The sequence below is a fragment of the Gammaproteobacteria bacterium genome, assembly GCA_009838035.1.
Taxonomy (GTDB): Bacteria; Pseudomonadota; Gammaproteobacteria; order Steroidobacterales; family Foliamicaceae; genus Foliamicus.
In genome coordinates, this window is sequence record VXSK01000005.1 from 1 (window position 1) to 57,126 (window position 57,126).

The 57,126-nt window shown below is 65.3% G+C and carries 53 protein-coding genes (1 of these 53 only partly in view); 25 read left to right on the forward strand and 28 right to left on the reverse strand.

Annotated elements, in window-relative coordinates; genetic code table 11:
- Positions 1–131: 131 nt before the first annotated feature.
- From F4Y72_05615 to F4Y72_05625, 3 genes are read left to right on the forward strand one after another with little or no spacing between them, the layout of a single operon-like run.
- Positions 132–1,154, forward strand: a complete 1,023-nt coding sequence (locus F4Y72_05615; GenBank protein MXZ27765.1) for an amino acid ABC transporter substrate-binding protein — start codon at positions 132–134, stop codon at positions 1,152–1,154.
- Complete coding sequence (locus tag F4Y72_05620; protein MXZ27766.1) at positions 1,147–2,148, forward strand: ABC transporter permease subunit; 1,002 nt, start codon at positions 1,147–1,149, stop codon at positions 2,146–2,148. Before F4Y72_05615 ends, F4Y72_05620 begins: the two co-directional genes overlap by 8 nt.
- Positions 2,138–3,235: an amino acid ABC transporter permease gene (locus F4Y72_05625; protein ID MXZ27767.1), complete on the forward strand. Its 1,098-nt coding sequence runs from the start codon at positions 2,138–2,140 to the stop codon at positions 3,233–3,235. Before F4Y72_05620 ends, F4Y72_05625 begins: the two co-directional genes overlap by 11 nt.
- Before the next feature lie 132 nt (positions 3,236–3,367).
- Here F4Y72_05625 and F4Y72_05630 read toward each other — a convergent pair whose 3' ends face one another.
- The 5 genes from F4Y72_05630 to F4Y72_05650 all read right to left on the reverse strand — a co-directional run bounded on the left by F4Y72_05630 (position 3,368) and on the right by F4Y72_05650 (position 7,356).
- Positions 3,368–3,697, reverse strand: a complete 330-nt coding sequence (locus F4Y72_05630; GenBank protein MXZ27768.1) for a hypothetical protein — start codon at positions 3,695–3,697, stop codon at positions 3,368–3,370.
- A 172-nt stretch (positions 3,698–3,869) separates the two neighbouring features.
- Positions 3,870–4,619, reverse strand: coding sequence for an amino acid ABC transporter ATP-binding protein (locus tag F4Y72_05635; protein MXZ27769.1), 750 nt, complete (start codon positions 4,617–4,619; stop codon positions 3,870–3,872).
- Complete coding sequence (locus F4Y72_05640) at positions 4,616–5,452, reverse strand: SDR family oxidoreductase (GenBank protein MXZ27770.1); 837 nt, start codon at positions 5,450–5,452, stop codon at positions 4,616–4,618. The genes F4Y72_05635 and F4Y72_05640 overlap by 4 nt, the downstream gene beginning before the upstream one ends.
- A gap of 9 nt (positions 5,453–5,461) precedes the next feature.
- Complete coding sequence (locus F4Y72_05645) at positions 5,462–6,358, reverse strand: protoheme IX farnesyltransferase (GenBank protein ID MXZ27771.1); 897 nt, start codon at positions 6,356–6,358, stop codon at positions 5,462–5,464.
- Positions 6,355–7,356: a heme A synthase gene (locus F4Y72_05650; GenBank protein MXZ27772.1), complete on the reverse strand. Its 1,002-nt coding sequence runs from the start codon at positions 7,354–7,356 to the stop codon at positions 6,355–6,357. The genes F4Y72_05645 and F4Y72_05650 overlap by 4 nt, the downstream gene beginning before the upstream one ends.
- A 128-nt stretch (positions 7,357–7,484) precedes the next feature.
- Here F4Y72_05650 and F4Y72_05655 point away from each other — a divergent pair, with 128 nt between their 5' ends.
- The gene (locus F4Y72_05655) at positions 7,485–9,869 is read left to right on the forward strand and encodes a hypothetical protein (GenBank protein MXZ27773.1); all 2,385 of its coding nucleotides are present in this window, start codon (positions 7,485–7,487) and stop codon (positions 9,867–9,869) included.
- Between the two features lie 27 nt (positions 9,870–9,896).
- Here the strand turns inward: F4Y72_05655 and F4Y72_05660 are convergent, their stop codons facing one another.
- The 3 genes from F4Y72_05660 to F4Y72_05670 all read right to left on the reverse strand — a co-directional run bounded on the left by F4Y72_05660 (position 9,897) and on the right by F4Y72_05670 (position 15,815).
- Positions 9,897–12,128: a TonB-dependent receptor gene (locus F4Y72_05660; protein MXZ27774.1), complete on the reverse strand. Its 2,232-nt coding sequence runs from the start codon at positions 12,126–12,128 to the stop codon at positions 9,897–9,899.
- A gap of 70 nt (positions 12,129–12,198) precedes the next feature.
- A complete protein-coding gene (locus F4Y72_05665; protein MXZ27775.1) occupies positions 12,199–13,344 on the reverse strand; it encodes a carboxylate-amine ligase in 1,146 nt (381 codons plus the stop codon).
- A complete protein-coding gene (locus tag F4Y72_05670; GenBank protein MXZ27776.1) occupies positions 13,341–15,815 on the reverse strand; it encodes a heavy metal translocating P-type ATPase in 2,475 nt (824 codons plus the stop codon). The genes F4Y72_05665 and F4Y72_05670 overlap by 4 nt, the downstream gene beginning before the upstream one ends.
- Positions 15,816–15,959: 144 nt before the next feature.
- On the opposite strand from F4Y72_05670, the gene F4Y72_05675 reads away from it, so the two are divergent.
- Positions 15,960–17,570, forward strand: coding sequence for a methylcrotonoyl-CoA carboxylase (locus F4Y72_05675; protein MXZ27777.1), 1,611 nt, complete (start codon positions 15,960–15,962; stop codon positions 17,568–17,570).
- A gap of 15 nt (positions 17,571–17,585) precedes the next feature.
- Positions 17,586–18,050 carry a MaoC family dehydratase gene (locus F4Y72_05680; GenBank protein ID MXZ27778.1) on the forward strand — a complete coding sequence of 155 codons (465 nt, stop codon included), beginning with the start codon at positions 17,586–17,588 and terminating at the stop codon, positions 18,048–18,050.
- Between the two features lie 51 nt (positions 18,051–18,101).
- Here the strand turns inward: F4Y72_05680 and htpX are convergent, their stop codons facing one another.
- Positions 18,102–19,007, reverse strand: coding sequence for a protease HtpX (gene htpX / locus F4Y72_05685; GenBank protein MXZ27779.1), 906 nt, complete (start codon positions 19,005–19,007; stop codon positions 18,102–18,104).
- A gap of 120 nt (positions 19,008–19,127) precedes the next feature.
- Here htpX and F4Y72_05690 point away from each other — a divergent pair, with 120 nt between their 5' ends.
- The 4 genes from F4Y72_05690 (at position 19,128) to F4Y72_05705 (ending at position 23,430) form a co-directional block, all read left to right on the forward strand.
- Positions 19,128–20,702, forward strand: coding sequence for an NAD(P)/FAD-dependent oxidoreductase (locus F4Y72_05690; protein MXZ27780.1), 1,575 nt, complete (start codon positions 19,128–19,130; stop codon positions 20,700–20,702).
- A gap of 51 nt (positions 20,703–20,753) precedes the next feature.
- Positions 20,754–21,905 carry a nitrilase gene (locus tag F4Y72_05695; protein MXZ27781.1) on the forward strand — a complete coding sequence of 384 codons (1,152 nt, stop codon included), beginning with the start codon at positions 20,754–20,756 and terminating at the stop codon, positions 21,903–21,905.
- Between the two features lie 14 nt (positions 21,906–21,919).
- Complete coding sequence (locus tag F4Y72_05700) at positions 21,920–22,267, forward strand: hypothetical protein (GenBank protein MXZ27782.1); 348 nt, start codon at positions 21,920–21,922, stop codon at positions 22,265–22,267.
- 158 nt (positions 22,268–22,425) lie between these two features.
- On the forward strand, positions 22,426–23,430 hold the full coding sequence (locus tag F4Y72_05705) for a sugar kinase (GenBank protein ID MXZ27783.1): 1,005 nt from the start codon (positions 22,426–22,428) through the stop codon (positions 23,428–23,430).
- Between the two features lie 21 nt (positions 23,431–23,451).
- On the opposite strand, the gene F4Y72_05710 is transcribed toward F4Y72_05705, so the two are convergent.
- The 11 genes from F4Y72_05710 to F4Y72_05760 all read right to left on the reverse strand — a co-directional run bounded on the left by F4Y72_05710 (position 23,452) and on the right by F4Y72_05760 (position 37,592).
- Complete coding sequence (locus F4Y72_05710; GenBank protein MXZ27784.1) at positions 23,452–24,195, reverse strand: heme-binding protein; 744 nt, start codon at positions 24,193–24,195, stop codon at positions 23,452–23,454.
- A gap of 76 nt (positions 24,196–24,271) precedes the next feature.
- On the reverse strand, positions 24,272–25,483 hold the full coding sequence (locus F4Y72_05715) for a D-galactonate dehydratase family protein (GenBank protein ID MXZ27785.1): 1,212 nt from the start codon (positions 25,481–25,483) through the stop codon (positions 24,272–24,274).
- A complete protein-coding gene (locus F4Y72_05720; protein ID MXZ27786.1) occupies positions 25,483–26,973 on the reverse strand; it encodes an aldehyde dehydrogenase family protein in 1,491 nt (496 codons plus the stop codon). Before F4Y72_05720 ends, F4Y72_05715 begins: the two co-directional genes overlap by 1 nt.
- 56 nt (positions 26,974–27,029) lie before the next feature.
- The gene (gene ilvC, locus F4Y72_05725) at positions 27,030–28,016 is read right to left on the reverse strand and encodes a ketol-acid reductoisomerase (GenBank protein ID MXZ27787.1); all 987 of its coding nucleotides are present in this window, start codon (positions 28,014–28,016) and stop codon (positions 27,030–27,032) included.
- A gap of 56 nt (positions 28,017–28,072) precedes the next feature.
- Complete coding sequence (ilvN, locus tag F4Y72_05730; GenBank protein MXZ27788.1) at positions 28,073–28,663, reverse strand: acetolactate synthase small subunit; 591 nt, start codon at positions 28,661–28,663, stop codon at positions 28,073–28,075.
- The gene (gene ilvB / locus F4Y72_05735; protein ID MXZ27789.1) at positions 28,660–30,366 is read right to left on the reverse strand and encodes a biosynthetic-type acetolactate synthase large subunit; all 1,707 of its coding nucleotides are present in this window, start codon (positions 30,364–30,366) and stop codon (positions 28,660–28,662) included. The genes ilvN and ilvB overlap by 4 nt, the downstream gene beginning before the upstream one ends.
- An 82-nt stretch (positions 30,367–30,448) precedes the next feature.
- Positions 30,449–32,182, reverse strand: a complete 1,734-nt coding sequence (gene ilvD / locus F4Y72_05740; protein ID MXZ27790.1) for a dihydroxy-acid dehydratase — start codon at positions 32,180–32,182, stop codon at positions 30,449–30,451.
- 134 nt (positions 32,183–32,316) lie between these two features.
- Positions 32,317–33,753, reverse strand: coding sequence for a TolC family protein (locus F4Y72_05745; protein MXZ27791.1), 1,437 nt, complete (start codon positions 33,751–33,753; stop codon positions 32,317–32,319).
- 28 nt (positions 33,754–33,781) lie between these two features.
- On the reverse strand, positions 33,782–35,725 hold the full coding sequence (locus F4Y72_05750; GenBank protein ID MXZ27792.1) for an ATP-binding cassette domain-containing protein: 1,944 nt from the start codon (positions 35,723–35,725) through the stop codon (positions 33,782–33,784).
- Positions 35,725–37,062 carry an efflux RND transporter periplasmic adaptor subunit gene (locus F4Y72_05755; GenBank protein MXZ27793.1) on the reverse strand — a complete coding sequence of 446 codons (1,338 nt, stop codon included), beginning with the start codon at positions 37,060–37,062 and terminating at the stop codon, positions 35,725–35,727. The genes F4Y72_05750 and F4Y72_05755 overlap by 1 nt, the downstream gene beginning before the upstream one ends.
- A 65-nt stretch (positions 37,063–37,127) precedes the next feature.
- A complete protein-coding gene (locus tag F4Y72_05760; protein MXZ27794.1) occupies positions 37,128–37,592 on the reverse strand; it encodes an RDD family protein in 465 nt (154 codons plus the stop codon).
- 177 nt (positions 37,593–37,769) lie between these two features.
- On the opposite strand from F4Y72_05760, the gene F4Y72_05765 reads away from it, so the two are divergent.
- A complete protein-coding gene (locus tag F4Y72_05765; protein ID MXZ27795.1) occupies positions 37,770–38,627 on the forward strand; it encodes an MBL fold metallo-hydrolase in 858 nt (285 codons plus the stop codon).
- 24 nt (positions 38,628–38,651) lie between these two features.
- Positions 38,652–39,467, forward strand: a complete 816-nt coding sequence (gene mutM, locus F4Y72_05770) for a bifunctional DNA-formamidopyrimidine glycosylase/DNA-(apurinic or apyrimidinic site) lyase (GenBank protein ID MXZ27796.1) — start codon at positions 38,652–38,654, stop codon at positions 39,465–39,467.
- A gap of 6 nt (positions 39,468–39,473) precedes the next feature.
- On the opposite strand, the gene ggt is transcribed toward mutM, so the two are convergent.
- Genes ggt through rsmD form a run of 3 tightly spaced genes read right to left on the reverse strand, consistent with a single transcriptional unit; the run spans position 39,474 to position 42,272 of the window.
- Positions 39,474–41,195 (reverse strand): gamma-glutamyltransferase, encoded by a 1,722-nt coding sequence (gene ggt, locus F4Y72_05775; GenBank protein ID MXZ27797.1) that lies wholly within the window; start codon positions 41,193–41,195, stop codon positions 39,474–39,476.
- The gene (gene coaD / locus F4Y72_05780; GenBank protein MXZ27798.1) at positions 41,195–41,698 is read right to left on the reverse strand and encodes a pantetheine-phosphate adenylyltransferase; all 504 of its coding nucleotides are present in this window, start codon (positions 41,696–41,698) and stop codon (positions 41,195–41,197) included. The genes ggt and coaD overlap by 1 nt, the downstream gene beginning before the upstream one ends.
- A gap of 4 nt (positions 41,699–41,702) precedes the next feature.
- Positions 41,703–42,272, reverse strand: coding sequence for a 16S rRNA (guanine(966)-N(2))-methyltransferase RsmD (gene rsmD, locus F4Y72_05785; protein ID MXZ27799.1), 570 nt, complete (start codon positions 42,270–42,272; stop codon positions 41,703–41,705).
- A gap of 72 nt (positions 42,273–42,344) precedes the next feature.
- Here rsmD and F4Y72_05790 point away from each other — a divergent pair, with 72 nt between their 5' ends.
- On the forward strand, positions 42,345–43,013 hold the full coding sequence (locus F4Y72_05790) for an ATP-binding cassette domain-containing protein (protein MXZ27800.1): 669 nt from the start codon (positions 42,345–42,347) through the stop codon (positions 43,011–43,013).
- The gene (locus F4Y72_05795) at positions 43,010–43,921 is read left to right on the forward strand and encodes an FtsX-like permease family protein (GenBank protein ID MXZ27801.1); all 912 of its coding nucleotides are present in this window, start codon (positions 43,010–43,012) and stop codon (positions 43,919–43,921) included. Before F4Y72_05790 ends, F4Y72_05795 begins: the two co-directional genes overlap by 4 nt.
- Here F4Y72_05795 and F4Y72_05800 read toward each other — a convergent pair whose 3' ends face one another.
- Complete coding sequence (locus F4Y72_05800) at positions 43,922–44,989, reverse strand: ABC transporter ATP-binding protein (protein ID MXZ27802.1); 1,068 nt, start codon at positions 44,987–44,989, stop codon at positions 43,922–43,924.
- Positions 44,990–45,151: 162 nt separating this feature from the next.
- On the opposite strand from F4Y72_05800, the gene F4Y72_05805 reads away from it, so the two are divergent.
- From F4Y72_05805 to F4Y72_05850, 10 genes are all read left to right on the forward strand, one after another.
- Positions 45,152–45,799 (forward strand): hypothetical protein, encoded by a 648-nt coding sequence (locus F4Y72_05805; protein MXZ27803.1) that lies wholly within the window; start codon positions 45,152–45,154, stop codon positions 45,797–45,799.
- Positions 45,774–47,051, forward strand: coding sequence for an argininosuccinate synthase (gene argG, locus F4Y72_05810; protein ID MXZ27804.1), 1,278 nt, complete (start codon positions 45,774–45,776; stop codon positions 47,049–47,051). The genes F4Y72_05805 and argG overlap by 26 nt, the downstream gene beginning before the upstream one ends.
- On the forward strand, positions 47,044–48,105 hold the full coding sequence (locus F4Y72_05815) for a molybdopterin-guanine dinucleotide biosynthesis protein B (GenBank protein ID MXZ27805.1): 1,062 nt from the start codon (positions 47,044–47,046) through the stop codon (positions 48,103–48,105). Before argG ends, F4Y72_05815 begins: the two co-directional genes overlap by 8 nt.
- Positions 48,102–49,151, forward strand: coding sequence for an N-acetyl-gamma-glutamyl-phosphate reductase (argC, locus tag F4Y72_05820; protein MXZ27806.1), 1,050 nt, complete (start codon positions 48,102–48,104; stop codon positions 49,149–49,151). Before F4Y72_05815 ends, argC begins: the two co-directional genes overlap by 4 nt.
- Positions 49,142–50,353 (forward strand): aspartate aminotransferase family protein, encoded by a 1,212-nt coding sequence (locus F4Y72_05825; protein MXZ27807.1) that lies wholly within the window; start codon positions 49,142–49,144, stop codon positions 50,351–50,353. The genes argC and F4Y72_05825 overlap by 10 nt, the downstream gene beginning before the upstream one ends.
- Positions 50,346–51,362 (forward strand): N-acetylornithine carbamoyltransferase, encoded by a 1,017-nt coding sequence (locus F4Y72_05830; GenBank protein MXZ27808.1) that lies wholly within the window; start codon positions 50,346–50,348, stop codon positions 51,360–51,362. Before F4Y72_05825 ends, F4Y72_05830 begins: the two co-directional genes overlap by 8 nt.
- Positions 51,359–52,294 carry an acetylglutamate kinase gene (argB, locus tag F4Y72_05835; protein ID MXZ27809.1) on the forward strand — a complete coding sequence of 312 codons (936 nt, stop codon included), beginning with the start codon at positions 51,359–51,361 and terminating at the stop codon, positions 52,292–52,294. Before F4Y72_05830 ends, argB begins: the two co-directional genes overlap by 4 nt.
- The gene (argH, locus tag F4Y72_05840; protein ID MXZ27810.1) at positions 52,228–53,487 is read left to right on the forward strand and encodes an argininosuccinate lyase; all 1,260 of its coding nucleotides are present in this window, start codon (positions 52,228–52,230) and stop codon (positions 53,485–53,487) included. The genes argB and argH overlap by 67 nt, the downstream gene beginning before the upstream one ends.
- Positions 53,488–53,555: 68 nt before the next feature.
- Positions 53,556–53,933 (forward strand): hotdog fold thioesterase, encoded by a 378-nt coding sequence (locus F4Y72_05845; GenBank protein ID MXZ27811.1) that lies wholly within the window; start codon positions 53,556–53,558, stop codon positions 53,931–53,933.
- A gap of 32 nt (positions 53,934–53,965) precedes the next feature.
- Positions 53,966–54,307, forward strand: coding sequence for a hypothetical protein (locus tag F4Y72_05850; GenBank protein MXZ27812.1), 342 nt, complete (start codon positions 53,966–53,968; stop codon positions 54,305–54,307).
- Positions 54,308–54,328: 21 nt separating this feature from the next.
- Here the strand turns inward: F4Y72_05850 and tatC are convergent, their stop codons facing one another.
- From tatC to F4Y72_05870, 4 genes are all read right to left on the reverse strand, one after another.
- Positions 54,329–55,105 carry a twin-arginine translocase subunit TatC gene (tatC, locus tag F4Y72_05855; protein ID MXZ27813.1) on the reverse strand — a complete coding sequence of 259 codons (777 nt, stop codon included), beginning with the start codon at positions 55,103–55,105 and terminating at the stop codon, positions 54,329–54,331.
- Positions 55,098–55,427 carry a twin-arginine translocase subunit TatB gene (tatB, locus tag F4Y72_05860; GenBank protein ID MXZ27814.1) on the reverse strand — a complete coding sequence of 110 codons (330 nt, stop codon included), beginning with the start codon at positions 55,425–55,427 and terminating at the stop codon, positions 55,098–55,100. The genes tatC and tatB overlap by 8 nt, the downstream gene beginning before the upstream one ends.
- Positions 55,428–55,492: 65 nt before the next feature.
- A complete protein-coding gene (gene tatA / locus F4Y72_05865) occupies positions 55,493–55,735 on the reverse strand; it encodes a twin-arginine translocase TatA/TatE family subunit (protein MXZ27815.1) in 243 nt (80 codons plus the stop codon).
- Between the two features lie 97 nt (positions 55,736–55,832).
- On the reverse strand, positions 55,833–56,282 hold the full coding sequence (locus tag F4Y72_05870; GenBank protein ID MXZ27816.1) for a D-tyrosyl-tRNA(Tyr) deacylase: 450 nt from the start codon (positions 56,280–56,282) through the stop codon (positions 55,833–55,835).
- Positions 56,283–56,357: 75 nt separating this feature from the next.
- On the opposite strand from F4Y72_05870, the gene F4Y72_05875 reads away from it, so the two are divergent.
- Positions 56,358–57,126, forward strand: the beginning of a protein-coding gene (locus F4Y72_05875) for an oligopeptide transporter, OPT family (protein ID MXZ27817.1). 1,118 nt of this gene lie beyond the right edge of the window; 769 of the gene's 1,887 nt are visible here — the first part of the coding sequence; it begins with the start codon at positions 56,358–56,360; the stop codon falls past the right edge of the window.

Sequence of the window (57,126 nt, forward strand, 5' to 3'; positions counted from 1 at the left end):
GCCCCCCTGAATACCCATGCTTGACAACATGGATACTCCAACGCTCCCACGAGGACGGGGGCGAAGAAAGGGCTTTAGCCGGCGCTGCCAGTGGAACCGGGAGGGTTGCGGGGGGTTAAACTCGCTCGGCTATGGTGGAGGCTGTATTGCGATTGGGACGGGGAATGGCGCTGTGCGCGTTGGCGGTTTTGCCTGCGGGCATAGCCGCCGCGGACACGCTTTCCGACGTGCTGGAGCGCGGCAAGCTGCGTTGCGCCGTCATCGAAGCCAGTCCCGGCTTCAGCTCCATCGACGCCAACGGACGAAGGTACGGATTCGACATCGACAACTGCAGAACGGTGGCGGCCGCGGTACTGGGCGACGCGGATGCGATCGAGTATGTGCCAATCAACCCCAATACCGCGTTCACCACATTGCAATCCGGGGGCGTGGACGTTTTCCCCGGGGGCGCCACGTGGACGTTCCTGCGTGACACTTCACTGGGGCTGGATTACACCGGCACCTACCTGTACGCGGGTCAGGGTTTCGTGGTGCGCCACGCCTCCGGCGTATCGCGCATCCCGGACCTCGAAGGCGCCACAATCTGCGTGGCCCAGGGCACGACCAACGAGCAGAACCTGGCGGACTATTTCCGCGCCCGCCGCATGAAGTACTCGATCGTCACGTTCGCCGACGTGGAGCGCGGCCTCAACGCCTATCTGGCGGACCGTTGCGATGCCTTTACGACCGAGGTGTTCTCGCTGGCCGGGCGGATCGTCGCGCTGAGGAATCCCGAAGAGCACCGGATTCTGGGCGACGTGATCTCCAAGGAGCCGTTCTCCGGCCTGGTGCGGCAGGGCGATCCGCGCTGGCGCGACATCGTGTTCTGGGCTTTCAACTCGCGCGTGGCGGCCGAAGAATTCGGGCTGACCATGGGCAACGTCGAGGAGATGCGGGCCACCACCGAGGATGCCGAGATACGCCGGTTTCTCGGGGTGGAGGGCGGCTTCGGCCGCCAGCTCGGCTTGCGCAACGACTGGGCCTACCAGATAGTCGCCCAGGTCGGCAATTACGGCGAAGTCTTCGGCCGGCATTTCGAGCCCCTGGGGCTTGAGCGGGGGCTCAACGCGCTGTGGCGCGACGGCGGCCTCATGATCGCCATGCCGTATCGGTAGGCGCCGGTCCGGCGGTCCGGGCGAACTCGTGCGCAAGAACTCCGCCTTCTGGCTGCAATGCCTGCTGGGTCTGGTGCTCGTGGCGCTGGTTTTCCTTGTGTTCCGCACCACCCAGTCCAACCTGGAACTGCTGGGAGTGCAGTCCGGCTTCGATTTCCTCTGGAAGAAAGCCGGGTTCTCGATCTCGCAGCACCTGATTCCGTACACGGAAGACTCGCCGATCTGGGTCGCGCTGGCCGTGGCAATCCTCAATACCCTGTTACTCGCGGTGTTCTGCATCTTCCTTGCCAGCCTGCTGGGTCTGTTCGTGGGCATCGGCAGGCTGTCTTCGAACTGGTTGGTTTCCAGGCTGTCGCTGGCCTACCTGGAACTGTTCCGCAACATTCCGGTGCTGCTGCAGATCTTCTTCTGGTATTACGTCGCACTGCGCGCCTTGCCGTCACTGGAATCCAGCATCTTCATAACCGACTACCTGGTGCTGAACAACCGCGGCCTCTATTTCCCGTTCATCGAGTTCGCCAACGGTTTTTCCATCAGCCCCCCTGTGCCGGGGCGTTTCGCGTACGAAGGCGGTTTCTACCTGATGCCGGAGTTCCTCGCGCTCTGGATCGGCCTTTCGCTGTACAACGGTAGCTATATCTCGGAGATCGTCCGTTCGGGCTTTCAGTCCGTGGCTCGCGGTCAATGGGAAGCGGGGGCCGCGCTGGGGCTCAAGCCGGCTGCCGTCCTGCGCCGGGTGGCCTTCCCGCAGGCGTTGCGGGCCGTCCTGCCGCCGCTGACGACGGTGTACATGAACATGTTCAAGGCGACCTCGCTGGCGGCCGCGATCGCTTATCCGGAAATCGTCTCGGTGTTCGTGGGCACGGTCAACAACCTGGCCGGCCGGCCGGTCGAAGTGATGGCCGTATCGCTGGCCTTCTATGCCGGCGTCAGCTTCCTGGTGGCCTGGCTCATGGGCCGATGGAACAAGCGGGTAACGTTGCGTGGCCAGTGAACTGAGGACACCGGCAGCTCACCGGGGCCTGTCCGGCTGGCTCAGGCGCAACCTGTTCTCGTCGTGGTGGAACGCAGCGGTCAGCGTGGTCCTGCTGGGTTTGCTGGCAATGCTCGCGGTCAGGCTTTTCCAGTGGCTGATCGTCGACGCGCAATGGGCCGGGAGCAGCCCGTCCGCCTGTGCCGACACGACCAGCTTGTGCTGGCCATTCGTGCGGGCGCGTTGGCCGCAGTTTCTGTACGGCCTGTATCCGTCGGAGGAGGTGTGGAGGGTCAATCTGGGCCTGGCGGCCGGCGCGCTGCTGGGAGCAGCGCTGGCCGTTCGCCGGTTGCCTGGCCGGCGCTGGATTGCAGCGTTCCTGCTGCTTGCCTATCCGCCGTTGGCGTGGTGGCTTTTTCGCGGCGGAACGTGGGGACTGACTCCGGTCGAAACGTCTCTGTGGGGCGGTTTTTTTCTTACCCTGGTCGTGACGGGGTCGGTTTTCTGGGTCTCGCTGCTTGCCGGTGTCCTGCTGGCCCTCGGGAGACAGAGCCGTCTGGCGCTGGTACGCCAGGCCTGCACGGTGTGGATCGAGTTCTGGCGCGCGGTACCGGTGCTGGTGCTGCTGTTCGTGGTGATCATCATGCTGCCGCTGTTCCTGCCGGCGAACATCGAGATCGACCAGCTCGGCCGGGCGATGATCGCATTCGCCATCCTCATGTCCACCTACCTGGCCGAGGCCGTGCGCGGCGGCTTGCAGAGCCTGTCCGCCGGCCAGTACGAAGCGGCCCGGGCGCTGGGACTGAATTGGCGTCAGTCGCGCCTGCACGTGGTACTGCCTCAGGCCCTGGCGGTGTCCTTGCCTCAGATCACAAGCAACTTCATCGGCCTGTTCAAGGAGACCACCGTGTTGCTGGTGATCGGCCTGTTCGACCTGCTGGGAGAAGTGCAGCGTGCAGCCAGCGATCCCCAATGGCTGGGAACGGGCACGACCGCGGCCGGCTACATCTTCGTGGCCGTTTTCTTCTGGACGGCCTGCTTCTGCCTTTCGCGAGCGAGTTCGCGCCTGGAGCGCCGCATGACGCGCTACCGGGCCGCCACCACCTAGTGTCGTGTCGCGGCGCTTGCCGCGTCATGCATCAGCGAGGCCCATGGCCGCCGGGCGGTTGGCGTACGGCTGCCGGAGAAAAAAATCCCCTTGCGCACCAGGCGCAAGGGGATTCGTTGTTTGCGTGGGCGATTAGCCCTTAACGCGATTCCAGGTCCTCATGGCCAGCACCGAGGCTACGCCGGAATACAGTGCGATCGAAGCCGCGTCCACGATTCCGTCCAGAAGGCTTCCTACCGCGGGTATGTTGCCGAGTGCGTCCGAGTATCCGGCCATCCCGACGCCGATTGCAACGGCCAGATAGGCGGTCGCATCTTCCGCATCAACTCCCATGAATCCCCAGACAATGCCGAGAACCGCAAGAACCAGCGGAAGGGTGTTACCGGGAACCGTGCCTTCGGGCAGTACGCCCTCGAGTATGGCGGCAAGCGCCATCAGCCCTACGACTACTCTATTACCCATTTTGATCCTCCCAAGTTTCAGGTTGAAATTATGAGTTTTCCAGTTCCAGGAACCTTGTAACTCATCCCCATGGCGGAGAAAGATTCAACGCTCCCCTCTTTTAGCACGGATTGGCGCCGGAAGCAAACGCACGGTCCCGGTCGCGCCGGGAAGCGATGCGGGACAAAAAAGACTATTGCCGCAACTGACCCAGGAAGGTCTTCAGGCGTTCGGTTTCGGGATTTTCGAAGAACTGTTCGGGGCGCGAGTCCTCGAGGATCTCCCCGCCGTCCATGAACACCACGCGGTCCGCCACCTGGCGGGCGAAGCCCATTTCATGGCTCACGCAAAGCATGGTCATGCCCTGGCGGGCGAGTTCCACCATCACTTCCAGGACTTCCTGTACCATCTCCGGATCCAGGGCCGAGGTCGGCTCGTCAAACAGCATGATCTCGGGTTGCATGCACAGCGCCCTGGCAATCGCGACGCGCTGCTGCTGGCCTCCGGAGAGCTGGGCGGGATACTTGTCTTCCTGGCCTTCCAGGCCCATGCGCCGAAGCAAGCCGGCGGCGCGTTCCTCGGCGGCCTCGCGCTTCATTTTGCGGACCTTGACCGGCGCAAGACAAAGATTGTCCATGACCGAAAGGTGAGGGAAGAGGTTGAACTGCTGAAAGACCATGCCGACTTTCAGGCGAACCCGGCTGCGCGCGGCGTCGGAGTCCAGCGCGATGCCGGCCACTTCCATCACGCCCTCCTGGTACTCCTCAAGGCCGTTCATGCACCGGATCAGCGTGGACTTGCCTGATCCCGACGGACCGCAAATCACGATTTTCTCGCCAGCCCGGACCTCGAGATCAATCCCGTTGAGAGCCCGGAATTCGCCGTACCACTTGCTGACCTCCCGGGCCCGCACGGCCGCTGCTGCTGTCGGCTGTGTGCTCATTCCGGTTCCTCTCCGCGTATCCACCAGCCTGCGCTGGCGGCTTGAAGGGCAACCCGCCTGGCCCGTTCGCCCCGGTCGATTTCCAGGCTTGCAAACACCTGTTCGGCCACCGGCCCGATCGGAATGCGCAACTGGTCGGGCGGATCATCGACAACGGAAGCAATGATCCCGGCTGCGTTTCGGGGAGGCTCACCGCTGCGCTTTTGCCCCAGCAGCGCCCGGTGCAGAGGTTCGTACGCCGCTCCGTGGCGGCCGGAGGAAAGTTGGTGCAGGGCGCTATCGTCGCGGCGGAGCATGTCGGTGTCATAAGGACCGGCGTCCAGCAGGGTAACCCGAACGCCGAACCGCTGCACCTCCAGCGCCAGCGACTCGGACATTCCTTCCAGTGCGAACTTGCTGGCCGCGTACTGGCCGTCCGCGGGCAGTCCAACCAAACCGGACAGAGAGGAGACCATCAGGACGTGGCCTGAACCGCGCGTCCGCATGCCCGGAAGGACCGCGCGCGTCAGTCTCCAGGCGCCGAGCAGATTGACCTCCAGCAACTCGCGGAAGCGCGCCTCGCCGGCGGCCTCCAGTGCGCCGAACGCATGCAGCCCGGCGTTGTTGATGAGCACGTCGATGCCGCCTGCCTCCCGCAGGACATGCTGTACCGCCTCGTCCACGGACGATTGTGAGGTCACGTCCAGCAATACTTCGCCGGCGCCGGTGTCGGCGGGCAGGGCGCCGGAAGCGCGAACACCGGCGAAGACCCTGTAGCCGCGCGCGGCGAGTTCCCGGGCGGTCGCGAGGCCCAGTCCGCGCGAGGCCCCGCTGATCAGTACGCTGCGAGACACTTCACCAGCCTATTGCATGATCAGCAACAGGTAGTGGTCGGCAAGAAGCACCGCAAACAGAGCGCACAGGTAAACCATGGAATACCCGAAGGTGGGCATGGCCAGGGAATCGTCGCCGCGGCGGTACATCCGGAATGCGTACCAAAGGAACCGGCCTCCCAGTATCACGGCCCCGAGAAGGTAGAGCGGGCCGCTCATGCCCACCAGATACGGCAGCAGCCCGAACACGAACAGCAACACCGTGTACAGAAGGATATGCAGGCGGGTCAGTTCGACTCCGTGGGTGACGGGCAGCATGGGCATATCGACCCTGGCGTAATCCTCGCGGCGATGGATGGCCAGCGCCCAGAAATGCGGAGGCGTCCATACGAAAACGATGGCGAACAGCACAGCCGCCCCGGGATCGAACTGCCCGGTCACGGCGATCCAGCCGAGCAACGGCGGGGCCGCGCCGGCGGCGCCCCCGATCACGATGTTCTGGGGCGTGGCCCGTTTCAGGAACATCGTGTAGATCACGGCGTAGCCCAGCAGCGAGGCAAATGTGAGGATTGCGCACAGTACGTTGGTGAAGGTCAGCAACAGCCACATTCCGGCCACGGCCAGCAGCGCGGCGAATGAGAGCACATGACGCGTTTCCAGAACGCCGCGCGGCAGAGGGCGGTTGCGGGTCCTGGCCATGACCGCGTCGATATGTTGATCGACCACCTGGTTGATCGCGGCCGCGGCGCCCGATACCAGCGCAATTCCGGCCGAACCGAAAACCAGAACGGTCCAGGGCGGAAACCGCTCCGCGGCCAGCAGCATGCCCACGGTTGCCGTGAAGGTGAGCAGCGCCACGACCTTGGGCTTGGTGATTTCCAGGTAGTCGCGCCACCTTTCGGGCGCCTGCAATATTTCTGTATTCATGCTCCAGTTCCTGGGGACCGCAGTCCGTGGGCCATCGTCACCAGCGCCAGGACCAGTAGGGCCGCGCACGCATTGTGCGCCAATGCGCTGGACATGGGTAGGTAGAACCACACATTGGCGATGCCGAGGCCGATCTGAACAAGCGTCAGCGCGCCCACTGCCGCACCGGCGATGCGCACCTTCCGAGCGGATGCGAAGCACGCGCTGCGCACCGTAAGCCAGCCGACATACAGCGCGACCACCAGCGCTCCAATCCGGTGCGTCATGTGAATGGCCGTGCGCGCGGCATAGTCCAGCACGCCATATTCGTAGTTCGCGCCCAGGCCCCGCCACATCACGAAGGCTTCGGCAAAGTCCATTTCCGGCCACCACTGCCGCTGGCAGGCCGGGAAATCGGGACAGGCCAATGCCGCGTAATTGGCGCTGGTCCAGCCACCCAGCGCTATCTGTACGACGACGACCGCAAGACCGACCAGGGTCCAGCGGTACAGGCGGCCGTCCTCGCCCTGCGCCCAGACAGCCGCAGACGGGCTTTGCCGCAGGATCAGCCACCATAACAATGCGAGCGTGCCGAATCCGCCCAGCAGATGCGCCATCACGACCACCGGCTTGAGCTGCCAGGTAACCGTCCACATGCCCAGCAGGCCCTGAAACAGAACAAGGGCCACCAGCGCAAGGGAGGGAGCAAGCAAGCCGTCGGGCTCGCGACGCTGCCGCCAGGCCAACGCACCGATAGCCAGGATCAGGAGTCCCAGCGTTGCCGCGGCGTAGCGATGGATCATCTCTATCCAGGCCTTCGCCACGTCCACCGGACGGTCGGGGAAAGCGGCGTTCGCCCGGGCTATCTCCCCGGCATCCCGCGGTACGTCGAGCTGACCGTAACAACCCGGCCAGTCCGGACAACCGAGACCCGCGTCGGAGAGGCGTACGAACGCGCCCAGTACGATTACCAGTAGGGCGAAAGGCGTGGCGACAAGCGCCAGTCTCCGAATGCTCATGCTGCTGGATGGGGAACCGAACCCGGTCGGGCGGCGGGATTATACAAACGGGAGTTCGGGATTGTTGCGGGCGGCGATGAAATGCAGGAACGCCAACAATTGCTTCTTCAATAGAATGGTGTCTCCATGTGATGAACGAGCCGAAAACACCTCGAACATGCCGGCCTCCGGCTATTGGGCCAAACCTTGTAGACGGTTGCACTACGGCGGGCCTGGCATTGGCGGCAATACTGGCGGCAGCCGTCGGACCCGCAGCGCTCGCGAACGAGGAGGCGCAGCGCGAGGCCATGGCGAGAGTCCTGGAATACGCTGAGGAATCTCACTATTCAAGCATCCGGGTCGATGACCGCATTTCGCGGTCCACACTTGAAAACTACCTGGCGGCGCTGGACGAACTGCGACTCCTGTTCACGCAAGAGGACGAGGCTCTCTTGGGGGAGCGATACGGCGATCGGCTCGATGACGCCATGCGGCAGGGGCAGGTCGAACCCGTGTTTGAAATCCATCGCCTTTATCTTGAGCGTCAGGCTCAATATCGTGACTTCGCGAAGAACTATCTGGCCACACGGCCGAGCCTGAACACTTCGCGCGAATGGCTGCGGAATCGCTGGGCAGCGCCGCGGCCACGGAACCGGGCCGAGCAGGAGCAGGTCTGGCAAGACTGGGTGCGCCATGAGTGGATCAACCTGGTTCTGGAAGGGTGGACCTACGAGTCGGCGCGCGCCCGGCTGCGTCATCGCTATCTTTTTGGGGATCCATTGGGCGTCGACAGTGAAGGGTTTTCCTTTTCCATAGGCGAGTTGCCGGGTGGGAGGCAACCAGGCACCGATCCTTATGATGCGAGGTCCGCCTACGCGATGTTTCTCAATGCGTTCGCGCGTGCTCTGGATTCGAATTCGAATTTCCAATCACCAGAATCCGTCTGGGAACTTGCGGAACGAATGGAAGATCTGGGGCGTGTCAGCTTGTCCCTGGACACTGAAGGTGAATACGTCGCCGTTCGCGAAGTTCGGGAGGAAGTTGCCTCGGCCGCGACAGGGGACGTTCAGGTTGGCGACCGGATTGTCGAATTGGATCCCTTCGGTGATGGCGACTTTATCGATGTGGCCGGCTGGCAATCCTTCCATATCCACAATCTTCTCCTGGGGCCTGCCGGAACATCGGTTGCACTACGCGTTCTGCCGGCGGGCGTGCAGACCGACGTCGTTGAGCGAACGGCGACGCGCACATCCATGCTTACAAAGGAAATGAAAAGGGCGCTGCGCTGGACTCCCAAGTGGCTCATGGACAGGAGCATGAAAAAGATGCTCCAGTCGCAAATGGATGCAAGCCAGTCGGTGCTGGATGTCGACGAAGGCGGCCGAACGCTGCGCGTAGGCGTGATCCGGATACCGGCGTTCTATGAAAAGTGCACACGGGACGTCAGACGCCTGGTCCGTGAATTGGAGACCGCGGGAGTTGACGCTTTGGTGGTGGATTTGCGGGAGAATTTTTTCGGCGAAGGCAATGAGGTGATTTCCCTGACCGGGCTGTTTGTCGGCAAGGGCCCGATCTCACAGGAACGGGACCGCAAGGGAAGCGTTCAGGTGCAACGCAACAAGAGGCGGGAAGCGATCTGGGAAGGACCCCTGGCGGTTCTGGTTGACCAGCGAAGCAGTGCGGCCGCGGAAATTTTTACGGCGGCAATTCAGGACTATGGCCGAGGCGTGATTGTTGGTGAGCGCACGTTGGCAGGAGACTCTCTGCAGGTCGAATTCAAGATCAAGGCCCTGGCCCGCGAGAAGTCGGATGATCCGGTGTTGAGCATCACAAACCGGCAGTATTTTCGCGTTACGGGTGAGCGTATCGACCGAACGGGGGTGCAGCCCGACATACAGCTGACCATGGCGAACGAATACTCTGCACCGGCCCGGACAGAGACACCCGACGTTGACAAAACCGGAAACGCACAGGCTGCAAACCGACCGCCGGGTCCAAACTCAATTCCATCCACGGATTTCCGCGGGCGGAAGATAGCGCGCGAGCGGTTGGACACGTTGGCGCTACGGCATAGGCAACGCGTATCGCAAGACCTAGACTGGGGATTGATTGCCGACTATCTGGAGTTGTCCCTTGAACGAATGCAGAGTCGAACCGAGCCCATCAGCGTCGACAAGCGTCTGCAGAATCAGGCATCTCAGTGGCGGGAAGAGCTGGCGCTCGCCACGGCCTGGATTGAAGCGAAAGGCCCGGAGGCGGCCGTGACGGAACCTGCGCTGGCCGAGTATTTCCTTCAGGTGAAGCGAAGTTACGTGCCGGAGAGCGAAATGCCCAATGTGGAGAAACCGGAACTTGTGCGGGCGATCATGCTCGCGAAAGGCTTTGTTGCGGTTGCGGACGAGAGCGGGTACCGGCAATCACCTTACGACCTTCCCCTGCGGCAAGCGGCAAACATCGTGGCGGACTGGGGCCGGCTTGAGGAAGGCGCCGTAGCGACCGCGATCGCGTCGGGCGGCCGCCCGGCGCCGGACTAGTGCCCGGCCGAACGGCGATGGCGATCGTTACTGCGTATGGAACTGCAACGAAACGCCGTAGGTGCGGGGCGGGGCGTAGTGCGCCCAGCTCGCGCCGGCGAAGCTGGTGCGCTGGTCGGCGTAGAGCGTGTCGCTCAGATTCTTGCACCATGCGGTGAGGAGCCATCGTCCTCCCGCCGGGGTCCAGCGCACGGAAACGTTGGCCACGCCGTAGGCCTTCTGAAAGGATGCGTCGCGCTCGAGGCGCCCGGGTGCGTTGTCGCTGTTGTGCCAGGCATGGTGCTTCCAGCCGTAGTCGAGGTGGAAATCCAGGGCCCCGCTGCGGCCCAGGTCTAGGCCGTAGCCGGCCGCGAATGTGAAGGAGTGCCGGGGCGAATGCGGGATCCGGTTTCCGTCTCGCCGGATGTCGAACCCCTGGATCGTGCCCACGAGGAAGCTGTCGAATCGCGCGTCCAGGTAGCCGTAGGCGAGGTTCAGCAGCAGGCTGCCGGACGGCGCCCAGGTCAGATCCAGCTCCGCTCCGCTGATGCTTGCGCGAGCGGCGTTTTTTACCCGCAGACCGTCGAATGCGGCGGACACTTCGTCGAAAAGCAGCGTGATCCGCTGCAGGTCGTGGAAGTCGGTTGAAAACGCCGCCGCGTTGACCTGCAGCCTGTCGCCAAGCCAGCGGCTCTTGATCCCGAGTTCGACATTGGTTGCGGTTTCTTCGCGGATCGGCTGCCCGGCCTCGGATGCGCGGCTGACCTTGGTGTCGAAGCCCCCGGACTTGAACCCTTCCGACCAGCTCGCGTAGGCCATGAGGTCCCGCGCGGCAAAAGGCCGCCATTCCGCTACCACTCGCGGCGTGAGCGCGTCGAAGGAGGCCTCGGCCGCGACGTCGTAATTCTCGAAGATGATCTGGAAGGGGATCCCCGGTACCGCGTCATCGGTGAGCGTGCCGATGGTGCGGTTCTCCTTGTCGTCGCGCGTATATCGCAGGCCCGCGCGGACGGTCAGCACCGGGTTGAGCTCCCACGACGCGTCGGCGAAAGCCGCCCAGCCGGAAGTGCCCGAAACCCCCAGCCAGTCGCCCCGGCTGCCGTTCAACACGCCATCCTGGTTTACGACGATTTCCTCGTACTCGAGCCGGTCCACGTCCTCGCGGATGTAATACAGGCCCGCGACAGCCCGCCAGTTCGCGGCCGGATCGAAGGCGTAGCGGACCTCCAGGCTGAACTGCTCCGCATCCTCTTCCTGGCCGAACAGGTCGTCAAACCCCTGGCCTACCGCCAGGCTTCGCCCGCCGAACTGGTCCAGGGTATTGGCCGAGACGTCCCGGTAGGCGGCGATTGCGGTCAGTTCGCCGCCGCCGATCAGTTGCTTGAGCCGTGCCGAAAGGCCCCATTGGCTGGCTTCGTATCCGATCGGCAAACCATGCTCGGAAACCCGCACCCGCCCGGTCGAAGCGGAGGGAGGAAAGCGGTCCCATCGGGTTACGGTGCGCGTCTGGCTGCCGTTGTCCTCGCGGCTGTAATCGGCGCTGAAAAGGAGGTCGCGATCGTCGCCCGATATGACGCGCAGTTGCGCGCGCATGGCCAGCAGGTCTTCGTCATCGGATTCGGCTCCGCTGATCAGGTCCTTTCCGTAACCGTCGCGGGTCTTCCGCACCAGCGAAATCTTCCCGCCGACGTTGGGGCCCAGTGGGCCGGAAAGCACCCCCTTGAGATCGACGGCGTTGAAAGAGCCATAGCCCGCCAGAAACCTGGACTCCGCGCCTTCGACGCTCGGGGCGCGGGTGGTGAGGCTGATGGCGCCTCCCACGACGTTCTTGCCGAACAGCACGCCCTGCGGGCCGCGCAGAACGGACGCCTGTTCGAGGTCGAAGAGTTCAAAGAAATAGGACGTGGAGCGGGCGATGTACACCTCGTCCACGAACAGGATGACCGAGTTTTCCAGCCCGCTGCGGGTGGCGCCGCTGTTGCCTATCCCGCGCACGGTCAGTTCCGACCGGCCGCTGCTGAAGGTGGAGTAGGACAGGTTGGGGATTCGCAATGCCAGCTCGCCGATCTTCTCGACCCGCCCGGCCTCCAGCGCCTCGGAGTCGAGCGCGCTGATCGACATGGGCACGTCCTGGAGGTTTTCGCTCCGCTTCTGGGCCGTCACCACGACTTCCTCCAGAACGCCGTCGGCGCGCGCGGAAAGCATGGCTGCGGAACAAGCGAAGAGAAGCGCGATTCCGGCAGGCAGCCCGGAATGAACCCTGATGATGTCGTTAGTCACGGCTCAAGTCCCGAAAAGCGTATTCTGATTCCCGTACTTTAGCGCGCGGCGCCGCTTCCGGGAACCGGCACTAAATCCCGGCGCGGGTGTCCTCGAGAATGAGATCGACGACCGATTTGAGCGCCTGCGCGTCGCTGTCGCCTTCCAGAAGGCGCAGGCGGTAGTGATCCGTCTGCCGGTCGGCGCCGCTGCCGTAGTTGACGATTTCCAGCGCGTGGCGCAGCTCCGCCTCGCAGCCCAGCGCTTCGGCATCCTCGCTCAGCGTGTCGATCAGCTGCTTCACCAGATCGGCGATGTCCGTGCGACCGCTGCCGGCCATTCCGCCAAGAAAAGCGAGTACCCCATAGCGCTGCGCCACCCAGCGGTTTTCGGCGATTATTTCCGTCAGCGGTTCTTCGGGCAGTTTGTTCGCGTAATGCTGGCGAAGCAGCCGGCGCACGAGGCAGGCGAACCAGGCGACCAGGCACATCGCGTCTTCGAGTCGCGTGCACAAGTCGCAGATGCGCAGCTCAATGGTCGGGTAGCGTTGCGAGGGACGGATGTCCCACCAGATTTCACTGCCGTCGCTGATGAAATTCATGCGCTGGTAGGTGGCCAGGAGCTTTTCGTAGTCGGCTGCGGAATACAGCGCGTTGGGCAAGCTGGTGCGGGGCAGCGCGCCCACGACGCAAAGCCGGTACGACTTGTAGCCAGTATTGCGGCCCTGGGCAAAGGGCGACGAAGCGGACAGCGCCAGCAGCACCGGTAAATAACGGCGCAGGGCGGTCATCACTCCGATACGCGCGTCTTTGTCGCCGAAGCCCGCATGAACGTGCATGCCGCTCACCATGAAGTTGCGCACCGCCTGCTGATAGGTCATCTCGAAATCCAGGTAGCGCTGGCGGGGCGTCGTGAGCTGGTCGGTCCACTTCGCGAAGGGGTGGGTTGAAGCGCCCAGGATCGTCGCCCCGAATCGCTCCGCCGCCTCGATTACGAGGCCGCGCGTCTCGCGCAGGGATGAACGCACCCCGGAAACGGACCGGCATACGCGGGTATTGGTTTCGATCTGCGAACGCAGAAACTCGGGCACCACCTTGTGCGGACCGACGCGCGTCTGGCAGTGTTCGAAAATTTGGGGGTCGGGGTCGGCGAGCATGTCGCGCGTGTCCGGATCGACGAGAAAGAACTCCTCCTCGACACCCAGCGTGATCGAAAGGTCAGCTATCCCGGTGTTCACAGTCCGACCTTCCTCAACCTCAGCGCGTTGCTGATGACCGAAACCGACGACAGGCTCATGGCGGCGGCGGCAATCATGGGCGACAGCAGAACGCCCAGAATCGGATACAGCACGCCGGCCGCGACGGGCACGCCAGCCGAATTGTAGATGAACGCAAAGAACAGGTTCTGCCTGATATTGCGCATCGTCGCATGCGCCAGCCGGCGGGCCCGGACGATCCCGTTCAGGTCGCCCTTGACCAGCGTGAAGCCCGCACTCTCGATGGCCACGTCGGCCCCCGTGCCCATCGCGACCCCCACGTCCGCCTGGGCCAGTGCGGGCGCGTCGTTCACGCCGTCGCCCGCCATCGCGACCCTGGCGCCGGATTCCTGCAGCTCTCTAATGATGCGGGCCTTGTCCTCCGGGAGCACGTCGGCGCGAATCTCATCGATCCCGAGCCTGGAAGCCACGGCCTTCGCGGTGCGTTCGTTGTCGCCCGTGACCATGACGATGCGTAATCCTTCGGCATGCAGCGCCTCCAACGCTTGGGGGGTGGTGTCCTTGACCGGGTCGACGACGCTCACAAGTCCGGCCAGGCGGCCCTCGATCACGACGAACATGACCGTCTCGCCCTGGTCGCGGCGCCGGTTCGCCACTTCGCTTGCCTTGCCGCCGTCGAGCCCGAGGTCGGCAAGCAGCCTTGCGTTGCCCAGCGCAACCGCCTTGCCCTCGACCTGCCCCTTGACGCCTTTCCCGGTGACGGACTCGAATCCTTCCGCTTTGGGAAGGGCGACGCCACGGTCCTCGGCTCCCGCAACGATCGCCTCGGCCAGCGGGTGCTCGCTGCCGCGTTCGAGCGACGCCGCGAGCCGCAGCAACTCCGCCTCGTCCATCCCGGGCTCCGCGACCACGGCCTCCAGCTTCGGCTTGCCCACGGTCAGCGTGCCGGTCTTGTCGACGATCAGCGTGCCGACCCCGGCGAACCTTTCGAGCGCTTCGGCGTTCCTGATCAGCACGCCGGCCTGCGCCCCCCGGCCGGTCGCGGTCATGATGGACATGGGCGTGGCAAGGCCAAGCGCGCAGGGACAGGCGATGATCAGGACCGAGACCGCCGCCACCAGGGCATAGGCCATGGCGGGCGCCGGGCCCAGGTTCGACCAGGCGACAAACGCAGCGATCGCGACCCCGACGACGGCGGGCACGAAGTATCCGGCCACCACGTCGGCCAGTTTCTGGATCGGCGCGCGGCTGCGCTGCGCTTCTGCGACCATCTCGACGATTTGCGACAGCATGGTGTCGGCGCCCACTCGTCTTGCCTCGATGACGAGCGTGCCGCTGCCGTTGATTGTCGCTCCGGTTACCGCATCTCCAGCCGTCTTTTCGACCGGGACCGGCTCCCCGGTGAGCATGGACTCGTCAATCGACGAATGACCCTCGGCCACCGCCCCGTCCACCGGCACCTTGTCTCCCGGGCGTATCCGCAGGCGATCGCCGACCTGAACGTCTTCGAGCGGGATTTCCTCTTCGCGGCCATCCGGGCGGATGATCCGCGCCGTCTTCGGCGCCAGGTCCAGAAGCGCCCGGATCGCGTCGCCCGTCCGCTCCCGGGCGCGCAGTTCCAGTACCTGGCCCAGCAACACGAGGACCACGATGACGGCCGCAGCCTCGTAATAGACCCCGACATGGCCTCCGGCGTCGCGGAATCCGGCCGGAAAGATCCCCGGCGCGATCGTCGCGACCACACTGAACGCATAGGCCGCGCCCACGCCCATGGCGATCAGCGTGAACATGTTCAGGCTGCGGTTGATGACGGACTTCACCCCGCGCACGAAGAACGGCCAGCCCGACCAGAGGACGACCGGCGTCGCCAGGACGAGTTCGGCCCATCCGGCGAACGTCGCGCCGATCCACCCGCGCAGCGGCAGGCCGATCATCGGACCCATCGCGAGCGCCAGGACCGGTACCGTCAGCGCGGCCCCGATCCAGAAGCGGCGCGTGAAATCCACGAGTTCGGGATTGGGGCCCTGGTCTCCGGCCGGTACGCCCATCGGCTCCAGCGCCATGCCGCAACTCGGGCAGTCGGAGGGCTCCTCCCGCACGATCTCGGGGCACATGGGACAGGTGTAGAGCGTGCCCTCGGGCACCGGTTCGGGCTCGGGCAGATCTTGCACATAAGCGGCAGGGTTCTCCTCGAATTTTTCCTGGCAACGCGCCGAATAGAAGTAGAAGCGCTGGCCGGCGTGTTTGGCGACATGCCGGGCGCTCGCGCGCGCCACGGTATTGCCGGAGACTGGGCACGTCGCCTCTATGTAGTCTTCCGGCGCGGCCGCGAACTTGTCGCGGCAACCCGGGTTGCAGAATCGATAGACGTGGCCGTCGTGCTCGAAACTCGGCTTGTCCGCGTTCGGATCGACGGTCATGGCGCAGATCGGATCCCTCACGACAGCCGCCTGCGGGCGTTCGTGCTCATGCCGATGCGCGTGAGTAGTCATGGGTTAATTCCCTTTCGTCAACGTGGACTCGTCGATTCTCACCGGTTTTCTCTTCCCTGTATCCTGCCGGGACCGACCTGACGCCGCGTACATCATAATACCGGGGCCAGGAAGATTTCGTAGCTCGCGTGGAGCACCTCGCCGATGCCGGTATTCGAGACCAAGACAGATCCCACGTCCGGGGAGTTTGCGGCCAACGCGACGGTGAACCGGGAGTACGCGGCCCGGCTGAAGGAACTCAAGGCCGGCATTGCCCGGGGCGGCTCCGAATCCTCGCGCGCAAAGCACCTGGGCCGCGGCAAGATGCTGGTCCGCGACCGCGTGGACATGCTGATCGATGCCGGCGCTCCGTTCCTCGAAATCGGCCAACTCGCCGCCCACGAAGTCTACGATCATCCGGTGCCCGCGGCGGGTCTGGTCTGCGGCATCGGGCGGATTCACGGAACGGAATGCATGGTTGTCGCCAACGACGCCACGGTCAAGGGCGGCGCCTACTATCCGCTCACGGTCAAGAAGCACCTGCGCGCCCAGGAGATCGCGCTCGAAAATCACCTTCCCTGCATATATCTCGCCGACTCGGGCGGCGCCTATCTGCCCATGCAGGATGAAGTCTTCCCCGACCGGGAACATTTCGGGCGCATCTTCTACAACCAGGCGAGGCTGTCGGCGCGCAACATTCCGCAGGTGGCGGTGGTCATGGGGTCGTGTACGGCTGGCGGCGCCTACGTTCCGGCGATGAGCGACGAGACCGTCATCGTCAAGGACCAGGGAACCATATTCCTCGGCGGCCCGCCGCTGGTGAAGGCGGCGACCGGCGAGGAGGTGGACAGCGAAACGCTGGGCGGCGGAGACCTGCACACCCGGGTATCCGGCGTCGCCGACTACCTGGCGGAAAATGATGGCCACGCGCTGAGCCTCGCGCGGGGCATCGTTCGTCACCTGAACCGGGACGGCGGGGCGCGGGTGGAACCGTCGGCAGCGAAGGATCCCCTATATCCGGCGGAAGAGATTTACGGAATCGTCCCTCGCGGCCTTCGCTATATCTACAACGTGCGCGAGGTCATTGCGCGCATCGTGGACGCTTCCGAGTTCGAGGAGTTCAAGCCCCGCTACGGGACGACGCTGGTTTGCGCGTTTGCCAGGCTGGGCGGCTACCCGGTCGGCATTCTCGCCAACAACGGAATCCTGTTCTCCGAGTCGGCGCTCAAAGGCGCCCATTTCATCCAGCTTTGCAATCGGCGTGGAATTCCGCTGCTGTTTCTGCAGAACATCGCGGGATTCATGGTGGGCAAGGACTTCGAGCGCCGCGGCATCGCCAAGGACGGAGCCAAGCTGATCACCGCGGTGGCCTGCGCCCGCGTCCCCAAGCTCACGGTCATCATCGGCGGCTCGTTCGGCGCCGGGAATTACGGAATGTCCGGGCGCGCGTACGGGCCGCGGATGCTGTGGATGTGGCCGAACGCGCGAATCTCTGTGATGGGCGCGGAACAGGCGGCCATGGTCCTGAGCCAGGTGCGCAGCGCCGGCAAGCGCGCCGGCAACGGGGACGAACCGGCGGAAGACGACGAGGCTTTTCAGCAGAAGATCCGGGCGCGCTACGAGCGCCAGGGTCATCCCTATTACGCGAGCGCAAGGCTCTGGGACGACGGCGTGATCGATCCCGTCGACACGCGCGAGGTGCTGACTCTCAGCCTGTCGGCCGTGATGAATGCGCCGTTACCGCAGGAGAGCCCCTATGGCGTATTTCGCATGTAAGCAGGGCAAAACCTGATGCCGGGCCTTTACTACGAGGACTGCGAGGTCGGCGCCGTGATCAGGCACGCGTTGCGCCGCACGGTTACCGAAGCCGACAACCTACTTTTTTCGACGCTGACGCACAATGTTTCGCCCCTGCATCTCGACGAGGAGTACATGCGCACGACCGAGTTCGGCCAACGCATCGTGAACAGCTGCTTTACGCTGAGCCTGATGACCGGCGTGTCCGTGGGCGATACCACCGCGGGGACGGCCATCGCCAACCTGGGGTGGGAAGACGCGCGTTTTCCCAGGCCCGTTTTTCACGGCGACACCCTGCGGATCGAGACCGAAATCCTGGACAGGCGCGAGAGCAAATCGCGCCCGGACGCTGGCGTGGTGACCTTCGTCCATCGCGCCTACAACCAGAACGACGAACTGGTGGCGCACTGCCGGCGCGTCGCGCTGATGAAGAAGCGCCCCTCCGCCGGTCAGGCCTAGTTCAGGATTCCCGGGAGAGGGGCATTGGCTCCTCGCCGCCCCGCCCTCACTTCAAGATATGCTCGTCAGCGACCTCAGTGCCTGTATGCGCGCGTCCAGCGGAGGGTGAGAGGAAAACATGCGCCGGATGCCGGAACGCGCCGAGGCCGAAATGCCGAAGGCCGCCATCGACTCGGGCATGGACTGGCCACGGCCATAGTTGCGCTTCAACGATTCCAGCGCGTTGATCATCGAGCTCCTGCCGGCCAGGCGGGCCCCGGCCGCATCGGCGCGAAACTCCCGTCGGCGCGAGTACCACATCACGATAGCGCTGGCCAGGATGCCGAACACGATCTGGGCCGCGATCGTGACGACGAAATAGCCGATGCCCAGGCCACGCTCGTTGCGCAGGACGACGCGGTCGACGATGAAGCCCACGACCCGCGAGAAGAACAGGACAAACGTGTTCAGGACGCCCTGCAGCAAGGTCAGCGTCACCATGTCGCCGTTGGCCACATGGCCGATCTCGTGACCCAGCACGGCGCGAACCTCTTCGCGGCGCATATGGCGCAGCAGCCCTTCGCTCACGGCCACCAGCGACTTGTTCCGCCGGGCGCCGGTGGCGAAGGCGTTGGGCTCCGGCGCCGGGAAGATCCCCACTTCGGGCGTGTCGATTCCGGCGCTTCTGGCCAGCTGCCGGGTGGTGTCCAGCAGCCAGACCTCGGTCGGGTTGGAAGGAGCGTCAATGATCTGCGTGCGGGTTGCCCGCTTGGCCATCCACTTCGACAGGAACAGCGATACGAACGCGCCCCCGAAACCGAAAATCGCGCAGAAAATGAACAGGCCGGTGTAGTTCAGCGCGTACTCGCCGGCCGCGTCCATGACCATGCGGTCGACTCCCAGAAGGTTCAGGACCAGAGCGGCAACCGCAAGGACTGCGATGTTGGTCAGGATGAACAGCGCGATGCGAGTGAACATGGGGGACTGCTCCGGTGCGTCGAAAGCGTGTAACTAGTATATGGGGACGAAGGCCGCGGTTTTGCAAGGCGAGGCAACGCTTGCGGCGCTTCGCGCTCGCCGCCTACACTTGCCGGTCTGATGTCGGATTTTGACGTGATCGTGATCGGCGGCGGGGTCAACGGCCTGGCCTGCGCCGCGACCCTCACGCGCGAGGGTTTGAGCTGCTGCGTGCTCGAGCGCAACAGCTACGTGGGCGGCGGCGCGGTAACGCGCGAAGTGACGCTGCCGGGCTTCCGACACGACCTTTACGGCTCCTCGCACGTGTGGATCCACTGCAACGCGGACTTCAAGGCGATTCAGCCGGAACTGGAGCGGTTCGGGCTGAAATACATCGAGCCGGACGACCACATCACCGGCCACCCGGACCAGGGCGGCGGGCCCGGCATCGTGGTTTACAAGAGCGTGGAGCGCACCTGCGAGTCCATCGCCGCGTATTCGCCCGCGGACGCGCGCCGCTACGCCGCGATATGCGCGGACTTCGAGCAGATCCGCGAGGGTTTCATCAAGGCCTTCTTCTCGCCCCCGACGCCCCCGAGCACATTGCCGCGAGCGCTGGAGCGGAGCGTGGACGGACTGCAGCGCCTGCGCGAGTTTTCGATGTCGGCTCGCGCCTGGGTGGAGGCCAACTTCGAGAACGACTTCGTGCAGGCGATGATGCTGAACTGGGCGCTGGCGCCGCAGATACTCCCGGACCAGGAGGGTGCGGGACAGTCCTTCTACATCATGATTCCGGCGATTCACCACTACGGCCAGGCGATCCCCGAGGGTGGGAGCCAGCAACTGCCAAGGGCGATGGCGTCCTTCCTGGAAGGCAACGGCAGCCGGGTCATGACGTCGTCCCCGGTCGAACAGATCGTCGTGGAGCAGGGCCGCGCCTGCGGCGCGCGCCTGGAGTCCGGCGAGACGTTGCGCGCGCGGCGCGCGGTCGTGTCTGCGCTGGAGCCGCGCCAGACTTTCCTGCGCATGCTCGACTCCGACATCCTGGAGGACAATTTCCTCGACATGGTGCGAGGCTATTCCTTCGGCAGGATCACGGTCTGCCGGGTGCACCTGGCGCTGAAGGAACCGCCGCGGTTCGTCAACGGCGAGAGCATGAGCCGCTGCGCCTTCCACCGCATGACCGACAGCATGCCGCAGCTATTGAAGTTCTACGGCGAACTGGCCATGGGCATGCCGCCGTCGGACCCGTTCCTGTGGTCGGCCTGTTGGACGATACTCGACCCGACGCGGGCGCCGGATGGCCAACACACCCTGATATTTGATACCTTCGTTTCCAATTGGCTGGCCAATGGCCGCACCTGGGGCGAAATAGGCGAAGACTACGCGCGCGACGTGCTGCTTCCCAAGCTGCGCCAGTACGCGCCCAACATCGGCGGGCACAACATTCTCGGACAGCATGTGGAGACCGGCGAGAGCCTGGAACGCGCCAATCCGTCGTTCGTAGAAGGAACCACCAACGGGGGCGAACGGATCGCTTCGCAGCTCGGCTATTTCCGGCCGTTTCCGGGCTATGCGCACTACCGTTCGCCGGTGCAGGGCCTGTACATGACCGGGCCGCACTGTCATCCCGGCGGCGGGATCTCGGCCATGGGCACGATCACCGCGCGCGTCATGCTGGACGACTTCGGTATCCGCGAGGCGGATTTCTGGTAATTGAGAATGGCGTGCTCTCCCGGCCGGGAAGCTACGCTGGAGGAACGAAAGATGAGCAAGATCGAGAAATACACGGGCATGGTGATACAGCCGCACGTCACGGTGGCCGAAGACCGCGGCGACATCGAGCGAAACCTCGACCGGGTGCTGAACATGATCGACTTCGGCGTGGGTTACTTCTGGGAGCTGCCGGTGAAGCTGGTCGTGCTGCCCGAATACTTCCTGCAGGGCGTGACCACGCCGGGCAAGGGCGAGCACGGCATCGAGGGCTTCATGAAAAAGGCGATCACCTTCGACGGCCCGGAGATGCGCGCGCTCGGCGACAAGGCCCGCGAATACGGTCTATACATCTCCGGCGGCGGAGTGGTGGAGCAGGTCCCCGAGTTCCCCGACCGCTGGTTCAACGCCGCCTTCGTGATCGGGCCTTCCGGCGAGGTGGTCCTTCGCTACCACAAGTGGCACATCCCGGCCAACATCGGCCTGGGGACCAGCCCCCACGACCTGCTGGACGAATACCGCGAGGTGTTCGGCGCCGACATCAAGGACCTGTTCCCGGTGATCGATACGGAAATCGGCAAGCTGGGCACGATGACCTGCCATGACGGCTGCACGCCGGAAGTCTCCCGCGCGCTGGGCTACAACGGCTGCGAGGTGCTCTGCCATCCCACCGCGCTGCAGGAGATCGAGGGCGTTAGCGAGCCGTGGGACTTCTGGACCTTCACCCGCCGGACCCGAGCGCACGACAACATGTGCTACCTGCTGGGTTCGAACTGGGGAACGGTCGACTACGACTACTATCCCAGGGCCTTCTGCCCCGGCGGTTCATTCATCATCGACTACACCGGCATGATGCTGCGCCACGCCAACTACCCGTCCGAGCAGGTGATCGGCGCCACCATCGACATCGAGGCGCTGCGCGAACACCGGTCGCGCTGCGGCCATAACTGCTGGGTGGACGTGCGCACCGAGGGCTTCAAACAGATCTACGAGAACCCGATCTACCCGCCCAACCAGTTCCCGCCCGGCAAGCCACCGCGCACGCTGGCCGACAAGATGGGGCCGCTGGACACCGTGTACCGCGACATCTACGGGCGCGGTCAGTTCATGCCGCCCGCCGGCATGACGGTGGAGGACATGCCGAAGCTGCACCGCAAGCGCGTGCGCGCCGCCCAGGATCGCGGCACGTTGAAGAAGAACGACTAGGCGAGGCCAGCGGAATGCGCGTGAAAAGCGACCTGGCCGACCTCGACATCAAACTCGGGCGCATCAGTCGCGAAGGCGACGAACTCGTGGTGGAGAGCGCGCCGGAAAGCAGCCTTGACGCGCGCATCCGGGTTGACGCGTCGGAAGCGCGCAGCATGCTGGGCAAGGTGCTGAAGTCGGACGCCGTCTGGGGTTTCCTGCTTCGCCTGCCGTTTTCGCGACCGGCGCGCGCCCCGGGAACGCCCCCGAGGGGAGGGCGTCCCGCCCTCAACGAAGGCGGGGACGCGGCCGCTCCCGGCTCCCCGGACAATCCGGCATGGCGCGAGCGACGCGAGAGCACCGGTCTCAACAAACCTTGGTAGGCTATCCTCCATATTGCAAAATGCACGCTGAAGACCTTTCCATCACCCCTCTTGGGGGGAGCGTCGGCGACAGGAGTCGCCGCCGAGCCCCACGGATGGGTTCATGCGTCTCCCCCCAAGAGGGGTGATGGAAAGGTCGCAGGACTGGGAAAGAGCGTATGGCGAAAATCACGGGATTCGGGGAAATCATGCTGCGGTTGGCCACGCCGCGCGGCCAGGTGCTGGACGGCACCCAATCGCTGGAGGTGGATTTCGGCGGGGCCGAGGCGAACACGATCATCGCGCTCGCGCGCCTGGGCCATGACGCGCAGTTCGTGACCGGCCTGCCGGACAATGACTGGGGCCGCCGCGCAGCCGCCATGCTGGCTTCCGCCGGCGTGCGGCGCAGTACGAGGTATATCGACGGCGCGCGCATGGGAACCTATTTTCTGGAGAGCGGCGCCGGCCTGCGCGGCGGCAGGGTAATTTACGACCGCAGGAACTCGGCTTTCGCCGTCTGCGACTGGTCGGACCTCGATTGGTCAAGGCTGCTTGCCGATGCCGACTGGCTGCATTTGAGCGGCATCACGCTGGCGCTTTCGGAGTCCGCTGCCGACGCCTGCGAGACTGCCGCGAAGGCGGCGCGGGAGGCGGGTTGCCGGGTGTCTTTCGACTGCAACTACCGCGAGGCGCTGTGGGCCGATTCCCGTTCCTTCGGAGCGGCCTGCCGCAGGATCGTGGCGCTGGCCGACCTGGTGTTCTGCGGTTGCCGGGAGATTCGCTGGATTCTCGACCAGCCCCGGCCCGACGATATTTCTCCGGATCCGGCGCACGGCTTCGGCCTGCTCGGGGACGTGGCCCCGCACATGACGGTACTCGCGGGGACCCTGCACGACAAGGACGAAAGCGGCGCCCCCAAGCTCGGCGGCTTCGCGACCAACGGCGAAGATTCCGCCAAGCTCGAACCGCATGGCCTGGGCCAGGTCGTGGATCCGGTGGGAGGGGGCGACGCCTACGCGGCGGGCGTGCTGCACGGCCTGGCGGAAGGCTGGTCGGTGGTCAGGGCTGCCGAGTTCGCCCTCGCCGCGGCCGCACTGAAGCACACCATCATGGGCGATCAGCTTCGCGCCACGCCCGCCGAGGTCATGCGCTACGCGGTCAACGGCGGCGCCGTCTCCCGCTGAAGCGCATCTTCGAAGAGGCGGTTACCGCAGGGTAACCAGCACTTCATTACGGCGCAGGGGCGGGATCGTCCAGGGCGGGTTGTATCCCGCTACCCGCCAATCGCCCTCGTGCTCGATGCCTCGGTCGTCAAGCCAGTCAAGCAGGCGCTTGCGTTCCCGCTCCGCGTTCCTGTCGCTCATGAAACCGCTGAAGCGGACGCTGGCCACCCGGCGCGGCGGCACGTCCCGGACCATGACGGCCGGATTTGATGGGACCGGAGAGTTTTCCGCCGTATAGCCCTCGGGCAATACGAAGGCCATCCTCCAGCTGTCCATCGCAGCGCCGGCAAGTGCCGGGCCCTGGCTGGCGCCGGAGTACTCCGCGGGGCTCATGACCACGGGTGCGGTCATCTGTATCTTCTCGCCGCGCGGCTCCATTTCCACCGGAGCGGTCATTTCGATCTTGCGCTTGCCGCTGTTGGTGCCGGATATGTAACGCACCAGCCGGCCGAACCCGGTTCGTGTGGCGGCATCGAAAGGAGGCGAGACCATCGTTTCCGCAATTGCGTAGCCGTCGTAATCGCGGACCTGGAAATCTCCGTCCTCGATGACGACGTTGTACGCCGGCTCTTCCGCGGCCTTTCCACCGAACGCGGAGCAGGCTGCTACCGAGGCGGCCGTCACGATGCCGAGCATGCCGGTTCGAAGAGTCTTTTGCGGTTGAGCGGGCGCGTGCTGCGCCCTTCCGTTGGTGGAGGTGCTTGGATTGAATGTCGAGGTTGTCATGGCAGTGTCCTCGACCTCCCCGCCAATCACCCTGAGTATACGCCTGTTTTTTGCGTATGGATTCAGGGGTCCGCAGCTACCAGTTCCAGAGAGTGCCGTCCTCCAGGCGGTTGACAGGGAGGGACGCCGGACGATAGGGATACTCCGCCGCGAGTTTCTCGTCGATGTCCACGCCGTGGCCGGGCGCTTCGCCCGGATGGAGGTAGCCGTGCTCGAAGCGCCAGGCGCGGGGGAAAACGGCGTCGGTTTCCTCGGTGTGGCGCATGTATTCCTGGATGCCGAAGTTCGGCACCGACAGGTCGAAGTGGAGCGCGGCGCCCATGCTGACCGGGGAGAGGTCGGTGGCGCCGTGACAGCCGGTGCGCACCTGGTAGAGCGCCGCGAGCGCTGCGATCTGGCGCAGGTGGGTGATGCCGCCGGCGTGAGGGACGGTGCAGCGGATGTAGTCGATGAGCTGGTTCTCGATCAGGTCCTTGCAGTCCCAGATGGTGTTGAAGACTTCGCCCACCGCCAGCGGAGTGGTCGTGTGCGAGCGGATCAGCCGGAAGGACTCCTGGTTCTCGGCCGGAGTGGGGTCCTCCATCCAGAACAGTGCATACGGTTCCAGCGCCTTGCCCAGACGGCCGGCCTCGATGGGCGTCAGGCGGTGATGCACGTCGTGCAGCAGGTGCGGCGTGAATCCGTATTCCTCGCGCAGGGCCGCGAACAGCTCCGGCACGGAGTTGAGGTATTTCTCCGACGACCAGACGTTCTCCTCGGGCAGCGCCGCCGAGGCCGGTTCGTAATACATCCGGTCCTTGCTTACCCCGTAGGTTCCCGCCAGGCCGGGGACGCCGCACTGGGCGCGCACGGCCTTGTAGCCGAGTTCCAGGTAGCGGCCAACTTCCTCCACGGTCGCGGCCACGTCTTCGCCGTTGGCGTGGCCGTAGCAGAGCACGCGGTCGCGGCTTCGGCCGCCCAGCAACTGGTAGAGCGGCATCCCGGCTGTCTTGGCCTTGATGTCCCACAGCGCGGTGTCCACCGCGCCGATAGCGGTCATCGTGACCGGCCCCCGGCGCCAGTAGGCGCCCCGATACAGGTATTGCCAGGTGTCCTCGATGCGGTCGGCCTCGCGCCCGATCAGCGTGGGGATCACGTGGTCGTTCAGATAGCTGACCACCGCCATCTCCCGCCCGTTGAGCGTGGCGTCGCCGAGACCCTGGACCCCATCGTCCGTGACGATCTTCAGCGTAACGAAATTGCGCCCCGGACAGGTCACGATCACGCGCGCTTCGGCGATCCGGTTCATCAGTCCATCCTCGCCATGATCGACTTGGTTTCCATGTAGATCTTCAGGCCCTCGAGGCCGTGCTCGCGGCCCCAGCCGGACTGCTTGTAGCCGCCGATCGGCATCGACAGTTCGGGGATGCCGTGCGAGTTGATCCAGACGATTCCGGACTCCAGGTTCTCGGCGATATCGTGTCCCCGCGCCAGGTCGCCGGTCCAGACGCTCGCCGCGAGACCGTATCGGCTTTGATTGGCCAGGCGGACGGCCTCCGCCGCCGTGTCGAATGGCGCTACCGTTACAACGGGTCCGAAGATCTCCTCGCGGGTGATGCGCATTTCTTCACCGGCATCGGCAAAAACCGTCGGCGGATAGAAATAGCCCTGGCCCGCCAGCGGTTCTCCGCCGGTGACCAGCCGCGCGCCCTCGCTCACGCCGGATTGAACAAGCTCGTGAACGGATTCGCGGTGCGAGGCGCTGATCAGCGGACCCATCTCCGAGTCGGGATCAAGGCCGGGTCCCAGCCTGAGCCCGCGAGCGGTTTCCTCGAGACCTTCGAGAATTTCCCGGTAAACGCCGCGTTCGGCATATACGCGGGAGCCCGCCACGCATACCTGTCCGGCATTGGCGAAAATGGCGTCGGCGGCTCCGGCAATCGCTCGAGGCAAGTCGGCATCGCCGAATATCAGCACCGGCGACTTGCCTCCAAGTTCCAGCGAAAGGCGCTTCAAATTGCCCCGCGCATCCGTCAGCAATTGCTTGCCGACCTCGGTGGATCCGGTAAACGCTACCTTGTTGACTTGCGGATGGCGGGCCAGGTGTTGTCCCAGCTTTCCGCCGGGGCCGGGCAGAACGCTCACCACGCCTTCGGGTACGCCGGCCTCCAGCAGCAAACGCCCCAGGTACAGCGCCGTCAACGGAGTGATTTCCGCCGGTTTGAGAATGCAACTGCAGCCGGCCGCCAGCGCCGGAGCCAGTTTCCAGGCGGCCATGACCAGCGGCCCGTTCCACGGCACGATCTGCACCGCGACCCCCACGGGTTCGTTGCGGATCAGGCCGTGGAAGCGCTGCCCCGGCACCGAGGGATCGAAGGTGGCGCCGGGCAGCTTTGTGCACCAGCCGGCGTAGTAACGGAAGGTCTCGGCGGCATGGGCGACTTCGCCGTGCAGAGCGGCGGCGTAGAGCTTTCCGCCGTTCAGCGTCTCCAGTTCCGCCAGCATCTGTGCGTCGCGTTCGATCAGCTCCGCGACGCGCAGCAGCACGCGCTGCTTGTGCGCCGGCGTCTGTCCGCTCCAGCGCCGGTCCAGGAAGGCAGCGCGGCCCGCGGCTACCGCATCGTCCGCCTGCTCCAGTGACGCGGGCGCGACGCTTGCGATTGTCTTGCCTTCCGCGGGATCGATGATCGGCTTCGGTTCGCCGCCTTCTCCGGCGACCCAGTCACCGCCGACGAGCGCGCGATGCTTTCCGGCCAGTAGATCCAGCGCCGCCTGCGAAACCTTGTGGGGGGTGTTCATTGCGGAGCGGTCACTGTCGTCCTGGCACTGAGGGCGGGACGCCCTCGCTCCCAGGGTCAGTCCTTGGGCAGCCAGTTCATCATCTTGCGGAGATTGGCGCCGACGGCCTCGATGGGGTGGGCGGCCGTCTTCGCCCGCAGTTCGTGCAGGCGGGGTTCGCCGTTCTCGAACTCATCTATCCACTCGCGCGCGAAGGCGCCGGACTGGATGTCGGCCAGGATCTGCTTCATGGCCTTGCGCGACGCTTCGCCCACCACCTTGGGGCCCCGCGAGTAGTTGCCGTACTCGGCGGTGTCGCTGACCGAGTAGTTCATGCGCTTCAGGCCGCCCTCGTAGTAGAGGTCCACGATCAGTTTCAGTTCGTGCAGCACTTCGAAGTAAGCCAGTTCCGGCGGATAGCCAGCTTCAACCAGCGTCTCGAAGCCGGCCTTGATCAGCTCTTCCGAGCCGCCGCACAGCACCGCCTGCTCGCCGAACAGGTCGGTCTCGGTCTCGTCCTTGAAATTGGTCTCAATGACGCCCGCGCGAATCCCGCCGATGCCGTCGGCGTAGCTGAGCGCCAGGTCCAGCGCGCCGCCGGTGGCGTTCTGGTGAACGGCCGCCAGGCAGGGCACGCCGGCGCCCTGCAGGTACATCCGCCGCACCAGGTGTCCCGGGCTCTTCGGCGCCACCATGAACACGTCCACGTCTGCCGGTGGCTTGACCTGGCCGTACAGCACGCTGAAGCCATGTCCCACGGCCAGGGCCTGACCGGCCTCGAGGTTGGGCGCCACCGCCGATTCATAGACGCGCCGGTGGTGCTGATCCGGAACCAGGATCATGATCACGTCGCCCCAGGCGGCAGCCGCGCTCATGTCGAGCACGCTCAAACCTTGCGACTCCGCCTCTTTGCGGGAAGAGGAACCCTCGCGCAGCCCCACCACGACCTGCACGCCGCTTTCCTTGAGGTTCAGGGCATGCGCGTGCCCCTGGCTTCCGTACCCCAGCACCGCCACCTTGCGGCCGCGAATGATGGACAGATCGGCTTCGTAATGAATCTTCATATCAGGCCCTTTGCTGAATGTTTCGATCCGGGGACTTGCGGCCCCCTGGAATGGACTTAACTTTCGCCGCCGGTGGGTTGCGGCGCCCTTTGCATGGCCACACGGCCGGAGCGTGCGACTTCCACGATCCCGTGCGTTCTCATCAGGTTGACGAAGGCATCCACCTTCTTGGTCGGCCCCACGATCTCCAGGGCCAGGATGTCCGGCGTCACGTCCACGACCCTGCCGCGAAAGATCTCGTTGATCTGCAGGATCTCCGAGCGCTTCTCGCCGGTGCAGCGTACCTGGATCATGCACAGCTCCCGCTCGACGAAATCCGTGCCGGTGACATCGTGCACCTCGATCGTATCCACCAGCCGGTTGAGCTGGCGGATGATTTGCGAGATGACGCGGTCGTTGCCGCTGGTGACGATGCAGATGCGCGAAATCGTCGGATCGTCGGTCACGCCCACGGTCACGCTGTCGATATTGAAACCGCGGGCGGAGAACATGTTGACCACCCGGATCAGCGCGCCCATGGAGTTCTCCAGCAGCACGTTGATGATGTGCTGCTGGGCCTGTGGGGGCGCGCCCGGCTCCACCGGTTCGCCCGCCGCCCGCTTGCGGATCAGCTGCTGCGGAGTCAGCGTGATGGCTTCGTCGTTCATACGAAGGTCTCCGGCGCGTGCCGGGACGTGATCATCTCGTCCGACGACTTGCCGGCCGGGACCATCGGGAACACCATCTCTTCCTTTACGACCCGGAACTCCATGACTACCGGCCGGTCATTGATTTCCCAGGCCTTCTCGATCACGTCATCCACCTGGTCCGGGCTCTCGGCGCGCAGGGCCGCGCAGCGGCTGGCGCGCGCCAGTTGCACGAAGTCCGGGTTGGTGTCGGTAAGGTCGGTGTGGCTGAAGCGGTTCTCATGGAAAAGCTCCTGCCACTGGCGCACCATCCCCAGGAAGTTGTTGTTCATGATCACAACTTTCAGCGGGATCTTGTGCGCCGACGCCACTGCGAGTTCCTGCGCGTTCATCATGAAACCGCCATCGCCGTTGATCGAGATCACGGTCTTGCCGATACCGTAGGCGCGCATGCCGAAGCCCGCACCCAGGGCCGCAGGCAGCGAGAACCCCATCGTCCCCAGGCCGCCGGAGGTGATATGCGATCGCGGCTGCGTGTACTTCAGGTACTGTGCGGCCCACATCTGGTTCTGGCCCACGTCGGTGCACACGACTGCATCGCCGCCCGACTTCGCCCGAAGGCGCTCCAGCACGTATTGCGGCCGCAACTCGCCGTCGTCGGCGTAGGTCAGCGGGCATTCGTCGCGCCAGTCCTGGATCTTGTTCAGCCAGCGCTTGACCTTCTTGGGCTTGACCAGCGGGCGCAGCCGCTCCAGCACCGCTTTCACGTCCGCATTGAACGCCAGGTCGGCGTAGATGTTCTTGGAAATGCAGGACTTGTCGATCTCGATATGAATGACCGCGGCGTGCGGCGCCCAGCGGTCCACCATGCCGGTTACGCGGTCGTCGAAGCGCGCGCCCACGGCGATGATGAGATCGGCGTGCTGCACCGCCTGGTTGGCCCACCACATGCCATGCATGCCCAGCATGCCCAGCGACAGCGGGTCGTCCTCGGGGAACGCGCCCAGTCCGTGCAGGCTGGTGGTGACCGGAATGTTCATATGGCGCGCGAACTCGGTCAGCACTCCCGCGGCGTTGGAATTGATCGTGCCGCCGCCCACGTACAGCAGCGGGCGCTGCGATTTCTCGATCATCCTGACCGCGCGGCGCAGCCGGATCTCGTCGCATTCGTCGGGGACCGAGTAACCGCGCATGTGGATTTCTTCGTCGAACTGGAATACGCCCTCGGCCATCAGTACGTCCTTGGGCAGGTCCACCACGACCGGCCCCGGCCGCCCGGTGCGGGCAAGGTGGTAGGCCTCGTGCACGATGCGCGGGATGTCGTCCGGCGAGCGCACCAGGTAGTTGTGCTTGGTAATGCTGCGGGTCACGCCGAGCGTGTCGGTTTCCTGGAAGGCGTCGTTGCCGATCAGCGGCATGGGGACCTGGCCCGTGAAAACCACGATGGGGACCGAATCCATGAACGCGTCGGCAATGCCGGTCACGGTATTGGTCGCGCCGGGGCCGCTGGTCACGAGCACGGTTCCGACCTGCCCGGTGGCCTTGGCATAGCCCTCGGCCGCATGCGTGCCGCCTTGCTCGTGCCGCACCAGTACATGCTCGAAATTCGGCTGTACGCGCGCCATTTCGTCATATACGTGAATTACCGCGCCGCCGGGATGTCCGAAGACAACCCGCGCATCCTCCGCTTCCAGCGCGTGGAGAAAAATCTCCGCGCCCGACATCTTCTTGCCGATGTATTGCTGCACGGCGTCCCTGCCTCGCAGACGCTGCGGCGTTTCCGCCACCGCCGCGGCAGTGCTGGTGCTAGACATGGGTAAGTTCCTCATGACGTTCGGAAGCTTTGCGCGCCCCGGCCCCTTCGGGACCGCCCACGCGCAGGATGGCGCCGGTGGAAGCGCTGGTCACGAAATGCGTGTAGCGCTCCAGCCAGCCACCCTTTATTTTCGGGCGGAACGGCTTGAGCCGTTCGCGTCGGCGTTCGAGTTCATCCGGGTCGACCATCAGGTCCACCCGCCGTTGCTTCAGGTCTATGACGATGCGATCGCCCGGCTCGACCAGCGCGATGGGTCCCCCGGCGGCTGCCTCGGGCGAGACATGACCCACCGAAAGACCGCGGGTTGCGCCGGAAAACCGCCCGTCGGTCAACAGGGCGGCGGCGGTATCCAGACCCATACCGGCGATTGCCGAAGTCGGCTGCAGCATTTCCGGCATGCCGGGACCGCCGCGCGGACCCTCGTAGCGAATGATGACCACGTCGCCCTCGCGCACCTCGCCGGCCATGATTCCCTCCACGGCTTCGTCCTGCGATTCGTAGATGCGCGCGCGGCCTTCGAACCGCTGCAGGTGCTCCGGCACCGCGCCGACCTTGATGATTGCACCCTCCGGCGCCAGTGAGCCGAACAGCACGCTCAGGCCCCCGGTGGCGCGAAACGCGGTGGCGCGATCGCGAATCACCGCCCGGTTCTGCACCTCGGCATCCCTCAGTCGCTCGCCGAAGTTTCCGGCCACGGTCGGCCGGTCCGAGTTCAGAACGCCGATGGCGTCCAGTTCCTTCAGGATGGCCTGCACGCCCCCCGCCTGCTCCACGTCTTCCATGTGCACGTCCGGAGTGGCCGGCGAAACCTTGCATATGTAGGGCACGCGGTCGGCCATGCGGTTGATCCGGTCCAGGTCGTAGGGCACTTCCGCTTCGTGCGTGGCCGCCAGCAGGTGCAGCACCGTGTTGGTGGAACCGCCCATCGCCATATCGAGCGCGAAGCCGTCGTCGAAGGCGTCGGCGGTGACGATATCGCGGGGCTTGAGATCCTGTTCGACAAGTTCCACTACGCGTGCGCCGGCCTTTCGCACCAGTTTCTCGCGGCGCGGATCCACGGCCAGGATGGAACCGTTGCCGGGCAGCGCCAGGCCCAGCGCCTCGACCAGGCAGTTCATGGAGTTGGCGGTGAACATGCCCGAGCATGAGCCGCAGGTGGGGCAGCTCAGTTGCTCGAGTTGGGCGAGTTCCTCATCGCTCATGTCGCCCTTCTGGTGGCGTCCCACCGCCTCGAACACGCTGGCCAGGTCCACCTTGTCGCCGCCGGGCAGTTTGCCGGCCTTCATCGGACCGCCGGACACGAACACCGTCGGAATGTTGATCCGAAGCGCCCCCATCAGCATTCCGGGCACGATCTTGTCGCAGTTCGATATGCACACCAGGCCGTCCAGCCAGTGGGCCTGTGCCATGGTCTCGACCGAGTCGGCGATCAGTTCGCGCGACGGCAGCGAGTAGCGCATGCCGATGTGGCCCATCGCGATGCCGTCGTCCACGCCGATGGTGTTGAACTCGAACGGAACGCCGCCCGCTTCACGGACCGCGTCGCGGGCGATGGCGCCGAGCTTCTGCAGGTGTACATGGCCGGGAATCAGCTCCACGAACGAGTTGCAGATGCCGATGAACGGGCGCTCGAAGTCTTCGTCCGAACGCACGATGCCGGTCGCGCGCAGCAACGAACGGTGTGGCGCTCTTTCGATGCCACGCTTTACGGTGTCGCTTCTCATTGTTCCAGGCCTGGTGTCACCTGTGCCGGCGCAATGCGCCAGCCAAGCAAAACATCTTACATCAGACGCCGTTGTAACGGCTTGTTATGGACAATTTTGCGCTGCGCCAAACAGCTGCGTTTATTGGCGATTGGCTATCCGCCGTCGCTGCGCCAGCCGCCCCCGAGGGACTGGTAGAGGCTGACGATGGCGTTGAGGTGGGCGCGCTTGTTGCTGAGCACGTTGTTGCGGGCGCTGTAGAGGAAGTCCTGTGCGGTGAGGACGCGCTGGTAGTCGATCACGCCTTCGCGGTAGCGCACTTCGGCGATCCGCAGGGACTCCTCGGCGCGTCTTAGGTCTTCCAGCGCGATCCTGCTGAGCGAGTCGAGCAACTCGATGTTGCCCAGCGCGATTTCGATGTCGTTGAACGCGCGGATGACGATTTCGCGATAACTGGCCAGCGACGAGTCCATCGCCAACCGGGCGCTTTCCCTGGCACGTCCGCGGCGGCCGAAATCGAACACGTTCTGCACCAGCGAGGCGCTCAGGGAGGCCGCGACGCTGTTGTCCGATGTCAATTTGCGCAGGTCGCTGCTCGCGGTGTTGGCGGACGCGGTCAGCGAGATTCCGGGCAGCAGCGCGTTGCGCGCGATGGCCACGTTGGCGCGCGCCTGGCGCAGGTTCATTTCGGCCTGCACGATGTCGGGGCGGCGGATGAGCAGCTCCGAGGGCAGGCCGGGAACTACCGAAGGCGTAAGCAAACCGTCGAGCGTGGTGGCTTGCACGTCGAAATTGCGAACCGGTTCGGCCACCAGCAGGGCCAGCGCAGCCCGCGCGGCGTATTCCTCCTGGCGCAATTGGGAGAGCCTGTTGCGCTGCCTCTGCACGGCGATCTGCTGCTGAAGCGCGTCGATGGGAGTAAGCACGCCCGCTTCTACGCGCGCACGGGTGATGCGCTCAATCGCTTCCGCGTTCTGCAGATTGAGTCTCGCCGCCTCGATCTGATCGCGGGCGTGAAGGATCCGGAAATACGTAGAGGCGGCGGTGCCCAGCAGACTAAGCCGGGTGGCGGCGAGTTGCGCCGCGGCCGATTCATATGCGGCTTCGGCAGCCTCGAAACGGTATGGCTTGCTGAGGATGTCCGCGTAACTCAGGCTCAGAGTCAGGCTCCCGGAATCGGAAGCGTCGTCCCGAAATGCGCCTCCGGGCGGGGCGGATCCGCTATAGCGGCCGGACGCGTTGAAATCGACCACCGGGGTGGGGTAGAGGTCGAAGCCGGCGTCGATCAGCGCCAATTGCGCCTGCCTCAAGTTGCGTTCGGCGTTCTCAAGGCTCAGGTTGCGCTCCTGTACCTGCTGCATCAGGTCGCGCAATTCGCCGCTGCCGAAGGCGTCCCACCATTCCTCGCCCGGCCACTCGCCGGTCGGGGCCTCGCTCCAGTCCGGCGGCGTGTCCGCATCCAGCGCGGGCATGGAAATGGTGGAGCAGCCCGCCAGCGCAATGGCTGCCAGCAGCGGCGCACAGGGCCGCACTATTGCGGTGATTCGCGATTTCCCGTTCAGGGTGGCGAACTTCCAAGCAACTGTTTGCATCTCGCTTCCTCGTTACGGTTTACGGATATTACGCTCGCAGCGCTGCCACCGGGTCCATGCCGGCGGCCCGCCGCGCCGGCGCGAAACCGAATATCACACCCGTCAGCGTTGCGCAGGACAGCCCCACAAGCAGAATCCAGGGCGTAAACGCCACAAACGCCATGGGCGTGAAACTGTTGACCAGAGCTCCCAGCCCCAGCGCGGCGATCAACCCGACGGCGCCGCCCAGCCCCGCGACCATTGCGGCCTCGCAGATGAACTGCATCAGTATGTCGCGCTCGCGCGCGCCGATGGCCATGCGCAGCCCGATTTCGCGGGTACGTTCGGCCACCGAAGCCAGCATGATGTTCATTACGCCGATGCCGGCCACCACCAGCGAAATGCCTCCGATGGCGCCGAACACGAGGCTCCCAATCCGGCCGATGTTGTTCTGGGCCTCCAGTATCTGCTCCTGATTGGCTATCCGAAACGCGCCTCTTCCGTGAAGCCGGCTCAGCAGCGCCTCGATCGCATTCTGGACCGTCTCAACCTGGTCCGTATCCGCGGCGACAACCTGAATCGAGTCCAGGTTGTCGCGGCCGAACAATCGCGCCGCGCCGGTCATCAGCGGTACATGGGCGGACCGCTGCTGGAAGTCGAAGGCGCCGAAAGTGCTCTCGTTTCGCTTCAGCACGCCGATAACCTGGTACGGCTCGCCGTTGATCAGCACGTACTCGCCCACCGCCCGGGCACGTTCGCCGAACAGGTCGCCCGCCAGCAGCCCGCCCAGAATCACAACCGGGGCATAGCTTTCGCTGTGCGCCTCGTCGAAGAATGCACCTTCGGCCAGGATCAGGCCGCGCTCCTGCATCGCCCGGCCGGTGGTGGCCGTGACGCGCGCGAATTGGCTGTTGTTCCCTCCAACCAGAGTCCCGCCGCCGCTCATTTCAGGCGCCACTGAAAGCAGGTTGGGGATTTGCGAACGGATCGCATCGGCGTCACTCAGCGTGAGCGGCCTGCTGTTTTCGCCGAAGCGGGGACTGATCGTGATGCCGGCGCCGCCGAGTTGCCGGATAGTGTCCGTTAACGAGTTGCGCATGCCCTGGGCGACGCCGAGCATGGCCGTGACCGAGAACACCCCGATGACAATGCCCAGCAGCGTAAGCGCTGTGCGCGACTTGTTTCCGCGCAACGTGCGCCGCGCGGTTCGCGCGCTTTCCGCCAGCGATGCCACCGGGGCCTGTATGCGCTGCGAGGGGGCGCGCGCCGCGCTAACGGCCGAAACTTGCCGACCCGGGTTGGGACCCGTGTCGCTTGTCACGCGGCCGTCCAGAAGCTCGATGCGCCGCCGCGCATAGCGGGCCACGGTCGGATCGTGCGTGACCAGGATCACCGTGCGTCCGCGCTCGGACAGTGCGGCCAGTTGCGCCATGATTTCCTTGCCGTTGCGCGAATCCACCGAGCCCGTGGGCTCGTCGGCCAGCACGACTGCCGCACCGTTCATCAGCGCCCGCCCGATGGCCACGCGCTGTCGCTCGCCGCCCGACAGTTCATTGGGATGATGGCCGGTGCGATGCGCCAGGCCCAGCGTCGAAAGCAATTCCGCGGCTCGCGCCCAGCGAATGCGCCTGCGAATTCCCGCGTATATGGCCGGCATCTCGACGTTTTCCTGGGCCGTGACCATGCGCAGCAGGTTGTAGTCCTGGAACACGAACCCGAACGCTTCGCGTCGCAAGCGGGCGCGTTCATCGGAGCCGGCCGCATGAACCGGCAGCCCGCTATAGAAATACTCGCCGTCGCTCGGTTGGTCGAGACAGCCGATGATGTTCATCAGCGTGGTCTTGCCGGACCCGGACGGGCCCATAACCGCCACGAACTCGCCGGCGTGTATGTCCAGGGTCACGCCCTTCAGCGCGCCTACTTCGGCGTCGCCGGCGCGGTACCGCCGGCCGACGTTTTCAAGCCTGATCAGCGGCGGGCCGTTGTGCTCCATCAGCCGCCGAAGAAGGCCGGAGTTTCAGGCATCGGCGGCTGCGGCGTTCCGGTCACCACGCGCTCGCCTTCCGACAGGCCCGACAGCACCTCCACCTCGACGTCGTTGCTTACCCCCACGCGGATGGTTCGCGATTGCTGCCCGCCCTCGGCGTCCACCACCTGGACCGTGGCCTCCCGCCCCGGGGTCTCTGGCGACGTCCGGCCGCGATCGTCATCATTACCCGTTACGGGAGCCGCCGCCGCAGACTGCGCCCGGAGTCCCCGCCCCCGGACTCCCCGTCCTCCGAACCGGCCCGGCCCGTCAAAGGCTGCTCCTTGCGCATACTGGCCCGCCGCGCTCATCGGCCCGTCGGCGAACGTTACTGCGCCTCGCGGCACCTTGAGAACTTCGCGCGCGGCTTCGACCACGAAGAACACCTTGGCGGTCATTCCCGGCAGCAGCGTGGCGTCCGGGTTTTCCACTGCCATGAGCGCGTCGAACTGCGCCAGTCCCGCTGCTCCGGTCGGCCCTTCCGGGATGGGCGAGATCTCCTTGAGTTTTCCCTGCCAGCGCCGCTCGCCGTCCGCCGGAGTGGTGAAGTAGGCGTCCATTCCCGCGGTCAGACGGCGCATGTCCGCTTCCGACACCTTGGCGCTGACATTGATGGTGCGCAGATCGCCAATCCGCAGGATCACCGGCGCCGTCTGCGTCGCGTTGAGCGTCTGCCCTTCCTGCGCAAAGATGCTCACGATCGTGCCGTCGGCCGGCGCCGTGATGCGGGTGAAGTCCAGCATCGCCCTGGCTTCCTCCATGCTGGCCTGCGCCTGTTCGATCTGCAGCAGGTGGCGCGCCAGGTTGGCCTCCGATTGCGCCAGGCTCAGCACCGCCTGGTCATAGTCCCTCTCGGTGGTGGCCTGCGCCTGCATCATGCGCTCCTGGCGCTTGAGCTCGCTGCGGGCCATCACCAGGCTGGCTTCCTGTGAGGACGAAGCCGCCTGAAGGCTCTCCAGGCTGGCCTCCGCCGAAGTCACGCGGGTCCGGGCAATGAAGTCGTCGATCTCCGCCAGCGCATCGCCTTCCGAAACCACGTCTCCAAGGCTCACATGCAACTTGTTGAGCTGTCCCGACACCTGCGCGCCCACATCCACCAGACTGCCCGCCTCCAGCGTCCCGGAAGCCGCAATCAACTGCTCGATATCGCCCCGCACCACCGTGGCCGTGGTCGGAGGCGGAGGTGGCTCCGCGCCTTCCGGCCACAGGAACCATGCAACCACCCCAACAATCACGGCCAGCGTGATCGCCTTGGCGCGATTGCGCCGCAGCCATGCCGGAATTCCGCGGAACCTGCCTGTCACGCCGGCAGCCGCCTCACCTGCAGGGCCGATTTGCCGGCCAGGGCGGGCTGACCCCTGGTTTCCGCCTAGTAGGGCAGTGGGCGCGAGCTTGAAACCACGAGAGTGCGTGCGATCTTGTCATGCCAGCCCTGTTTTCTCTTGTCGAACGCCACCCAGATAAAGCCCAGACCCAACGGCAGCGCGGATACGAAATATCCAAGGTAACGCACGATGCATTGTAAAGGCGAAGCCGGCTCGCCGGTTTTCGCATTCACTATCTTTACCTTCACCAGCATCTTGCCGATCGTGGCCGATTTGAGGATCCAGAAGCCCACGGAGTAAACGGCGGGCAGCACCCAGTCAAAAAAGATTCGCTCGCGGGTCATGCCTTCCGTTGCTCCTTCCATTACCCATTCCAGGTAGCCTTGCCCGTACAGCAGGCGCACCGCCAGGAAGGTAACGGCGAAAATGATGACGGTGTCCAGAATCATCGCCCCCAATCGAATCCAGAACCCGCCATACCGCGGATTCGCCGCATCGCCATCATTCATGCCTTACCTCCGTTCCGTTCAAAACCCGGATTCGTCAGAGTCGCTGCGCGTTCATGCGCCATCATACCGACGATTCGATGTTTCGCTCCGAAGGCTGCTACGAAGCGGCGCCCGGCCGGACTCCCTAGAGGATAGTATGGGAGCGGGTTTGGCCGAAAACTCGGCGAGGGGGAAGGCTTGAAGAAGGTTTGTTTCGGAGTGCTTGGCGCGCTCATCTTTGCGTTTCTCGGAGAAGCACAGGCGCAGGATTGGAGCAAGGAATACGAGACCACGAAGATTTCCGATCGCCTCTATACCTTCTGGCGCAGGGGAATCCGCAACATCTTCGTGGTCACGGACGAAGGGGTCATCGCTACCGATCCGATCAGCCCGGATGCCGCCGAAGTCTATCGGGCGGAAATCGCGAAGGTGACGGACCTTCCGGTGCGCTACGTGATCTACAGCCACGAGCACTGGGACCACGTGCTGGGCGGGCAGATCTTCAAGGCCGAGGGCGCCGAGTTCATCAGCCACGAGAACTGCCTGAAGTTCTTCTTCCGCAATCCGAACCCGGACCTCGTGATCCCGGACCGGACCATCTCCGGAAACACGCTTTTCAGCCTGGGCGGAGAGAGTTTCAATCTGCGCTATCTCGGCGAGAACCACGGCGATTGCCTGCTGGTATTCGACTTCCCCGAGGAGCGCGCGATCTACCTTGCGGACCTGGCGACCGACGGGTTCATAGGCCTGGGCACAATGCCGGATTACGACATCATCGAGTATCTGCGGTCCCTGCGCGAAATCGAGGCCATGGACTTTGACCTGATGATCGGCGCGCACGGACCGGCGCGCGCGGGCAAGGACGCGGTCGTGATCCGGCGGCGCTGGATGGAAACCATCATTGACGCGGTGGGCCGGGAACTGGAAGCCGGCACGCCGGTTGCCCGGATCCCGGCCAAGCTGCATTTTCCGGAATTCGAGCATCTGCGCGGTTACGAATCGCAATTGCCGTCCTTCGTGCTGCGGATGGCCCAGTTCCACGAGATGGGCTGGTAGCGCGCGGACCCGCGCGGAGGCAGCGTGCCCGAGCTGCCCGAGGTCGAGACGACCCGCCGCGGCATCGAGCCGCTGGTGGCGGGTGCGCGGGTTGACCGGGTCGTAGTTCGCGAGCGGCGGCTCAGATGGCCGATACCCCGGCAGGTCGAGCGCGAACTCACCGGCGCCACGATGCTCGGCGTTGGGCGCAGGGCCAAGTACCTCCTCCTGGAAAGCGAGCGCGGAACGGCCATCGCCCACTTGGGAATGTCGGGCAGCTTCTCCGTGGTGGCGGCCGGAACCGAGCCGGACGTCCACGATCACTATGACGTGGTTTTCGACGGCGGCAAGGCCCTGCGGTTTACAGACCCGCGAAAATTCGGCAGCCTGCTGTGGGGCGGACGAGATCCCTTGCGCCACAAGCTGCTGGCGGACCTCGGCCCCGAGCCCTTCAGAGCCGATTTCACCGGCGCGTGGCTGAAGGCGCGCTCGCTTGGCCGGCGGGTTGCCGTGAAGTCGTTTCTGATGATGCCGGCTGTGGTTGCGGGAATGGGCAACATCTACGCCAGCGAGGCGCTCTACCGGGCCGGGATACACCCGCGCCGCGCCGCCGGGCGGATCGCTTTACGCCGCTACGAGTCGCTGGCGCGGGTGATTCGCGACGTGCTGGGCGAGGCCATCGAGGCGGGCGGGACCACGCTGCGCGACTTCGCCGACGCAAGCGGCCGCCCGGGTTACTTCGCCCAGCGGCTGGACGTCTATGACCGGGCGGGGCGCGATTGCCGGCGCTGCGGCTCGGAGATCCGAAGAAGCGTTATAGGGCAGCGTGCCAGTTACTACTGCGCACGTTGCCAGACGTAACGGAGCTTAGCGGACGTCGGAGCCGCCGTTACGGCGCGGATCGCTGGCGGCCGTCAGCGTGCCGTCGGCATACTCGAGGGTAATCGCCTGCATGTTGCCCCAGGGCCGGGACGACTCCCGCAGCGCGTGGCCCAGCTCGGCGAGCGCGGCCTGCAGTTCCTCGTCCATCGCGCCGGCTTCGAACGAGAGCGAGTCCGGGATGTACTGGTGGTGAACGCGGGGCAGGCCGACGATGCCTTCGGCGTCCGCGCCGTCCATCCAGGCCAGCGCGCCCAGCAGCACCATCGTCACGATGCGGCTTCCCCCTGGCGTGCCGAGGATCGCCAGACCGCGCTCGGACTCCAGGAAGGTGGGCGTCATGCTCGAGAGCATGCGCTTGCCCGGTTCGATACCGTTGGCATGCGAGTGCACGAGCCCGAATGCGTTGGGCGTTCCGCGCTTCACCGAGAAGTCGTCCATCTCGTTGTTCAGGATTACGCCGGTGCCCGGCGGGACGAAACCGGAACCGAACAGTGTATTGATCGTCTGCGTTACCGCGGCGCGATTGCCGTCCTTGTCCAGCACCGAGAAGTGGCTGGTGTCGGTCCCAAGTGGCCGCTGACTGACCGGACCGGGCAGGGTGTCGCTGGGCGTGGCGCGGTCCATGCGCACGCTGGCCAGCAAACCGTCGGCGTACCAGGGATGGATCAGCCGCTCGACCGGAACCGGAACGAAGTCCGGATCGCCGAGATATTCGGCCCGGTCCCGGTACGCGCGCCGGATCGCCTCGACCAGCAGATGCGTCCGGGCCGGATCCTCAAGTTGCGCAAAACTCCGGTGGCCGAGCATGTTGAACACCTGCGCCAGCGCCACGCCGCCGGCCGACGGCGGCGGCGCGGTAGTGACCTCGACTTCCCCGTAGCGGAAGCGGACCGGTTGCCGCTCGATGATCCGGTAGGCCGCCAGGTCCTTCATGCTCCAGATGCCGCCTGCGTCACGCACGCCCTGGACCAGGAGTTCGGCCCTGGGACCGGTGTAGAAGCCCGCCGCGCCTTGAGCGCTCAAGGTCTCGAGAGTATCGGCGAGGTCCGGCCGGCGAATCAGGTCGCCGACCGGCGGCGCTTCTCCGCCCGGCATGAATATCTCCAGAAACGCGGGCGAGGGCGAGCCCATGCGCGGAACGGCCCGCAGCAGCCTTTGGGTTCCCTCGGTTACCGGCAGGCCCTCGCGCGCCAGTCGGATTGCCGGCGCCAGGCTCTGCGCGAGCGGCAGGCGGCCGTACTTGTTCGCGATGTGCTCAAGCGCCGCCGGCAGCCCCGGGATGCCCGCGGCCAGCGGACCGGACAGCGAGGCGCGCCGGATCAGCTCGCCGTTCTCATCGAGGTACATGTCGCGGGACGCCGCGCCGGGCGCGGTTTCCCTCGCATCGACGAAAACGCTGGATTGATCGGAAGCCTGGTGGAGAAGGAAGAAACCGCCCCCGCCGATGCCCGAACTATGCGGCTCGGCGACCGAAAGCGCGGCGCTGACCGCAATGGCCGCGTCGAAGGCATTGCCGCCCTGCGAAAGGATTTCGAAGCCTGCCGCGGTGGCGGCGGGGTGGGCGCTGGCTATGGCTGCGTGCCCGGGCCCCGTCGCTCTCGCAACCTTGCCGATACTGTCTTCGGCGTGAGCGCCGCCGGCCGCGGCAATCCATAGAAAGAGGGCCGGCAGCAGGACTTGGCCGGCCCGGGGCGGAATCGGTTTCATTACAGGTGCTCCTTAAGCGCGGTCACTACTATCGGATGTACGAAATTGGATACGTCACCGCCCATGCCCGCGATCTCCCGGACCAGGGATGACGAGACATGGGCGTGACTCTCGGAGGGTGTCAGGTAAACCGTTTCGATCGAGGAATCCAAGCGCCGGTTCATGCTGGCGAGCTGGAATTCGTGCTCGAAGTCGCTGACCGCGCGCAGACCGCGAAGGATCGCATGCAGCCCGTTGGCTCGCGCATATTCCACCGTCAGACCCTCGTACCCTGCAACGCGCGCCCCGGGCACGTCGGCCAGCGCTTCGGTAGCCAGGCGGATGCGGGTCTCAAGGTCGAACATCGGGGATTTCGAAGGACTCGCCGCCACGGCCACGACGACTTCGTCGAACAGCTTCGCGGCGCGGCTGATCAGGTCGCAATGGCCGTTGGTGATGGGGTCGAATGTGCCGGGATACATGATTCCCCGCCGCGTGCCCGCGCTGCGCCGCTTCGCGTTCATGTTTCTAGCGCCGTTTCCGGCCGGCCAGCATCATGCGTACGTCCCCGACAACTTTTTCGCGCAGCATTTCCAGATCCAACGGTAGTTCAATCAACGGGTCGCGCTTGCCGGCTTCCAGGTACAGGCGGCAATTGTCCGCGAGCCATCCGTTCCGGGCAAGCAGTTTACAGCAGCGCGCCGCAAGGCCGCTTCCGAACGGCGGATCCATGAACACGATGTCCATGCGCTTGCCCCCGCCGGATTTCTCAAGCCAGCCGGCGGCATCGGCCAGTTCGACGCGGCCGGCCACCTGCCATTCGTCCACGACCCGGCGCAGCATCCCGCCCGCCGAGCGCCCCGACTCCACGAATACGCAATGAGCGGCGCCGCGCGACAGCGCTTCCAGACCCAGCGCGCCGGCGCCGGCAAACAGGTCCAGGCAGTGCGCGCCGCGCACCTCCGCCGCGAGCCAGTCGAACAGGGTTTCGCGCGCACGCACGGGAGTGGGCCGCGTGTTCGGAGGCACTTCGAGCAGGCGCCCGCGAAGACTTCCGCCCGCGATCCGTACGCGGCCCCGCTGCTTACTTGTCGGCATGGCGCGAGAGTATCATTTCGCGCGCACGCCCGCTGTTGAAGCAAAGGCACCGGCAGGACAGACAGCAGGTCCATGATTCGCCTTCAGGAAGTAACCATGCGCTACCGCGGCGGCGCGGAAGCGTTGTCGGAGGTCAGCCTCTCCGTCGAACCGGGCGAGTTCACGTATCTGACAGGACCTTCGGGCGCGGGCAAGACCACTCTGATCAAGCTGCTGGCGGCCATCGAGCGGCCCACCAGGGGCCAGGTGTTCGTGCTGGGTCGCAATGTCGGACGGCTGAAGCGGCGGGCCGTTTGCAGTCACCGGCGCCGAATCGGCATCGTTTACCAGAACAATCTACTGCTGGAGGATCGAAGCGCGTACGACAACGTCGCGCTGCCTCTGCATATTTCCGGCCTGGGCCCCCGCGAGGTGCGGCGCCGGACCGAAGCGGCGCTCGATTCCGTGGGACTGCTGAAGAGCGCCCGCAGGTTCCCCAGGCTGCTGTCGCAGGGAGAACAGCAACGGCTGGGCATTGCCCGCGCCGTCGTGAATCGGCCGGAGCTTCTTGTGGCCGACGAGCCGACCGGCAACCTGGATCCTGAACTGTCGCGCGAGGTGATGGAGCTGTTTCGCCGACTGGTGGGCTACGGGGTGACCGCACTGGTCGCAACCCACGATGTCGGGCTGATCGAATCATTGCCCGCACGCCGAATCACCCTGCTGAAGGGCCGGGTGGACTCCGACACTTCGCCGTCATGAATCCCCTGCGTTATCTCGGCCGGCACTTCGCCTGCTGCCGTGCGGAAGCCGTTCGGCTGGTCCGGCAGCCGTTGGGCAGCGTTCTGACGGTGGCCGCGATCGGCCTGGCGCTGGCCCTGCCCGCCGGCCTGAGCGCTGTGTTGCAGAACATGGAAGGACTGGCCGAGGCTTGGGGCGAGGCGCGCTCGTTTTCGATTTACCTCAAGCCGAACGTAAGCGTTGCGGCGGCCGAGCAACTGGCCGATGACCTTGAGCGCAATCCCGCCGTCGGGGAAGTGAGGCGAATCAGCCCCGGGGAAGCCCTTGCCATCATGGAGGGCCGCAGCGAGTTTGCCGCGGCGCTGGAGACCCTGGAAGAAAACCCGCTGCCCTGGACGCTTGTCGTCGCGCCGGCGCCGGGCGCCGCGGAGAACGAATTTCTGGCGCTGCAGGACACTGCGGAAACTCTTGAGGAAGTCGATCAGGTCCGGGCCGATACGCAATGGCTGCAGAGAATGAGCGCCATACTCGCATTGGCCGGTCAGGCAATGCTGTTGGTCCTGGTCATGGTCCTGGTGGCGCTTGTCGTCATCATCGGCAATACGGTCAGGCTTGAAATACAGAGGCAGCGGGACGCCGTCGAAGTGATGTCGCTGCTGGGCGCCAGCCGCGGCTACCTGCGCCGGCCGTTCCTCTACCAGGGGCTCCTGTACGGCCTGGGAGGAGGCCTGCTGGCGGTCCTGCTGGTGCGGCTGGGCCTGTGGACCCTGGGCGGCGCTTTTGCCGACCTGATGGCCCTGTACGAGAGCGATCGCGTGCTGAGCGGCGCCTCGTGGCAACAGGAACTGGTGATCCTGGGGGCAGGCGCGCTTACCGGCTGGCTCGGCGCGTGGCGCGCAGTGGCCGGACAGCTCCGAACGATCGAATAGCTAAACCTTGGCCGCGTCGGGCTGCTCGAGGGCGGACCCCGGTTCGCGGTCGGGCAGCTTGGGGAGATCGGGCATGGTCAGGCGGACGAACAGCTCTTCCAGCCGGTTGGTCTTGTGGCGGATGCTGAGCACCTGAATGCCGGCCACGTTCAGCAATTCGAAGAACTCGTTGAGACTACGCGTTGCCGGAACCTCCACTTCCATCTCATAGCGGCTGCGCCAATGAACCTGGAAACCGGCGAATTTCTGGCCGGGTTTGGCCGCCTGCTGCAATGAAATGACGAAGTGCTGTTCCGGCAACTGCCGCAACACGCGCTCCATGCGGTCCTCGACCACGATCTCGCCGCGGTCGAGGATGGCGATGCGGCGGCAGAGGTGTTCGGCCTCCTCGAGGTAGTGGGTGGTGAGGATGATGGTCACGCCGCGCTCGTTGATTTCCCGCAGCAGGTCCCACATGGATCGGCGAATCTCGATGTCCACTCCCGCCGTGGGCTCGTCCAGAATCAGGAGTTTCGGCTCATGCACCATCGCCCGGGCGATCATCAGGCGCCTTTTCATTCCGCCGGAAAGCGTCCGCGTCAGCATGTTGCGCTCGTCCCAGAGACGCACCGCCCTGAGGCACTTCTCGGCGTTGCGCCGGGCCTGACGCGGGCTCAGGCCGAAGTACCCGGCCTGGTGCATCATCGTGGGCAGCAGCTTCTCGAACATGTTGAGGTTCACTTCCTGCGGCGTCACACCTATGCATTTCTTTACCGCGCCCGGGTGGGTATCGAGATCATGGCCGTACACATGGACCTTGCCGGCGGTCTTGTTGACCAGCGTGGTGATGATGCCGATGGCGGTGGTCTTGCCCGCGCCGTTCGGTCCCAGCAGCGCATAGAATTCGCCCTCGCGCACGGTCAGATCGATGCCCTTTAGCGCCTCCACGCCGTTGGGATAGACCTTGGCGAGTCCTTTCAGGGAGAGTGCGTCCACGGGTTTCCATTGTGCAGCCCCCGTCCGGCAAAGGAAAGTGGCCTTTGCGCTTCCTCGCCCTTTGTTCGTCCCCCTCCTCGTGGGAGACGCCATCCTGGCTCGATTCTCGCTGTCCCTGCCCTTCGCCCTTTCTTCGCTCCCCTTCTCGTTGGAGACGCCATCCCTGGCTCGATTCTCGCTATCCTGCTCCAACGCTCCCACGAGGAGGGGAGCGAAGAAAGGGCTTTAGCCGGCGCCGCCAGCTACAGGTTCCTCTTGCACACTCGTTCCGGGAACGTCGGAGGCAGGGATGCCGACGCCGAGCCCACAGGGATGTGCTCGCTGGCGGTTCCCGGAACGAGTGTGCAAGAGGAACCGAGGTGTTTGCACTACGTTGCGGCCATGGTTGCGCCAATGGGGATTGTGTGCATAATATGCGCCTTCCTTAATTTTTATGAGCATCATATGCCGACGGGGACGGACAGTATGGCCCGCCGCCACGAAGTCATTGCGGACATCATCGCGGGCCAGGCCGTAGGCAGCCAGGCGCAACTCGGCCGGCTGCTGGCGGAGCGCGGCATACGCGTCACGCAGTCGTGCATAAGCCGTGACCTGTCGGTCATAGGCGCGGTCAAGCGGGGGCGCGCGTACTCCGTTGCTTCCTCGGACATTTCCGAGGGGGACCGGCAAACGCTCGCCACTTATGTGCGCGGGCTGGCCAACGCCGGACCCAACCTTGCGATCGTGCGGACCGCGACCGGGGCGGCCCAGCGGGTTGCGCTGTTCCTCGATCGCTGCGGCTGGCCCGAGATCGTGGCAACGGTGGCGGGAGACGACACGATCTTCGTCGCCACACGCAACCGGGACGAACAGCGGGTATTGCTGGCGCGCCTGCGCCATGAAATGGCCCCGGCTTCTTCCTGAACTTGAGGCAACCCGGCAACCACCCATGAGCGCCTCTCCCATAGTGCTGGCCTATTCAGGCGGACTGGATACTTCGTTCTGCGTGCCCTGGCTGAGCGAGAAATATCGGCGCCCGGTGGTCACGCTGACGGTCAATACCGGCGGCATCGATTCCGGTCAGGCCGAATCGCTGGAGCGCCGGGCCCTGGCGCTGGGCGCCCAGCGGCATCTGCTGGTGGAAGCGCGCCCGCAGTTCTTCGATGAAGTCATCCGACATCTCATTGCCGGCAACGTGCGGCGCGGGCACACGTATCCGCTGTGCGTGGGCGCCGAGCGGGGCGTGCAGGCGAAGATTCTGGCCCGCACCGCTCAGGAACTGGGCGGAGACACCGTGGCGCACGGCTGCACCGCCGCCGGTAACGATCAGTTCCGTTTCGAAATGGCCATGCGCGCGCTGGCGCCCGAAATCAACGTGCTGGCGCCGGTTCGCGACGAGTCCTTTCAGCGCCGCGAGCAGGTCGCGTACCTTGCCGAGCGCGGCGCACCGCAACTTCCGCAGGGCGGCGATTACTCGATCAACCGGGGGCTTTGGGGTGTGACGATAGGCGGCCGCGAGACCCTGACTTCCGCGGGCTCCATCCCGGAGACGGCCTGGGTGCTGTCCGCGGGTGCGCTGGAGGATCCGCTCCCCGAAGAGCCGCATGAACTGGAATTCGAGGCGGGGCTGCCGGTTTCCTGGGACGGCGAAACCATGCAGCCCGTGGATTTGATCGAGACGCTCGAAGCCGCCGGCGGCCGGTTCGGAATCGGACGGGGCATTCACCTGGGCGACACCATTCTCGGCTCCAAGGGCCGGGTGGCCTATGAAGCGCCGGCTGCGGAGATACTTCTTTGCGCGCACCGCGAACTGGAAAAACTCACGCTGGGCGCCGGTCAGATGCGGGTCAAGGACACGCTGGCGGCCGTCTACGGCGACCTGGTTCACGAGGGCAAGCAACTCGATCCGGTCTGCCGGGACATCGAGGCCTTTTTCGACAGTTCGCAGGCGCGGGTATCGGGTCGCGTGCACCTGGCGCTGCAGCCGGGAGGCGTCTGGGTCCGCGGCGTCGAATCGCCCCATTCGCTGCTGGCCGCAAGCCGGGGCGTGTACGGGGAGACGGCCGGGGAGTGGTCTCCGCGCGATGCGCTCGGCGCTGCCCGGGTCTTGGCGCTGCCCGGCATGCTGCACAGCCGCGTGTCCGCATCGGCCGACGAGGGTGGCGGCGATGCGTAGCATAGTGGTCGACAAGTTGGCTTCGGTAGCCTCGGGCCTGGACCTGGGGCGCGAGTTGCGCGTGGGCGACAGCATTCCGAGCGAGGAAGGCGTGATCGTGGCCGTGGAAATCCTGAACGACAAATCCTCGTATAACCGGCTGGAACTGGCCAGCGGCCGCATGGCGCGCGTGCGCAGCGGCGATATCGTGGTGGGCGCTCTGGGTCACCGCAAGGCCCTTTTCGGGTATTCCGGTCATCTACCGGCCACCGTAAAGCGCGGCGACGTCCTGCAGTTGCTCAACATAGGCGGCGTGATAGGCGTGTGCGACTCCGTCAACGCCACCATGGGTTCGCCTTTCGACGTGCGCGTGCTGGGAGTGGTGCTGGAGTTCCCGTACCTGGGCCAGCGGGTAGGTGTGCCCGCACGCGTGGGCGGGGAGCCGCTGGATGGCGAAGGCCCGGGCGAACTGAATCTGGGGGGCGTTCCGGTCGTGGCCCTGGCCGGAACCTGCATGAACTCGGGCAAGACCGCGGCGGCCTGTGCGATTATCGGCCGGCTGCGGCACGAGGGCTACGTGGTGGACGCCTTCAAGGCCACCGGCGTATCGCTGCGCCGCGACATCCTGGCGATGGAGGACGCCGGCGCGCGCAATACCGCGATCTTCACCGATTTCGGGATCGTCAGCACGGCTCCGGACAACGCGCCGGCCCTGGTGCGGTCGATGCTGCGGCAGATGGCGGCGGCAGCGCCCGACGTGATCCTGTTCGAGTTGGGCGACGGCATACTGGGCGCCTACGGCGTGGAGGCCATCCTCGCCGACGAGGGCATACGCTCGTCCATTTCCTGCCTGCTGCTTTGCGCCAGCGATCCCGTCGCCGCCTGGGGCGGGGCGCGGCTTCTCAAGGAGCTGTACGGGATCGAGGTGGCCGCCGTTACCGGTCCGGCCACGGACAACCAGGTGGGACTGGACATCCTGGGGCAGCGGGTCGGCGTGCCGGGCTACAACGCGCTTACGCAAAGCGCGGAGCTCGGAGAGTTCGTGGCCCGCAATGTCTCGCTGGGGCGGCTGTGAACATTCCGGCCGTAATTCTGGGCGCTTCCGGGTACGTGGCGGGCGAACTGCTGCGCATCCTTGCCGGTCATCCGGATTTCCGCATCGCCGGGGCGATTTCGGAAAGCAACGCGGGCAAGGCGGTGGAATCCGTCTTTCCCAACCTCACGGGCATCTGGCCGGAGTTTCGGTTCCTGCCCTTCTCCGAGCTGGGCGAGGTGCTCGGGGAGCGTTGCGCGGTTTTTTCCTGTGCCCCGCATGGCGCAAGCGCGGGTCTGATCGCGGCGGCGATGAAAGTGGCCGACGACCAGGGAGTCCGGATCCGCATCGTCGATGCTTCGGCGGACTTTCGCTTCGCCGACGCGGATGCGTACGAGCAGGTGTACGGCGCGGGGCACGGCGCACCGGAACTACTGTCCTCATTCTCCTGCGCCCTGCCGGAACATCGCGCGCAGGCCGCCACTCGCCATATCGGCCATCCCGGCTGTTTCGCCAGCGCGCTGCTGCTGGCGGCCGTGCCCCTGATGCGCCACGGCCTCACGGCCACGCCCCTGTTCGCCAGCGGCGTTACCGGCAGCACGGGCGCAGGCAAACAACCCCTTCCGACCACACACCACCCGGTCAGGCATTCCAATATGTTCGCCTACCGCCCGCTACAGCACCGGCACGCGCCGGAAGTCGAGGCCGTGTGCGAGGCGGTGAGCGGCGTGCGGCCGGACCTGCGTTTCGTGCCGCACTCGGGGCCGTTCGCGCGCGGGATATACGTCACGATGCAGGCGGGGCTCAAGCAATCCTTCAGCGCGGAGCAGCTAAGGGGGGCGTTTGCGGATACCTATGCCGGGACGCCGTTCGTGCACGTGATCGACGGGCCGCCGAAGCTCAAGGACGTGGTTGGAGGAAACCATGCCCATATCGGGATCACGTCGGGCCGGGATTCGGTGGCAGTTTTCGTGGTGCTGGACAACCTCGTCAAGGGTGCGGCCGGCGGCGCCGTGCAATGGATGAATCGCCTCTACCGTCTTGAGGAGACCGCGGGCCTTGCGGCCGCGGGCCCGGCGTGGACGTGAGCGTCGCGTCACGGACGCCGCCAGCCGGCGATGCGCGCAGCGCCGAGGCTGCCCACCTGGCCCAGGTGTACGTGCAATTTCCGTTCGAGGTCGTGTCGGGCGACGGCGCTTACCTCAACTGCGCCGACGGCCGCCGGTTGCTGGACCTGTACGGGGGGCACGCGGTATGCGCCCTCGGCTACGGGCATCCGCGGCTGACGCGGGCCATCCGGCGGCAAGCAGATGAACTGCTGTTCGCCAGCAACGCGGTGGCCTTGCGCGTTCGGGCGCGCGCTGCCGACAAGCTGGCGGAGTTCGCGCCGCAGGGGCTTGATCGGGTGTTCTTCGTCAATTCGGGTGCGGAAGCCAACGAGAACGCTCTGCGTCTGGCCTGCAAGCTCACGGGGCGTTCGCGCGTGGTCGCTCTGGAACATGGTTTTCACGGTCGCACCGCCGCCGCGGCCGCGGCAACCTGGGGTGCGCGCGATCGCTGGTACGGATTTCCGGAAACGCCTTTCGACGTGGCCTTCGCGCCCCGCGACAACGCCGCTGCCGCCGTCTCGCATATCGACGGCGAAACCGCCGCCGTCATTCTCGAGCCCATACAGGGCCTCGCGGGCGCATTCGCCCTGAGCGACGACTTTCTGCGCGAGGTACGCGCCGCCTGCGACAGGCACGGCGCGTTCCTGATCGCCGACGAGGTCCAGTGCGGCATGGGCCGAAGCGGCCTGCCGTTCGCCGTCTCGCATTCGGGTGTGGCTCCGGACATGATCACGGCCGCAAAATCGCTGGGCGGGGGCTTTCCCTGCGCGGCGCTGCTGATGCGCGACGAAATCGCCGCCCAGCTCGGCGGCGGCGACCTGGGCACGACCTTCGGCGGCGGCCCGCTGGCCTGCGCGGCCGTCGAGGCGGTGCTGGACGCGATGGAAGAGGAACAGCTGCCGGCGCAGGCCGCGGAGCGGGAGAGGCAGATCCGCTCGACCTGCATCGCGGGCCCGGTCACGGCGATCGACGGGCGCGGACTGCTGCTGGGACTGAAATGCGCCGGCGGCGCGCGGCAGGTTCGTGACGGCCTGCTTGCGGCCGATATTCTTGCCGGGACCAGTGCGCTGCCCGAATGGTTGCGCCTGATGCCCCCGCTTATCCTGCGCGAACAAGAGGCGGCGCAACTGGCCGCCGCCGTGCATCAACTCGGCCCTCATCAGGAGCAGGCAAATGAGTGACATCCGACGATTCGACGACCTTGCGGACTTTTCGCCCGAGCAGATAGCCGCGCTGTTGGCCCTGGCCGGCCGGCTGGAAAAGCACCCGGAACCGGAGGCCCTGAAAGGCAAGGTCCTGTCGCTGCTGTTTCTGAATCCATCGCTTCGTACGCTGGCTTCGTTCCAGGCTTCCATGACCCGCCTGGGCGGGGGGGCGTTCGTGATCTCGCCGGAAATGTCCATCCACGGTCTGGAGACGCGGCCCGGAATCGTCATGGACGGCGCCGCGGCCGAACACGTCAAGGAAGCCGTGCCGGTGATCGCCTCGTACGGAGACGCGCTGGGGTTGCGGGCGTTTGCCGAGCGCCGCGACCTGGTGGAGGACCTGGAAGACCGCGAGTACCGGAGCATGGCGGAGCTGGTCTCAACGCCCCTGATCAACATGGAGTCGGCCATCAACCATCCCTGCCAGAGCCTGGCGGACTGGAAGACCATGGACGACCTCGGCGCCCCGGTTTCGGGGGGCAGGTTCGTCCTGAGCTGGGCCTACCATCCGCTGGCGCTTCCGCTTGCCGTGCCGGCCGCCACGTTGCAGATGGCGGCCATGCGCGGAATGGACGTGACCGTGCTCCGCCCGGACGGTTTCGAGCTGCCGCCCCAAGTCATGGACAAGGCCCGTACGCTGGCCGGGCGTTCCGGTGGGTCGATCAGTGAAACGGACGATCGCGCCGAGGCGCTTGACGGCGCGCACGTCCTCTACGCCAAGTCCTGGAGTTCGACGGTCCACTACGGAAACAAGCACGAGGACTACCAGTTGCGCAACCGGCACGAGGACTGGTGCGTCGACGAAGGCTGGTTCGCGCCCGCCGAGGAAAACTGCCGGTTCATGCACTGCCTGCCGGTGCGCCGCAACGTGGTGGTGAGCGAGGCGGTGCTGGACGGACCGCGCAGCGTGGTGGTGCCGGAAGCGCGCAATCGTATGTGGGTGCAGATGGCCGTGCTTTACGCCATGCTGGGGCCGGGGCTGTGAACCGGTCGCGGCCGAGCGGCACCGGTTTCGGGGCGCTGCGGGCCGCGGCGCCGTACCTGCGTCTGTACCGCAACCGCGTTTTCGTCGTGAAGCTGGGCGGCGAGGTATTGAGCCGCAGCAGCCGAATAGAGGCCCTGGTCGAGCAGGCCGGCGTGCTGCAGGCGCTGGGCGTGCGGGTGGTGATCGTGCACGGTGGGGGACCGCAGTCGACCGAATTGACCGAGCGCCTCAAACACAAGGCGCGCATGGTGGCCGGCCGCCGCGTAACCGGGCCGGAGGACCTGAAAGTGGCCTCGTACGTGCTGAACGGCGAGGTCAACACGCAATTGCTCGCCGCCTGCCGGGCCTGCGGTATTCCCGCGGTCGGCCTGTCCGGGGTCGACGCCGGCCTGGTGACGGCCCATCGCCGCCCGCCGGTGAAGATGGAAGGCGCCGGCGACGAGCCGGTGGATTTCGGCTTTGTGGGCGACATCGACGAAGTCGAGCCGGCGGTTCTCGATCTTGCCCTCAGGGAAGGCCTGATTCCGGTCGTAAGCCCGCTGTCGGCCGACGGCGAGGGCAACCTGCTGAATATCAATGCCGATACCGTGGCCGCTTCGCTGGCGGTCGCCATCAAGGCCGAGAAACTGGTTCTTACGATGGCCGCGCCGGGCATACTCGAGGATCGTTCCGATCCGTCCACGCTGCTGTCGTACATCGATCTCGACGGCTTGCGCAAGCTGCGCGAGCAGGGATCGCTGGGCGATGGCATGCTGCCCAAGGCCACGGCCATCGAATCCGCCATCACGGGCGGCGTTCCGCGGGTTCACCTGGTTTCCGGGAGCACGCAGGATGCGCTGCTGCGCGAGGTATTCACCAACGAAGGATGCGGAACGCTGGTCGTGCGCAGCATCGACGCGCTCTCCGCGGAGGAGCAGGAGGCGGCGAAGTAATGACGCGCCTCTGGGACAAGGGCGGCAAGCTGGACGAAACGGTCCTGCGCTACACGGCCGGCGAGGACCACCTGCTGGACGCGCGCCTGGTCGAGTACGACGTGAAGGCCTCGATCGCGCACGCCGGCATGTTGCACGCGGCAGGCTACCTGACGGACACGGACCACGCCGCGATCGTCGACGGTCTGGGTGAACTGGCCGCCGGTCACGAGGCCGGGGCCTGGGCCATCTCGCTGGAAGACGAAGACGTGCATACGGCCCTGGAGCGGCGCCTTGTCGCGCGGATCGGCGATGCCGGCGCCCGCGTACACCTCGGACGTTCGCGCAACGACCAGGTACTGGCCGCGTTGCGCCTGTATCTCAAGGACGCCGCTTCGTCTTTGCAGGGGGCCGCCGAAGCGGTGGCCGAAGCGCTGGACGATCTCTGTGAGAGCCAGGGCGGATTGCCGCTGCCCGGCTACACGCACATGCAGCAGGCCATGCCGAGCAGCGTGGCTCTGTGGGCGGGCGCCTTTGCCGCGGAGTTGCGCGACGACGCGGCCGGCCTTGAGGCCGCCGTGCGCCGACTCGACCGCAACCCGCTGGGCAGCGCCGCGGGCTTCGGCGCGCCCGGGCTGAAGCTGGATCGCGAACGCACGCGCAAGGCCCTTGGTTTTGCAGAGGTGCATGAGCCGGTCACGGCCGTGCAGCTGTCGCGCGGCAAGGCCGAAGCCGGGCTGGCGTTCGAATGCGCGCTGCTGGTCCAGGATCTGGGAAGGCTGGCGGGCGATCTCCTGTTGTTCTACACGCAGGAGTTTGCGCTCGTTGACCTGGCGCCGGAAGTGACGACCGGTTCGTCCATCATGCCCCAGAAGCGCAATGCCGATGCCCTGGAGCTGGTGCGCGCCGCCGGCGCCACCGCGCGCGCTTCGCTGCTGGAGATCCTCGGCATTCCCGCATCGCTTCCCTCCGGTTATCAGCGGGACCTGCAGCGGATCAAGGCGCCGCTTTTCCGCACGGTCGATCTTGCCGGCGAAAGCTGCGAGGTCGTTTGCCGTATAGTGCGCGCTTTGCGCTTCAACCCGGAACGCTGCGGGGAGTTGACGTCGGCCCCGGGTCTGCGCGCCGCCGAGCGCGCCAACCGGCTGGCGGTGGTGCGGGGATTGAGTTTTCGCGAAGCGTACCGGCAGGTGGCGGAGCAGGAGAAAGAGTGAGCGACAGAATTTGGCATCCCAGGGCGTTCGATCGTCCCGAGCAGCTCAACGACCTGGAGAAGGACCGGATGCTGGGACATCTGGGCGTGGAGATCGTCGAGATCGGCGATGACTACCTGCGCGCCCGCATGCCCGTGGACTACCGCACCCAGCAGCCGTTCGGATTGCTGCATGGGGGCGCCTCGGCGGTCCTGGCGGAATCGGTCGGAAGCTGGTCGTCCTACCTCACCACGCCTCCCGGCGAGTACCAGGTCCTCGGCCTGGAAATAAACGTCAGCCACCTGCGCCCGGCGAAATCGGGTTACGTGTACGGCACAGCCCGCCCGGTGCGGCTGGGCAGCGTGGTCCACGTCTGGGACATACGGATCACCGACGAAGCGGAAGTGCTGCTGAGTATTTCCAGACTGGCGACTTCGGTTCGCCGGCTGAAACGACGGAACGCGTGATATTCTTGCGCGCGCCAAAGAGGGAGAAACTCGTGAAGAAATTACTGATTGTCGCCTGCGCCATGGCGCTTGGGGCCTGTGCGGCCCAGCAGTCCGAAATGCAATCCGCGGATACCGCCGGGGAAGCGCAGCAATCGACGGCATCGCAGGATTCGGCCGCAGCACGCCGGGAGCAGCGGCGCAAGAGTGACGAGACGTACGTGACCTCGCTGGAGCGCAGAGATAAAACGGGCTCCCGCATCAATCGCGTCCGCCGCAGGGGCGAACAGGAAGAGGACACTTCCGCCGGCAAGCGCATCGAGACCATTTCCAGCGAACAGCTTGACGACATGGATGAAAGGGGCGGTACCGTGGTGCTCCCCAGCGAGGGATAGCCGGCTACGGTCGGAACGCATTCATTCGGCAGCGGGTTCGCGTTTCCTGATCATGATGCGCGCCATCAGGATGCCGATCTCGTAGAGCACGTACATCGGGATCGCAAGCAGCGTCTGCGAGATCATGTCCGGCGGCGTTAGCAGCATCCCCACGGTAAAAGCGCCCAGCAGAACGTAGGGGCGCTTGCGGCCCAGAGAATCGGGGGTGACGATGCCCGCGCCGACCAGCATCAGGATGGCGATCGGCACTTCAAAGGCGATGCCGAAAACGAATATCAGTATCATCACGAAACTCAGATACTCGCGGATGTCGGGCATCATGGCGACATCTTGTGGAGTGGTGCCCACCAGGAAGGTGAATACCAGCGGGAAAACGACGAAATAGGCAAAGGCCCCACCCGCGTAGAAAAGGAAAATACTGGAGAGAACAAGCGGCAGCGCCACTTTTTTCTCGCGTTTGTACAGCCCTGGAGCGACAAACGCCCAAGCCTGATAGATCACCATCGGCATGGCAACGATCACGGCGGCAAAGAATGCCGTCTTGAAGGGAGTCAGGAACGTCGAGATCGGGCTGGTCGCGATCATGGACCACTCTTCCGGCAACTGGCGCTTGAGCGGATCCGCAACGATGTTGTAAACGATGTCGGCGTATACCGCGAACGGCACGAAAATTACCAGAACGGTGCCGGCCGCCTTCATGAGCCGGGTCCGGAGTTCGATCAGATGCGAGAGCAGGCTGGACTCCTCCAGCTCCTCCTGTTCCTCTTCTTCCTCCGGCTGGTCCGGCTTGTCATTCACTGGACTGGTCCTTCACGTTTTCCGCGGAGCCGGCAGGTTCCTCATCGCGGCTTCCGGGGTCTTTCTCCTCTTCACCGGCCTGCTGGTGCATGGTATTGGTCCTGGAGCCGGCGGGCTGGTCCGGCCGCCTTGTGGAGAATGGCCTGGGATCGTCCAGGTTGACTTCCTGACGCAGCTGATACATGAGGGTGCGCGACATACGCCGGGCCTGGCCAACCCAGCGGCCGAGTTGCGCCGCTACTTCGGGCAGGCGCTTCGGACCGAGCACGATCAGACCGAGGCCGGCAAGAACGATCAGTTCCAGGAAGCCGATATCAAACATGGTTCACGTCGTTCGACCGGCGCGGCCGGTCGAGGCGGAGCAACGGTTGCGATATCCCGGCTGAATCAGGCCTTGGGCGCGTCCTTCTCCTTGTTCTTCGCGCCGGTGTCGGTCTCGCTGAACTCCGCGTCGGTGCGGGCCAGCTTGTCCGGATCGGCCTTGTCCGGGTCGGAAACGGCCTTGCGAAATCCCTTGATGGCCGAGCCCAGGTCGCTGCCGAGGTTCCGGATCCGCGAGGTGCCGAATATCACCAAGGCGAGCAGCAGCACTACGAGTAGCTGCCAGCCGCTGATTCCGCCAAATCCCATTATTTCGTCCTCTTAGCGCTCCTGGATTCTCCGCCGGGTCCATTTACCCATGCGCCACTCGCCTGAGCAGCGCTACGGTAGCTCCCAATCATACCCTCTAAGGCCCCGGATGGGCTTGCAGAAGAATGGTTACCGGTCCCGAGTTGACCAGTTCCACGTCCATGTCGGCGCCATAAACGCCTGTTGCCACGCGCACGCCCAGCGCCTTCGATTCGGCCACCAGCCGGTCGAACAGCCGCCGTCCCACGTCGGGCGGCGCCGCCTTTGAAAACCCCGGCCGGGTGCCCTTGCGCGTGTCGGCCGCCAGCGTGAACTGCGACACCAGCAAGAGTTCGCCGCCCACGTCCTGCAGGCTCAGGTTCATGCGCCCGTCGGCGTCCGGAAATACGCGGTAGCCCACGATGCGCTCCGCCAGCCGCCTGGCCTGCGCATCGCCGTCGTCCCGTTCCACCGCGGCCAGCACCAGCAGGCCGCGGCCGATTTGGCCGACCACCTTTCCATCGACAGCGACTTGCGCGCGGCTGACACGTTGAAGCAGGCCGATCATGATTCAGCGGATTGGTCCCACGATTCAATGGTTGCAGCCGTATATAGTAGTCGCCTCGTTCGAGGAGGGTGTCTCATGCCGCAACTGACCGTCAAGGCGATAGTAACCGGTGTAATTCTCTCAATTGTCCTGTCGGGGGCCAATGCGTATATCGGACTTTTTGCGGGGCTGACGGTGTCCGCGTCCATTCCCGCCGCGGTGATGTCCATGGCGGTGCTGAGCATGTTCAAGCGCAGCAATATTCTCGAACACAACATCGTGCAGACCGCCGCTTCGGCGGGCGAGTCGCTGGCCGCGGGCGTGATCTTCACCTTGCCTGCCTTGCTGATGCTCAACTACTGGAGTGTGTTCGATTACTGGTGGGTAAGCGTAATCGCGCTGGTGGGCGGTCTGCTTGGCGTGCTCTATACGATTCCGCTGAGGCATTCGCTCATCGTGTCGGAGAACCTGGCGTTTCCCGAAGGTCAGGCCACCGCGCAGGTGCTGAAGGCCGGACAGGAGCGTGGCGGAGAGGTCCGCTTTCTGCTCCTGGGCGCAGGATTGGGCGCGGTCGCCAAGTTGTCCGAGACCGGGCTGAAGGTGTGGGAGGGGATTGCACAGTGGGCCACTCGCGTGGGCGGCGACAGCATCGCCTACGTCGGATCCAACCTCTCTCCGGCCCTGGTTGGCGTGGGATACATCGTCGGCATCAACATCGCCAGCCTGGTGCTGTTGGGAGGACTGTTCTCCTGGAACGTGGCCTTGCCGGTTTTCGGTGCCTACTACATGGAGAACTACCCGGAGCTTGCAGCAGCCGTGGCGGACATGTCGGCCGCCGACGCGGCATTTGCGATCTGGAGCACGC

What these genes read in the sequence shown, in the direction of transcription:
- F4Y72_05615 (MXZ27765.1), top strand. Translation starts at nt 132, where the DNA reads ATGGTGGAGGCTGTATTGCGATTGGGACGGGGAATGGCGCTGTGCGCG.
- F4Y72_05630 (MXZ27768.1), bottom strand. Translation starts at nt 3,697, where the DNA reads ATGGGTAATAGAGTAGTCGTAGGGCTGATGGCGCTTGCCGCCATACTC.
- F4Y72_05635 (MXZ27769.1), bottom strand. Translation starts at nt 4,619, where the DNA reads ATGAGCACACAGCCGACAGCAGCAGCGGCCGTGCGGGCCCGGGAGGTC.
- F4Y72_05645 (MXZ27771.1), bottom strand. Translation starts at nt 6,358, where the DNA reads ATGAATACAGAAATATTGCAGGCGCCCGAAAGGTGGCGCGACTACCTG.
- F4Y72_05650 (MXZ27772.1), bottom strand. Translation starts at nt 7,356, where the DNA reads ATGAGCATTCGGAGACTGGCGCTTGTCGCCACGCCTTTCGCCCTACTG.
- F4Y72_05670 (MXZ27776.1), bottom strand. Translation starts at nt 15,815, where the DNA reads ATGACTACTCACGCGCATCGGCATGAGCACGAACGCCCGCAGGCGGCT.
- F4Y72_05675 (MXZ27777.1), top strand. Translation starts at nt 15,960, where the DNA reads ATGCCGGTATTCGAGACCAAGACAGATCCCACGTCCGGGGAGTTTGCG.
- F4Y72_05680 (MXZ27778.1), top strand. Translation starts at nt 17,586, where the DNA reads ATGCCGGGCCTTTACTACGAGGACTGCGAGGTCGGCGCCGTGATCAGG.
- htpX (MXZ27779.1), bottom strand. Translation starts at nt 19,007, where the DNA reads ATGTTCACTCGCATCGCGCTGTTCATCCTGACCAACATCGCAGTCCTT.
- F4Y72_05690 (MXZ27780.1), top strand. Translation starts at nt 19,128, where the DNA reads ATGTCGGATTTTGACGTGATCGTGATCGGCGGCGGGGTCAACGGCCTG.
- F4Y72_05695 (MXZ27781.1), top strand. Translation starts at nt 20,754, where the DNA reads ATGAGCAAGATCGAGAAATACACGGGCATGGTGATACAGCCGCACGTC.
- F4Y72_05700 (MXZ27782.1), top strand. Translation starts at nt 21,920, where the DNA reads ATGCGCGTGAAAAGCGACCTGGCCGACCTCGACATCAAACTCGGGCGC.
- F4Y72_05705 (MXZ27783.1), top strand. Translation starts at nt 22,426, where the DNA reads ATGGCGAAAATCACGGGATTCGGGGAAATCATGCTGCGGTTGGCCACG.
- F4Y72_05710 (MXZ27784.1), bottom strand. Translation starts at nt 24,195, where the DNA reads ATGACAACCTCGACATTCAATCCAAGCACCTCCACCAACGGAAGGGCG.
- F4Y72_05715 (MXZ27785.1), bottom strand. Translation starts at nt 25,483, where the DNA reads ATGAACCGGATCGCCGAAGCGCGCGTGATCGTGACCTGTCCGGGGCGC.
- F4Y72_05720 (MXZ27786.1), bottom strand. Translation starts at nt 26,973, where the DNA reads ATGAACACCCCCCACAAGGTTTCGCAGGCGGCGCTGGATCTACTGGCC.
- ilvC (MXZ27787.1), bottom strand. Translation starts at nt 28,016, where the DNA reads ATGAAGATTCATTACGAAGCCGATCTGTCCATCATTCGCGGCCGCAAG.
- ilvN (MXZ27788.1), bottom strand. Translation starts at nt 28,663, where the DNA reads ATGAACGACGAAGCCATCACGCTGACTCCGCAGCAGCTGATCCGCAAG.
- ilvB (MXZ27789.1), bottom strand. Translation starts at nt 30,366, where the DNA reads ATGTCGGGCGCGGAGATTTTTCTCCACGCGCTGGAAGCGGAGGATGCG.
- ilvD (MXZ27790.1), bottom strand. Translation starts at nt 32,182, where the DNA reads ATGAGAAGCGACACCGTAAAGCGTGGCATCGAAAGAGCGCCACACCGT.
- F4Y72_05745 (MXZ27791.1), bottom strand. Translation starts at nt 33,753, where the DNA reads ATGCAAACAGTTGCTTGGAAGTTCGCCACCCTGAACGGGAAATCGCGA.
- F4Y72_05750 (MXZ27792.1), bottom strand. Translation starts at nt 35,725, where the DNA reads ATGGAGCACAACGGCCCGCCGCTGATCAGGCTTGAAAACGTCGGCCGG.
- F4Y72_05760 (MXZ27794.1), bottom strand. Translation starts at nt 37,592, where the DNA reads ATGAATGATGGCGATGCGGCGAATCCGCGGTATGGCGGGTTCTGGATT.
- ggt (MXZ27797.1), bottom strand. Translation starts at nt 41,195, where the DNA reads ATGAAACCGATTCCGCCCCGGGCCGGCCAAGTCCTGCTGCCGGCCCTC.
- coaD (MXZ27798.1), bottom strand. Translation starts at nt 41,698, where the DNA reads ATGAACGCGAAGCGGCGCAGCGCGGGCACGCGGCGGGGAATCATGTAT.
- rsmD (MXZ27799.1), bottom strand. Translation starts at nt 42,272, where the DNA reads ATGCCGACAAGTAAGCAGCGGGGCCGCGTACGGATCGCGGGCGGAAGT.
- F4Y72_05790 (MXZ27800.1), top strand. Translation starts at nt 42,345, where the DNA reads ATGATTCGCCTTCAGGAAGTAACCATGCGCTACCGCGGCGGCGCGGAA.
- F4Y72_05795 (MXZ27801.1), top strand. Translation starts at nt 43,010, where the DNA reads ATGAATCCCCTGCGTTATCTCGGCCGGCACTTCGCCTGCTGCCGTGCG.
- F4Y72_05800 (MXZ27802.1), bottom strand. Translation starts at nt 44,989, where the DNA reads ATGGCGTCTCCCACGAGGAGGGGGACGAACAAAGGGCGAGGAAGCGCA.
- argG (MXZ27804.1), top strand. Translation starts at nt 45,774, where the DNA reads ATGAAATGGCCCCGGCTTCTTCCTGAACTTGAGGCAACCCGGCAACCA.
- F4Y72_05815 (MXZ27805.1), top strand. Translation starts at nt 47,044, where the DNA reads ATGCGTAGCATAGTGGTCGACAAGTTGGCTTCGGTAGCCTCGGGCCTG.
- F4Y72_05830 (MXZ27808.1), top strand. Translation starts at nt 50,346, where the DNA reads ATGAGTGACATCCGACGATTCGACGACCTTGCGGACTTTTCGCCCGAG.
- argH (MXZ27810.1), top strand. Translation starts at nt 52,228, where the DNA reads ATGCGGAACGCTGGTCGTGCGCAGCATCGACGCGCTCTCCGCGGAGGA.
- F4Y72_05845 (MXZ27811.1), top strand. Translation starts at nt 53,556, where the DNA reads ATGCTGGGACATCTGGGCGTGGAGATCGTCGAGATCGGCGATGACTAC.
- tatB (MXZ27814.1), bottom strand. Translation starts at nt 55,427, where the DNA reads ATGTTTGATATCGGCTTCCTGGAACTGATCGTTCTTGCCGGCCTCGGT.
- tatA (MXZ27815.1), bottom strand. Translation starts at nt 55,735, where the DNA reads ATGGGATTTGGCGGAATCAGCGGCTGGCAGCTACTCGTAGTGCTGCTG.
- F4Y72_05870 (MXZ27816.1), bottom strand. Translation starts at nt 56,282, where the DNA reads ATGATCGGCCTGCTTCAACGTGTCAGCCGCGCGCAAGTCGCTGTCGAT.